The organism is Pelotomaculum terephthalicicum JT (genome assembly GCF_022410535.1).
Lineage (GTDB): Bacteria > Bacillota > Desulfotomaculia > Desulfotomaculales > Pelotomaculaceae > Pelotomaculum_D > Pelotomaculum_D terephthalicicum.
The window spans coordinates 1-57,671 of sequence record NZ_JAKNBL010000011.1 but is presented as its reverse complement, the minus strand read 5'-3'; the positions used below and the strand labels follow the sequence as shown (position 1 = coordinate 57,671).

General features: G+C 49.9%; 52 protein-coding genes, 1 riboswitch and 1 other annotated feature (1 of these 54 running past the window's edge). Of the genes, 46 read left to right on the top strand and 6 right to left on the bottom strand.

Annotated features, from left to right (window positions below; all coding sequences use genetic code 11):
- The 25 genes from L9W92_RS08905 to L9W92_RS08785 all read left to right on the top strand — a co-directional run.
- Positions 1 to 59, top strand: the 3' portion of a protein-coding gene (locus tag L9W92_RS08905; protein WP_353681849.1) for a hypothetical protein. The gene continues 472 nt to the left of window position 1, outside the view; 59 of the gene's 531 nt are visible here — the last part of the coding sequence; its start codon lies beyond the left edge, outside the window; the stop codon is at positions 57 to 59.
- Positions 60 to 75: 16 nt separating this feature from the next.
- Positions 76 to 855, top strand: coding sequence for a TIGR00282 family metallophosphoesterase (locus L9W92_RS08900; RefSeq protein WP_240083398.1), 780 nt, complete (start codon positions 76 to 78; stop codon positions 853 to 855).
- Positions 856 to 998: 143 nt separating this feature from the next.
- Complete coding sequence (locus L9W92_RS08895) at positions 999 to 1,259, top strand: stage V sporulation protein S (RefSeq protein ID WP_134217659.1); 261 nt, start codon at positions 999 to 1,001, stop codon at positions 1,257 to 1,259.
- An 80-nt stretch (positions 1,260 to 1,339) separates the two neighbouring features.
- Positions 1,340 to 2,323 carry a dipeptidase gene (locus L9W92_RS08890; protein WP_240083397.1) on the top strand — a complete coding sequence of 328 codons (984 nt, stop codon included), beginning with the start codon at positions 1,340 to 1,342 and terminating at the stop codon, positions 2,321 to 2,323.
- Positions 2,324 to 2,443: 120 nt separating this feature from the next.
- Positions 2,444 to 3,277 (top strand): PHP domain-containing protein, encoded by an 834-nt coding sequence (locus L9W92_RS08885; protein ID WP_240083396.1) that lies wholly within the window; start codon positions 2,444 to 2,446, stop codon positions 3,275 to 3,277.
- An 83-nt stretch (positions 3,278 to 3,360) separates the two neighbouring features.
- A complete protein-coding gene (locus L9W92_RS08880) occupies positions 3,361 to 3,645 on the top strand; it encodes a translation initiation factor 2 (RefSeq protein WP_240083395.1) in 285 nt (94 codons plus the stop codon).
- A 150-nt stretch (positions 3,646 to 3,795) separates the two neighbouring features.
- On the top strand, positions 3,796 to 4,212 hold the full coding sequence (locus L9W92_RS08875; RefSeq protein WP_240083394.1) for a DUF3842 family protein: 417 nt from the start codon (positions 3,796 to 3,798) through the stop codon (positions 4,210 to 4,212).
- Positions 4,213 to 4,280: 68 nt separating this feature from the next.
- The gene (gene cobU / locus L9W92_RS08870; RefSeq protein ID WP_312038079.1) at positions 4,281 to 4,871 is read left to right on the top strand and encodes a bifunctional adenosylcobinamide kinase/adenosylcobinamide-phosphate guanylyltransferase; all 591 of its coding nucleotides are present in this window, start codon (positions 4,281 to 4,283) and stop codon (positions 4,869 to 4,871) included.
- 50 nt (positions 4,872 to 4,921) lie between these two features.
- A complete protein-coding gene (gene cobS, locus L9W92_RS08865) occupies positions 4,922 to 5,668 on the top strand; it encodes an adenosylcobinamide-GDP ribazoletransferase (RefSeq protein WP_240083393.1) in 747 nt (248 codons plus the stop codon).
- Positions 5,669 to 5,698: 30 nt separating this feature from the next.
- Positions 5,699 to 6,313, top strand: coding sequence for an alpha-ribazole phosphatase (cobC, locus tag L9W92_RS08860; RefSeq protein WP_240083392.1), 615 nt, complete (start codon positions 5,699 to 5,701; stop codon positions 6,311 to 6,313).
- Positions 6,314 to 6,387: 74 nt separating this feature from the next.
- Positions 6,388 to 6,612: a helix-turn-helix domain-containing protein gene (locus L9W92_RS08855; RefSeq protein WP_240083429.1), complete on the top strand. Its 225-nt coding sequence runs from the start codon at positions 6,388 to 6,390 to the stop codon at positions 6,610 to 6,612.
- 138 nt (positions 6,613 to 6,750) lie between these two features.
- Positions 6,751 to 6,873 (top strand) — a sequence feature (ribosomal protein L20 leader region).
- 15 nt (positions 6,874 to 6,888) lie between these two features.
- Positions 6,889 to 7,404 (top strand): translation initiation factor IF-3, encoded by a 516-nt coding sequence (infC, locus tag L9W92_RS08850; RefSeq protein WP_240083428.1) that lies wholly within the window; start codon positions 6,889 to 6,891, stop codon positions 7,402 to 7,404.
- A gap of 16 nt (positions 7,405 to 7,420) precedes the next feature.
- Complete coding sequence (rpmI, locus tag L9W92_RS08845) at positions 7,421 to 7,612, top strand: 50S ribosomal protein L35 (protein WP_240083391.1); 192 nt, start codon at positions 7,421 to 7,423, stop codon at positions 7,610 to 7,612.
- A 41-nt stretch (positions 7,613 to 7,653) separates the two neighbouring features.
- The gene (gene rplT, locus L9W92_RS08840; RefSeq protein WP_240083390.1) at positions 7,654 to 8,007 is read left to right on the top strand and encodes a 50S ribosomal protein L20; all 354 of its coding nucleotides are present in this window, start codon (positions 7,654 to 7,656) and stop codon (positions 8,005 to 8,007) included.
- A 141-nt stretch (positions 8,008 to 8,148) separates the two neighbouring features.
- Positions 8,149 to 8,796 (top strand): potassium channel family protein, encoded by a 648-nt coding sequence (locus L9W92_RS08835; RefSeq protein ID WP_240083389.1) that lies wholly within the window; start codon positions 8,149 to 8,151, stop codon positions 8,794 to 8,796.
- 11 nt (positions 8,797 to 8,807) lie between these two features.
- The gene (locus L9W92_RS08830) at positions 8,808 to 9,611 is read left to right on the top strand and encodes a TrmH family RNA methyltransferase (RefSeq protein WP_240083388.1); all 804 of its coding nucleotides are present in this window, start codon (positions 8,808 to 8,810) and stop codon (positions 9,609 to 9,611) included.
- 129 nt (positions 9,612 to 9,740) lie between these two features.
- On the top strand, positions 9,741 to 9,833 hold the full coding sequence (locus L9W92_RS08825; RefSeq protein ID WP_282442325.1) for a YqzL family protein: 93 nt from the start codon (positions 9,741 to 9,743) through the stop codon (positions 9,831 to 9,833).
- A gap of 342 nt (positions 9,834 to 10,175) precedes the next feature.
- The gene (gene pheS, locus L9W92_RS08820) at positions 10,176 to 11,198 is read left to right on the top strand and encodes a phenylalanine--tRNA ligase subunit alpha (protein ID WP_240083387.1); all 1,023 of its coding nucleotides are present in this window, start codon (positions 10,176 to 10,178) and stop codon (positions 11,196 to 11,198) included.
- A 57-nt stretch (positions 11,199 to 11,255) separates the two neighbouring features.
- Complete coding sequence (gene pheT / locus L9W92_RS08815) at positions 11,256 to 13,676, top strand: phenylalanine--tRNA ligase subunit beta (protein WP_240083386.1); 2,421 nt, start codon at positions 11,256 to 11,258, stop codon at positions 13,674 to 13,676.
- A gap of 110 nt (positions 13,677 to 13,786) precedes the next feature.
- A complete protein-coding gene (locus L9W92_RS08810; protein WP_240083385.1) occupies positions 13,787 to 14,047 on the top strand; it encodes a cell division protein ZapA in 261 nt (86 codons plus the stop codon).
- A 64-nt stretch (positions 14,048 to 14,111) separates the two neighbouring features.
- Positions 14,112 to 15,830, top strand: coding sequence for a DNA polymerase/3'-5' exonuclease PolX (gene polX, locus L9W92_RS08805; RefSeq protein WP_240083384.1), 1,719 nt, complete (start codon positions 14,112 to 14,114; stop codon positions 15,828 to 15,830).
- A 62-nt stretch (positions 15,831 to 15,892) separates the two neighbouring features.
- Positions 15,893 to 16,495 (top strand): DNA-3-methyladenine glycosylase, encoded by a 603-nt coding sequence (locus tag L9W92_RS08800; protein ID WP_240083426.1) that lies wholly within the window; start codon positions 15,893 to 15,895, stop codon positions 16,493 to 16,495.
- Positions 16,496 to 16,664: 169 nt separating this feature from the next.
- Positions 16,665 to 17,627: a Nif3-like dinuclear metal center hexameric protein gene (locus L9W92_RS08795; protein ID WP_240083425.1), complete on the top strand. Its 963-nt coding sequence runs from the start codon at positions 16,665 to 16,667 to the stop codon at positions 17,625 to 17,627.
- Positions 17,627 to 20,158: a U32 family peptidase gene (locus tag L9W92_RS08790; protein WP_240083383.1), complete on the top strand. Its 2,532-nt coding sequence runs from the start codon at positions 17,627 to 17,629 to the stop codon at positions 20,156 to 20,158. Before L9W92_RS08795 ends, L9W92_RS08790 begins: the two co-directional genes overlap by 1 nt.
- Before the next feature lie 303 nt (positions 20,159 to 20,461).
- Positions 20,462 to 22,816, top strand: coding sequence for an endonuclease MutS2 (locus L9W92_RS08785; protein WP_240083382.1), 2,355 nt, complete (start codon positions 20,462 to 20,464; stop codon positions 22,814 to 22,816).
- Between the two features lie 47 nt (positions 22,817 to 22,863).
- Here L9W92_RS08785 and L9W92_RS08780 read toward each other — a convergent pair whose 3' ends face one another.
- The 5 genes from L9W92_RS08780 to L9W92_RS08760 all read right to left on the bottom strand — a co-directional run bounded on the left by L9W92_RS08780 (position 22,864) and on the right by L9W92_RS08760 (position 28,551).
- Positions 22,864 to 23,175 (bottom strand): carbohydrate-binding protein, encoded by a 312-nt coding sequence (locus tag L9W92_RS08780; RefSeq protein WP_240083381.1) that lies wholly within the window; start codon positions 23,173 to 23,175, stop codon positions 22,864 to 22,866.
- A gap of 212 nt (positions 23,176 to 23,387) precedes the next feature.
- The gene (locus L9W92_RS08775) at positions 23,388 to 25,055 is read right to left on the bottom strand and encodes an ABC1 kinase family protein (RefSeq protein ID WP_240083380.1); all 1,668 of its coding nucleotides are present in this window, start codon (positions 25,053 to 25,055) and stop codon (positions 23,388 to 23,390) included.
- Positions 25,056 to 25,181: 126 nt separating this feature from the next.
- Positions 25,182 to 25,469, bottom strand: coding sequence for a phasin family protein (locus tag L9W92_RS08770; protein ID WP_240083379.1), 288 nt, complete (start codon positions 25,467 to 25,469; stop codon positions 25,182 to 25,184).
- Between the two features lie 363 nt (positions 25,470 to 25,832).
- Positions 25,833 to 26,273: a type II toxin-antitoxin system HicB family antitoxin gene (locus tag L9W92_RS08765; protein ID WP_240083424.1), complete on the bottom strand. Its 441-nt coding sequence runs from the start codon at positions 26,271 to 26,273 to the stop codon at positions 25,833 to 25,835.
- Between the two features lie 10 nt (positions 26,274 to 26,283).
- Positions 26,284 to 28,551, bottom strand: coding sequence for a transglycosylase domain-containing protein (locus L9W92_RS08760; RefSeq protein ID WP_312038078.1), 2,268 nt, complete (start codon positions 28,549 to 28,551; stop codon positions 26,284 to 26,286).
- A 656-nt stretch (positions 28,552 to 29,207) separates the two neighbouring features.
- On the opposite strand from L9W92_RS08760, the gene L9W92_RS08755 reads away from it, so the two are divergent.
- Positions 29,208 to 30,794: a class I adenylate-forming enzyme family protein gene (locus L9W92_RS08755; protein ID WP_240083377.1), complete on the top strand. Its 1,587-nt coding sequence runs from the start codon at positions 29,208 to 29,210 to the stop codon at positions 30,792 to 30,794.
- Between the two features lie 112 nt (positions 30,795 to 30,906).
- Here the strand turns inward: L9W92_RS08755 and L9W92_RS08750 are convergent, their stop codons facing one another.
- The gene (locus tag L9W92_RS08750) at positions 30,907 to 31,380 is read right to left on the bottom strand and encodes a hypothetical protein (protein WP_240083376.1); all 474 of its coding nucleotides are present in this window, start codon (positions 31,378 to 31,380) and stop codon (positions 30,907 to 30,909) included.
- 363 nt (positions 31,381 to 31,743) lie between these two features.
- Here L9W92_RS08750 and L9W92_RS08745 point away from each other — a divergent pair, with 363 nt between their 5' ends.
- The 20 genes from L9W92_RS08745 to trpA all read left to right on the top strand — a co-directional run bounded on the left by L9W92_RS08745 (position 31,744) and on the right by trpA (position 57,094).
- Positions 31,744 to 40,098 carry a glycoside hydrolase family 94 protein gene (locus tag L9W92_RS08745; RefSeq protein ID WP_240083375.1) on the top strand — a complete coding sequence of 2,785 codons (8,355 nt, stop codon included), beginning with the start codon at positions 31,744 to 31,746 and terminating at the stop codon, positions 40,096 to 40,098.
- A gap of 176 nt (positions 40,099 to 40,274) precedes the next feature.
- Positions 40,275 to 40,688 carry a hypothetical protein gene (locus tag L9W92_RS08740; RefSeq protein WP_240083374.1) on the top strand — a complete coding sequence of 138 codons (414 nt, stop codon included), beginning with the start codon at positions 40,275 to 40,277 and terminating at the stop codon, positions 40,686 to 40,688.
- 10 nt (positions 40,689 to 40,698) lie between these two features.
- On the top strand, positions 40,699 to 41,700 hold the full coding sequence (gene thiL / locus L9W92_RS08735) for a thiamine-phosphate kinase (RefSeq protein WP_240083373.1): 1,002 nt from the start codon (positions 40,699 to 40,701) through the stop codon (positions 41,698 to 41,700).
- 67 nt (positions 41,701 to 41,767) lie between these two features.
- Positions 41,768 to 41,866, top strand: a riboswitch (TPP riboswitch).
- A gap of 79 nt (positions 41,867 to 41,945) precedes the next feature.
- Positions 41,946 to 42,146, top strand: coding sequence for a sulfur carrier protein ThiS (gene thiS / locus L9W92_RS08730; RefSeq protein ID WP_240083372.1), 201 nt, complete (start codon positions 41,946 to 41,948; stop codon positions 42,144 to 42,146).
- A gap of 6 nt (positions 42,147 to 42,152) precedes the next feature.
- Entirely contained in the window at positions 42,153 to 42,923 is a 771-nt protein-coding gene (locus L9W92_RS08725) for a thiazole synthase (protein WP_240083371.1), read from the top strand.
- A 16-nt stretch (positions 42,924 to 42,939) separates the two neighbouring features.
- Complete coding sequence (gene thiH / locus L9W92_RS08720) at positions 42,940 to 44,040, top strand: 2-iminoacetate synthase ThiH (protein ID WP_240083370.1); 1,101 nt, start codon at positions 42,940 to 42,942, stop codon at positions 44,038 to 44,040.
- A 7-nt stretch (positions 44,041 to 44,047) separates the two neighbouring features.
- Positions 44,048 to 44,734 carry a thiamine phosphate synthase gene (gene thiE / locus L9W92_RS08715; protein ID WP_502687947.1) on the top strand — a complete coding sequence of 229 codons (687 nt, stop codon included), beginning with the start codon at positions 44,048 to 44,050 and terminating at the stop codon, positions 44,732 to 44,734.
- A gap of 4 nt (positions 44,735 to 44,738) precedes the next feature.
- Positions 44,739 to 46,031: a phosphomethylpyrimidine synthase ThiC gene (thiC, locus tag L9W92_RS08710; protein ID WP_240083368.1), complete on the top strand. Its 1,293-nt coding sequence runs from the start codon at positions 44,739 to 44,741 to the stop codon at positions 46,029 to 46,031.
- Positions 46,032 to 46,135: 104 nt separating this feature from the next.
- Complete coding sequence (locus L9W92_RS08705) at positions 46,136 to 46,729, top strand: nucleoside recognition domain-containing protein (protein WP_240083367.1); 594 nt, start codon at positions 46,136 to 46,138, stop codon at positions 46,727 to 46,729.
- Between the two features lie 4 nt (positions 46,730 to 46,733).
- A complete protein-coding gene (locus L9W92_RS08700) occupies positions 46,734 to 47,264 on the top strand; it encodes a spore maturation protein (protein ID WP_240083366.1) in 531 nt (176 codons plus the stop codon).
- A gap of 307 nt (positions 47,265 to 47,571) precedes the next feature.
- Positions 47,572 to 48,906, top strand: coding sequence for a VanW family protein (locus tag L9W92_RS08695; RefSeq protein ID WP_240083365.1), 1,335 nt, complete (start codon positions 47,572 to 47,574; stop codon positions 48,904 to 48,906).
- 129 nt (positions 48,907 to 49,035) lie between these two features.
- Positions 49,036 to 49,776 (top strand): pseudouridine synthase, encoded by a 741-nt coding sequence (locus tag L9W92_RS08690; protein ID WP_282442327.1) that lies wholly within the window; start codon positions 49,036 to 49,038, stop codon positions 49,774 to 49,776.
- A 125-nt stretch (positions 49,777 to 49,901) separates the two neighbouring features.
- Positions 49,902 to 50,366, top strand: a complete 465-nt coding sequence (locus L9W92_RS08685; RefSeq protein ID WP_240083363.1) for a hypothetical protein — start codon at positions 49,902 to 49,904, stop codon at positions 50,364 to 50,366.
- Positions 50,367 to 50,414: 48 nt separating this feature from the next.
- Positions 50,415 to 50,840 (top strand): HutP family protein, encoded by a 426-nt coding sequence (locus L9W92_RS08680; protein WP_240083362.1) that lies wholly within the window; start codon positions 50,415 to 50,417, stop codon positions 50,838 to 50,840.
- A gap of 3 nt (positions 50,841 to 50,843) precedes the next feature.
- Positions 50,844 to 51,908, top strand: coding sequence for a DMT family transporter (locus L9W92_RS08675; protein ID WP_240083361.1), 1,065 nt, complete (start codon positions 50,844 to 50,846; stop codon positions 51,906 to 51,908).
- 212 nt (positions 51,909 to 52,120) lie between these two features.
- Positions 52,121 to 53,578 carry an anthranilate synthase component I gene (gene trpE, locus L9W92_RS08670; RefSeq protein WP_240083360.1) on the top strand — a complete coding sequence of 486 codons (1,458 nt, stop codon included), beginning with the start codon at positions 52,121 to 52,123 and terminating at the stop codon, positions 53,576 to 53,578.
- Positions 53,579 to 54,148 (top strand): aminodeoxychorismate/anthranilate synthase component II, encoded by a 570-nt coding sequence (gene pabA, locus L9W92_RS08665; RefSeq protein WP_240083359.1) that lies wholly within the window; start codon positions 53,579 to 53,581, stop codon positions 54,146 to 54,148.
- Between the two features lie 95 nt (positions 54,149 to 54,243).
- On the top strand, positions 54,244 to 55,041 hold the full coding sequence (trpC, locus tag L9W92_RS08660; RefSeq protein WP_240083358.1) for an indole-3-glycerol phosphate synthase TrpC: 798 nt from the start codon (positions 54,244 to 54,246) through the stop codon (positions 55,039 to 55,041).
- A 17-nt stretch (positions 55,042 to 55,058) separates the two neighbouring features.
- Positions 55,059 to 56,282 (top strand): tryptophan synthase subunit beta, encoded by a 1,224-nt coding sequence (trpB, locus tag L9W92_RS08655; RefSeq protein ID WP_240083357.1) that lies wholly within the window; start codon positions 55,059 to 55,061, stop codon positions 56,280 to 56,282.
- Positions 56,279 to 57,094, top strand: coding sequence for a tryptophan synthase subunit alpha (gene trpA, locus L9W92_RS08650; RefSeq protein ID WP_240083356.1), 816 nt, complete (start codon positions 56,279 to 56,281; stop codon positions 57,092 to 57,094). Before trpB ends, trpA begins: the two co-directional genes overlap by 4 nt.
- Positions 57,095 to 57,671 lie beyond the last annotated feature (577 nt).

The window sequence follows — 57,671 nt, the reverse complement described above, 5'->3', positions numbered from 1 at the left end:
AAGACAAGTACCTGTTTGCTTTTCGCGAGGAGGGCAGGGTATTGGTGTTCGACAAATAAAAAGGAGGTCAAAAACATGCGTTTGTTGATGATCGGTGATGTTGTCGGACGCCCGGGCAGGAATGCCGTGCAGGTTACCTTAAAAGAATTGAAACATGAACATGAGTTGGATATGGTTATCGCGAACGGTGAGAACGCTGCCGGCGGCAACGGCATAACCAGGGAAACTGCCCAGGAATTATTTGCCGCGGGAGTGGATATCCTCACGATGGGCAATCATGTTTGGAATAAGAAAGAGGCTTTAAACTATATTGCCCATGAGAAACGAATAGTCAGGCCGGCTAATTATCCGCCCGGCTCTCCAGGCACCGGCGCTGATATCTATGAAACCAAGGGAAAGGTTAAAGTTGCGGTAATAAATCTCTCCGGAAGGGCCTTCATGCAACCGCTAGACTGTCCTTTCCGCAAGGCGGATGAAATGTTAAAGTTTTTATCAGAGAAGGCAAGAGTGGTAGTTGTAGATTTTCATGCCGAGGCTACCTCGGAAAAAATAGCCATGGGATGGTATCTTGCCGGCCGGGTTTCGGCAGTGTGCGGTACGCATACACATGTACAGACTGCTGATGAACGTATCCTGCCCGGCGGTACTGCCTATATTACTGATTTAGGTATGACCGGTCCGTGTGATTCAGTTATCGGCGCTAAGAAAGAAATTGTCATTAAACGTTTCATAACGCAACTTCCCCTGAAATTTGAAGTCGCAACCGGTCTTTTTCAGTTCAATGGAGTAATTATTGACATTGATGAGATAACCGGGGAAGCCGTGTCGATTAGCAGGATTCAAAATTACGAGTAGCGCAGCTTTTTTTGGGTTGAACATTTTTCATTTAGTAAAGAGGTATTTTCCGACCGCTCGCGAATATATTTTTTATACGGGAAGTACAGGGTAACAAACCTTGCAGCATATTCACATTTTTTGTAATGAGGGAGGTAGCTTAAATGGATGTCTTAAAAGTTTCAGCAAAGTCCAATCCAAATTCTGTTGCCGGTGCCCTGGCTGGTGTACTGCGGGAGCGAGGTTGTGCCGAAATGCAGGCAATCGGAGCAGGCGCGCTTAATCAGGCAGTAAAAGCGGTGGCGATCGCCAGAGGATTTGTGGCGCCGAGTGGGGTAGACTTGATTTGCATACCTGCCTTTACGGATATAATTATTGACGGGGAAGAGAGAACTGCCATTAAATTAATTGTTGAACCGAGATAAAAATATTACACTTTTAGTATTTAATTAGCAGGTCCTGTTTATTTATCTTGATAAACAGGGTTTTTTATTGGAGGAACATTTTGGAGCATATTATTAAAAGGAAAGCTGAAGCATTACATTGTGAAAGTATCGTATTGGATACCCATTGCGACACGCTTACCGCCATGCTTGATGAGGGCAGGCCGCTTGCCGGATGCCCGGGCTTAGGTCATCTGGATCTGCCCCGTTTGAGAACCGGGAAGATAAATGTTCAGTTCTTTGCTGCGTTTATCGCTCCTGAATTTAAAAGTACGGCGGTGAGAAGGGTATTGGAGCTTGTCGATTTATTTTATCGGGAGATAGAAAGCAATAATGATGTGATTTTACACGCAAAAAGTATGAATGATATTAATAAGGCAATAACGTCCGGCAAGATTGCCGCTTTTCTTTCCGTTGAGGGCGGCGAGGCGCTGGCGGGAAGCCTTGGTATTTTGCGTGTATTATATAGATTGGGGGTTCGCAGTATCACCTTGACCTGGAATGGGCGGAATGAGCTGGGCGCCGGTGCTGGAGAAGACTGTCCCGGAGAAGGCTTGACGGAGTTTGGGATTGCGGTTGTAAGAGAAATGAACGACCTCGGATTGCTGGTGGATGTATCTCACCTGTCCGAACAAGGTTTCTGGGATGTCTTGAGAACATCACGCCAGCCGATAATCGCTTCTCACTCTAATTGCCGGGCGCTTTGCGATCACCCCAGGAATTTAACTGACGAACAGATTAAGGCGCTAGCAGAGCGCGGGGGTGTAATAGGGGTCACTTTCGTGCCTGACTTTCTCGGCGGTGAGAATACTTCAGTAGATCATGTTCTTGCTCATATTGAACATGTTATAGCAGTCGGCGGGCCGGATTGTGTGGGGCTTGGTTCAGATTTTGACGGCACGGAAAGGCTGCCGCTGGGGTTGGTTGACTGCTCGCGCCTGCCGGTTATAACCATGGGTTTATTAGAACGGGGATACAGTGAAAATGTCATAAAGAAAGTACTCGGCGGCAACTTTATCAGGGTAATGCGGCAGGTGATAAAATAGTTTGGGTATCCAGAAGTCAGGAGTCAGAATTCAGAATATTTCAAGACAATAAGTCATTCTCTCATTCTTTCTACTGACTGTTATAGTTACATTTGGACTGCCGAAAGAAGGTGGACAACTGTGCAGGTGGATATGCACGTGCATACAACTGCTTCGGATGGTATGGACAGCCCCGTAGAAGTGGTAGCCAGTGCGAAAAAGCTCGGTCTTAAAGCGCTGGCGATTACAGATCATGATACATTAGAAGGTGTTGAACCCGCGCTGAAAGCTGGTCATGACTATGAAATAGAAGTTATTCCCGGTATTGAGTTAAGCACTGAGGCCAATGGAGAGGAAACACATATTCTCGGTTATTTGTTAGAGCTTGCCAGCAAAGAATTTCTAGAGACAATTTCGTTGTTTCGCAACTATAGAATTAAACGTATTGAGCAAATGGTTGTAAAGCTGCAAATGATGGGTTTCCCGGTTGTGATGGATAGAGTAATGGCCATTTCAGGGACTGGTTCGGTTGGGCGTCCGCACCTGGCTGCGGCAATGGTTGAAGCAGGTGTTGCTGCTAATTTGACAGAGGCTTTCGACAAATACATTGGCAGGGGATGTTCCGCTTATGTCCCGCGTTATAAGATAGAGCCGGCTGAAGCGGTTCAACTAATCCGGAAAGCCAACGGGGTACCCGTTTTAGCCCATCCCGGACTTGGTAATTCCAGTAAACTTATACCGGAACTGGTACCAAAAGGTCTGGCGGGAATTGAAGCATTCCACCCTGCGCACTCGCGGGAATTATCTGAGTACTATTACAGGCTGGCTGAAAAATACAATTTGATCGCAACAGGCGGATCGGATTACCATGGTTTAGGTCACAAAGAGGGTCGAAGCCTTGGTATGGTAACGGTATCTTATGCCGTGCTTCAGGAAATGAAAGATTGGAGAATAGCCCTCAATCCCTCTAAGTAGCGTGACATGGCCGCAACGTCTATTTACTGCTTTCGGCGCATATACTAGCACTAGCGTTAAGACTCTGGTAAGGTGGTGCTGCGTTGGAAGATACTATTGATGTTTGTTACTTGAGGCGAAGGATCGTGGAGTTAGAGGAAAAAGTTGAGCAACTGCGGCTTAGCCGAAGAGTATTGATGAATTTAATTGAAAGAACTGAAAAGGAAAGAGCCGGTTTTCTTGTCAGGTTGGAAAAAGAAAACCACAAACTTCACCGGGATAATCGCCGCTATGCCAAGCGGCTGCTTGACAAAAACTTACAGATAATAGAATTGGAATCGAAATTAGGAGATATGAACGCCAAACAGCTTACACCGGCGCATGTTTAAGTTAAAATATACAATAAATATCCACAGGATTATACACAGTTGTTAATATTTGTAAATATATAATGAAATTAATTAGGAAGACCCGAAGGGTCTTTATTTTCTGTTTAAATGTGGTATAATGCAGTATGATTTTTTTTGGCGGTGGGGTTTATGCGAATTGCGGTGATTGACGGACAGGGCGGTGGTATTGGTAAACATATTACCGAGAGGCTGCGCAGGGGTTTACCCGAAGAAATAGAAATTTTGGCGTTAGGGACCAATGCGCTGGCCACTTCAATGATGCTGCGCGCAGGCGCGAATGAAGGCGCGACAGGTGAAAATGCCGTATTATTTAACGCCGGGAGAGTTGATCTGATCGCCGGCTCAATTAGTATTTTATTTGCCAATTCGATGCAGGGTGAATTAACGCCCAAAATGGCTGAGGCAATTGCCTCCAGCCCGGCAAGAAAAATCTTATTGCCGCTAACCAGGGCGGGTGTCGATATAGTGGGGCTAAAAGCTGAACCACTGCCGCATTTAATAGAAGAACTAACTATAAAGGTGAAAGAGATCATTGAGCGCCGGTAAATTTGCAACGGCATGCGACTGATAGTCTCCCCCGGCCAAGGTGGCGCGGGGTTTATTATTACTAATTGGTGAGTAAATCGATGAAAGGTAAGCTGATCTTGATTCTGGGCGGCGCGCGCAGCGGCAAAAGTAAGTTTGCCGAGAAAGTGGCCGTTAGTTTAGGCGGCAAGATAACCTATATTGCAACCGCGGCGCCGCTTGATAAGGAAATGGCCGAACGGATCCGGCTGCATCAGGCTTCCCGGCCCGGAGACTGGCAGACAGTTGAGGAGCAGAAAAACGTTGCCGAAGTAATATTAAATGGCCGTAAAGGTGATGTGTTCCTGCTGGACTGCATAACTCTGTGGCTGACCAACATGCTGCTGGATGAGCAATTACCAGGGACGGGTGCAACAAGGTCTGAAAAAGAAATGTTTATCCTGGCGCAGGCAGCCAGACTCGCTGAAGGTGTCAAGTCAGGAGCGCATCTGGTTGTCGTGTCAAATGAAGTTGGCATGGGAATTGTCCCGGATGCATCCTTAGGCAGAACTTTTAGGGATCTGGCCGGCAAAGTCAATCAGGTTCTGGCCGGCAAAGCTGACCGTGTCTATCTGGTAATCGCGGGACTTCCCCTGGAACTAAAAGCAACGGCCGGTACCGGGTTTGAGCTTGATCTGTGAAAAGCCGAGCATTAAAAAATAGCATTTAAAAGCCTAAGGGAGCTTTATTTTTGAAAAGTATCTTGTTTGCTTTTTATCAACTTACCAGGTTGCCTTTGCCCGCCATAACATTTGATGAAGTCGCCTGCGGCAAGTCGACAGCGTTTTTCCCACTGGTGGGACTGAGCCTTGGCGCCGTTATGACTGCTTTGGCATGGGCGGTAAGGTTGATTTACCCTGCCCAAGTTGAGGCGGCGCTGCTTGTTGTAGGAATGGTTGTTCTGACAGGCGGTGTGCACCTGGACGGTTTTATGGACAGCATTGACGGATTATTCAGCGGTCGGTCCAGGGAAAGAAAATTAGAGATTATGCGTGACAGCCGGGCGGGTGCTTTCGGAGTGGTCGGGGTAGTGTGCCTGTTGTTGTTGAAGTACTGCCTGTGGCTTGATTTAATTGGCAATGAACTGACCAGGATTTTGCTGGTTGTACCGGCTTTAAGCCGTTGGGGAATGACGATTGCCATTTCAATGTTTCCCTATGCCAGAAATGATGGTTTGGGAAAGGTGTATGCGTTGAATACAGGTGCTAAAGAACTCTCGGAGTCCACTTTTTTAGCGGTGATAATAGCTGGTTTTCTAATGGGCTTGACAGGTGTCTGGCTTATTCTGATATGTGCGGCGATTACCTGTCTGGCCGGCCTGTTAATAACCAAGAAGTTAGGCGGACTTACGGGAGACGTATACGGTTTTATCAACGAAATATTGGAAGTGGCGCTGTTGCTGGCAGTATATCCGGTACTCCGCATAAATCTTGTTTAATAATAATTTATAAATACTGGAGGGAATTGAATGACTTGCCGGATTTATTTTGTGCGGCATGGAGAAACATCGTGGAATGCCTTGTTGAAAGTTCAAGGTCACTCAGATGTCTTTTTATCAGACCGGGGACGCGAGCAGGCGGAGATGTTGGCACAGCGCCTGGCCAATGAAAAAATCCATTGTTTTTACAGCAGCGATTTAGCAAGGGCCTATGAAACCGCAAGGATCGTTGCCCGGCCACATGAACTTGAGGTTATAGCAACACCGGCTTTAAGAGAACTAAATTTCGGGGTCTGGGAAGGTATGACCGCGAAGGAGATTGAGGAGGTTTATCCCGGACAAATAGAGAGTTGGTGGACCAACCCTCTAGACACACGTATTCTGCAGGGGGAAAAACTGTCGGAGATGACGGAGCGCTGCGTGCACGAGGTAAAAAATATTATTAATAAGCATGACAACGAAACCGTTTTAGTGGTAGCCCATGGAGGAGCCATTCGCAGTATTATCTGCAGTGTGCTGGGGATTAATTTGAATGAGCAATGGCGCCTCCACTTGGATAATGCCTGCTTGAATCTGGTTGATTTCCCGCGATGGGAAAGAGGCATATTAAAGCTGTTTAATGACTGCACTCATTTAAAAAAATAAATGCCGCAATATTATATTTAGACTGACCGATACTGGGTATAATACTGAAAAAACGGGGTGGATTAATGGATAACATGGATTTTGTCACACAAAGCCGTGTTCCCTGGAGCAGTGAGCCCAGTCTTAAGGAAATGACCCGTGAAGTCGGAGTAGACTTTGACCGGTTTATTGAAGATCTTAAAGAGGATAAAACAGACGTTGAGATGGCTGAGGAGTTTAACGTGTCCGAGAAGCTGATCTATCACTTGCGGGAGCATTTTTATTCGCACGGTTTGGGCTCGATCGAAGGTCAGGACTAGCGGCTTAATACTGTGTGCAGTAATTGGCGGTTAAATAATGAATGAATAAGCACAGAATGAATAGCTTTTTTATGAATAAGCTTTTTTATTGACTTGTAAAGCTTGATATGTTATAATACAACCATTAAATAACAAATGTTAAGTAAGTAGAAGCCATCCGCTTCTCACCTTACGACGCGCCCTTAAAAACGCAGTCCATAAGGTTTCTTGATAGGTAATTAGCTTTTGAGCGGGTGGGTATGCCCGCTTTTTTATTTTTTGGGAGGTGAACACGCTATCACAAAAGATTTCCGTATTAATGAGGAGATCAGGGCTAGAGAAGTTAGGGTTATTGACAGCGAAGGGACCCAACTCGGTATTATGCCTGCTAGAGAGGCTCAACGGCTGGCTGAGGAAAGGCAACTTGATCTGGTGGAAGTTGCTCCTGCCGCGAAACCGCCTGTTTGCCGGATCATGGACATCGGCAAGTATAAGTACGAGCAGAGCAAGCGAGAGAAAGAAGCCAGGAAAAAGCAGAAGATTGTCAGTATTAAAGAAGTAAAACTCCGGCCCAATATTGAGAATCATGATTTTGACGTAAAAGCAAAAAACGCTATCAGGTTTTTAAAAGATGGTGATAAAGTCAAAGCAACTATAATATTCCGCGGACGTGAAATTGTCCATACCCAGCTGGGTCAAAAATTACTGGCCCGGCTGGCGGAATGTTTGGGTGAATACTCGACGGTTGAAAGGCAGCCAAAATTAGAAGGTAAAAATATGATTATGATTTTAGCACCAAAACAGGATAACTAGGAAGGAGTGTATTAACTTGCCTAAAATAAAAACACACCGTGGAGCGGCAAAACGATTTAAAAAGACGGCTACCGGGGAGTTTAAAGGTTCACATGCTTTTCACAGCCATATTCTTGGCAAAAAGAGCGCCAAGAGAAAACGCAACCTGCGCAAGGCCACTGTTGTTAGCGCTGTCGACGCCGGTCGCCTGAAGAGGCTGTTACCCTAGCGTTACTTGTATAGATTCGTCATATAAAGGAGGAATATTACATGCCACGGGCGAAAAGCAGTGTGGTTTCACATAAAAGACATAAGAAGATCTTGAAATTAGCCAAAGGTTACCGGGGTGCAAAAAGCAAACTCTACAGGGTTGCCAACCAGCAGGTAATGAAGTCGTTGATTTACGCCTATCGCGACCGGAAGGCAAGAAAACGTGATTTCAGGAAGCTTTGGATAGCCAGAATCAACGCTGCCGCCAGGATGAACGGCATTTCATACAGCCGCTTGATGAACGGGCTCAAACTGGCGGGCATTGAGATAAATAGAAAATTACTGGCCGAAATGGCAATTAACGACGCCCAATCTTTTGGCCGTCTGGTTGAGATGGCCAAGGCAAAACTCTAAGGTATTAAAATTTGATACCGGGTGAGCTCGAGAAAATGTGTATGGGGTTTGACTGATGACAAAAAGCATGATAAATATTATCATGCTTTTTTTTAAGACTTGAGGATTATTTCTGATGATTATGGAAGGAGGAGGGAAGCTGTGAAACAGATAGCAGTGATTGGACTGGGGCGATTTGGCGGCAGTGTGGCGCTGACCCTTGCCAAAATGGGGTATGATGTCCTGGCTGTTGATACTAACGAAGAAAAAGTAAATGATATTAAAGACAGTGTAACTTATGCCGTCCAAGTAGACGCGATGGATGAGCAGGCTTTAAAAGCGTTGGGCATACGCAATTTTGATGTGGTGATCGTGGCGATCGGGCAGGATATTCAGTCAAACATACTGGTAACAGTAATGCTGAAAGACATGGGTGTGAAAAAAGTGGTGGCAAAAGCGGTCACGGAACTGCACGGAAAGGTTCTGGAAAGAGTCGGAGCTGATAATGTGGTCTTTCCTGAGCGCGATATGGGAGTGAGGGTGGCTCACGCCCTGGTTTCCAAGAACATTCTCGACCAGATAAATCTTTCCCCGGACTACAGCATCGTCGAGCTGATCACGCCGGAAGAATTTGCGGGACAAACCTTGGAAAGGGCGGATGTAAGGATGAAACACGGTGTCACTGTGCTGGCTATCAGACGCGGCAATGAAGTAATCATCTCCCCCGGAGCCAAACAAGTTGTTAATTCTGGAGATATCCTGGTAGTGGTGGGCAGGGAAGATAAACTCAAAGATCTGGAAGAGAGGTAGGTAACTTTAGTTTGCTGAGCAGACAAAACCCCCGGATAAAATACTTGCGCCGTCTTACAAACCGCCGCTTCAGGGAGATGGAAGGTAAATTTATGGCCGAGGGTGTTCGTTTTGTGGAAGAGGCGTTGGCATCATCTTTTACCGTGGAAATGCTGGTTTATTGCCGGAATACGGGGTTAAACTCCCGCGGGCGCGCCTTGCTGGAAGCGGCATCCTTTAACGATATTCCGGTCCTGGAGGTGGAAGAGGCATTTTTTAAAGAGTTGGCTGAAACTGTCACGCCACAGGGCATCTTGGCGGTGGTAAAGTGGCGGCGGCTAAAGCTGGAGGACTTGCGCGCGGGAGTGAACCCCTGGCTGCTGGTGCTGGTTGACGGAGTGCTTGATCCAGGGAATATGGGTACTATTGTGCGTTCGTCTGACGCTGCCGGCGCCGACGGCGTTATTCTTTTGAAAGGGACAGCCGATATATTCAACCCGAAAGCGCTGCGGGCCACTATGGGTTCTATTTTTCATATTCCAGTTATTCAAAACAGTTCGTTTGAGGAAGTAGAATTATTTATTAAACGTCACGGCGTCAAACTGGTTGCCGGCATGCCACGTGGTGAAAAAGCAATTTTTGAAAGCAATTTGACTGAATCTTGCGCTTTGGTAGTCGGCAGTGAACCACGGGGGCCCGGAGAAACTGTCATGTCCGGGGTGTTTGAACGCGTGCATATTCCGATGCCGGGACGCGCTGAATCTTTAAACGTGGCGATATCAACAGCCATAATGCTATACGAAGCTGTGCGCCAGCGCAGTTCAACAAGTAGTTGATAAATAATTAAGATATTTTTGGTCACATGATCATAACAATTTGGTCACAAACTTTCTTGTCATCAATTTTGGCGTATGGTATAATGACGTAGAAAGGTCCCCAAAAAATTGAGGAAAGGTTGTGGTTAAATGCTTTTAACCGCCGAATTTTTTTGGAGGATGTTCGAAGCGACAGGTTCGGTAAGGGCTTATATGCTTTACAGGAGGCTGGCAATTCATTAGTTTTTAATAAATTCAACAGATAAATGGTGATGAAGGGGATAAGTAGATGCCCGGTGTTCTGCAGGGAGGGTGGGTCAGTGGACTGAAAGCCCGCCTAGAATAAGGCTCATTGAAATTCACCCCGGAACTGCAACTGAACGTGTCAATAAGTAGGTGCCGCCGGAACTTCTACCGTTATATGGAAGATAGTATCGGGTTTTGTTTTGCCCCGTACCTGATAGGGTGGTTATCTCGGAAAACAATCCGTCCCTGGAGGACGGTTTTTTTATTGATGGGAGTCGCTAGAGGCGATTTTTTATTTTTAGGCGATTATTGTATAATGCGCTAAAGGAGGTTGATTTGATGGAAGAGAAGTTGCGGCGAATTGGCGCGGACGCTCTCCGGGAACTGTCGAATGCCGGCACTCTGGAAGATTTAAATGAGCTGAGGGTAAAATATCTGGGGAAAAAAGGTGAGCTAACCCAGGTGATGCGGGGCATGGGAGCGCTGAGCGCGGAGGAAAGGCCGCTTATCGGCCAGATTGCCAATGAAGTAAGGTCTTTAATAGAAAAAGAGTTGACAACAAGGACCGCGGCGCTGAAGGAAGTAGCCAGGGAGCAGCGTTTGCGGGAAGAGGGTATTGACGTAACCTTGCCCGGTTCACCACTATTGCGTGGCGGCAAACATCCGCTGACCATAGTAACTGAAGAAATCCAGAAGTTCTTTTTGGGATTGGGATATAGCATTGCCGAAGGACCGGAAATCGAGACCGATTACTACAACTTTGAGGCGCTTAACCTGCCCAAGGATCATCCGGCGCGGGACATGCAGGATACTTTCTTCATCAGTGACGACACTTTGCTGCGCACCCACACATCTCCGGTTCAGGTGCGCACCATGGAAAAAACAGTGCCGGGTTTGCCGGTGAAAGTAATTGTACCGGGCAAGGTTTACCGGCGCGACGATGACGCCACCCATTCGCCCATGTTCAATCAGGTGGAAGGTCTGGCCATTGACCGCCGGATTACCTTCAGTGATTTAAAAGGGACGCTCGACCTTTTCATGAGGGACATATTTGGGCCCAAGACAAAAACGCGTTTCCGCCCCAGTTATTTCCCTTTTACCGAACCCAGCGCGGAAGTGGATATTTCCTGCGTCATGTGCGGCGGTAAAGGCTGCCGGGTTTGCTCGCACACCGGCTGGTTGGAGATCCTGGGCAGCGGCATGGTTCATCCGCGGGTGCTGGAAGTATCCGGCTACAATTCGGAAGAGGTCACCGGTTTTGCCTTCGGACTGGGTGTGGAGCGGATTACCATGCTGAAATACGGTATTGATGACTTGCGGATTCTATTCGAAAATGACTTGCGGTTTTTGCAGCAGTTTTAATAATATTGCCGTAATGGCTGAAGCGTTTATAAGACCGATTTTAGGAGGTTTGCGACCGTGTACATATCTTATAATTGGCTAAAGGATTTCGTCGATTTTGCTCTAGCGCCGCAAGAACTTGCCGACCGGCTTACTCTCGCGGGTATTGCCGTGGAAAGTGTAACCGAATTGGGCAAGGATATTAGCGGGGTGGTAACCGGGCGGATCGAGAAAATTGACCCGCACCCCAACGCTGACAAGCTGGTAATTACCAGGGTGAATACCGGTGAAGAAAAACTGCAAATAATTACAGCGGCTACAAACGTCAAGGAAGGCGACGTCATACCGGTGGCCCTGGAAGGGGCCAAACTGGCCGGCGGATTTGTAATCAAGCGGGCTAAGCTCAGGGGGGTGGAGTCCCGCGGGATGATGTGCTCCGGGCAAGAGTTGGGCATTGACGCAAAAACTATGTCGGCTGAGCAAGCCCACGGGATTATGATCCTGCCGCCGGGAACCCCTCTCGGCCGTGACGCGAAAGAAATATTGGGTCTGAATGACTTCATTCTTGAACTTGATCTTACGCCAAACCGCGGTGACTGCCTGTCGGTAGTCGGCGTGGCGCGAGAGGTGGCCGCGCTGCTCGGGCGGCCGTTCCGGCTGGCGGAACCCTCTTTCCCGGAAACAGGGGAAAATATCAGCGGACAGGTCCGTGTGGATATTGACGCCCCCGATTTGTGCCGGCGTTACGTAGCGCGTTTAATTAAGAACGTCCGGATCGGCCGTTCGCCGTTGTGGATGCAGTCACGCCTGCGTGCCGCCGGAATGAGGCCGATTAGCAACCTTGTCGACGTGACCAACTATGTCATGCTGGAAATGGGCCAGCCCTTGCATGCTTTTGACTACGATAAGCTTGTCGACCATCATATTATCGTCCGCAGGGCTAAAGATGGTGAGAATATGGTTTCTCTCGACGAAGTCTTGCGGGAACTAAACCAGGATATGCTGGTAATCGCCGACCCGTCCGGACCGGTCGCGGTGGCGGGGGTTATGGGCGGATTGTCCACGGAAGTAACGGATAACACAACTTCGATTTTGCTGGAGTCGGCTTACTTCAACCCGGTCAGCATCAGGCGGACTTCTAAGTCGCTCGGCTTGCGCTCCGAAGCGTCCCTGCGTTTTGAAAAAGGCATTGATCTCGGCGGCTGTCTGCAGGCAATTAACCGGGCCGCGCAGCTTATTTATGACATGGACGCGGGTGATGTGGTGAATGGTGTTGTTGACAACTATATCTCACCGGTAAGCGAAAAAACAATCATGTTCAGGCCAAAACGCGCTACATACGTTCTTGGGCTGGATATCCCCAAGGAAAAGGCGTCTGATATTCTGTCCCGGCTTCAGTTTAAGGTGCAGGACGCGGGTGCGGACCTGCTGGTCACCGTACCGACTTACCGGGTTGATGTGAGCATTGAGGAAGACCTGATTGAGGAAGTAGCCAGGATTTATGGTTATCACGAGGTGCCTGCCACGTTGCCGTCCGGCTCCGCAAGTCACGGGGCTAAGACAAGGGAACAGTCGTTCCGGACAATGATTGCCGATGCCATGGCCGGTGCGGGATTTAATGAGGTGGTAACCTACAGTTTCACCAACCCCCGTGTTTTTGATCTGATGAACCTGCCTGCGGACAGCCCGTTCAGGAATACGGTGAAAATACAGAACCCGCTCAGTGAGGAGCATTCGGTAATGCGCACGATGATGCTTCCCGGGCTGCTGGAGGTACTAGCCAAAAACTTCAACCGCAGGATGCAAGAGGGAGCTGTTTTTGAACTTGGCACAATATTCACGCCTGGGCAAGAAGGCCATCCTCATGAAGAACGCCACGTACTCGCAGCCGCGGCCATGGGACGGGCGCCCGGAAACTGGAAAATGCAGCCGCGGGAATTTGACTTCTATTTCTTAAAGGGTGTGCTGGAAAGTATTTTTAGAGAATTAGGGACGGAGGATGTTAAATTTTATCCGGAAAAAGCCAATCCATCTTTCCACCCGGGCAGGACGGCCACATTGGACGCGGGGGAACGCAAAATCGGCATTATTGGCGAACTGCATCCCAGTGTTCTGGAGAGATATGATTTGCCTGAGCGGGTTGTGGCGTTTGAAATTGATTTTGAAGGGTTGTATGCTGTTTCAGGAAAGCCAAAGGTATACAATCCGCTGCCCAAGTTTCCTGGTATAGAACGGGATTTGGCGATCGTGCTGAAAAGGGAAAACCAGGCCGGGGATATTATGGAAACAATCCGAAAAACCGGCGGAAAACTGCTTAGATCTGTATCCTTATTTGATATTTACCATGGCGAGCAGGTTCCCGCAGGTTATCAGAGCATGGCTTTCGCGCTGAAGTTTCAGGCCGCGGACCGTACCCTCACTGACGCGGAAGTTAGTGAAGTGACTGCCGCCATTGCCGCCGAGTTGTCCAGCCGTTTTGGAGCCCAGCTGCGAGGTTGAAAAGCGCTATAATGTGCAAGAGCCTGTGAAAATATTTTTAAGGTGAAGGAAATTGTGGCAGCATGACGAAATAACTATTATTTATTTTGATTAACACCTGGAGGAGTTTTATGTCCGAAGAGCAGAAGTTCCGGGTTGAAGTTGAAATCTTTGGCGAGTTCTATACGCTAAAAGGCGATAGTTCCCCGGCACAGATGATGAAAGTAGCCCAGTATGTCAACCATAAAATGAAGCAACTGGCTGAACGCAACCCAAAACTGAGCAAGTCGCAAGCAGCTGTGCTTGCTGCCTTAAACATGGCGGATGAATTGCTTAAACTCCGGGAAGAATATGAAAATATGGTTAAAATGCTTGAACCTGAATCAAAATAAAACGCACTTGAACTCATGAAGTGACTTCATGAGTTTTATCTTATGCTGAAGTGGGGCGATTATCTTGCGAAATGCTGAAATAGCCCGAATATTTTATGAGTTGGCTGAATTGCATGAGTTTAAAGGGGATGATTTTTTCAAAATTCGCGCCTATCGCAACGCGGCAAAAGTGCTGGCCGGCCTAAGCGAACCTGTTGAAAAAATTAAAAAAAACCGCGGGCTGCAAAAGATCCCCGGGATTGGCAAAAATATTGCAAAAAAGATAGAGGAAATTCTATTAACCGGACGGCTGCAAAAGCACGAGGAGCTGCTGAGGGAAGTGCCTCCGGGCGTAATGGAAATAATGTCTTTGCCCGGAATCGGGCCAAAGCGAGCCTACCTGCTTCAGGAAAGACTGAACATCACCAGCCCCGAAGAGCTTGCTGAGGCGGCCCGGGCCAAGCGTGTGCGCGGCCTGCCGGGGATGGGGGTCAAGCTTGAGATGGATATTATCAGGAATGTGGAAATGATCAAAAGACGGTCGGGCAAAGTTTTACTGGCTACTGCGAGAGAGCTGGCCGCGGAGTTGACGGAATACTTAAAAATTATTCCCGGTGTGATAAAAGTGGAAGTTGGAGGCAGCATACGCCGGTGGCGGGAAACGGTAGGGGATATTGACCTGGTGGTCGCGGCTGAAGAAGCAAATGAGGTTTTTGAGGCCATGGCAAGCCATCCCCGCATCAAAGAAGTGTCGGAAAAGGCTGCAAACCGTGCCGGGTTTTATTCCTGGTGGGGTATTTATGTGGAATTGGAGGTGGTGCCGGAGGAGATGTTCTTTCCGGCGCTGCATAAGAGCACCGGAAGTAAAGCGCATTTGTCGCGCTTGCAAGAAAAATTTGGGGTGAAAGGCGTTGATTTTACCCGTTTGGTGATGGAACGGACAGGCATAATGCATGGTGAAGAAGATATATACGCTGCTCTGGGCATGCCGTACATACCTCCTGAAATCCGGGAAGACCGGGGTGAAATTGAATGCGCCCTCAAGGACAGCCTGCCACAACTGGTGAAACAGGGTGATATCGTGGGCGACTTGCATATTCACACCTCTTGGAGCGACGGTGTCGCTTCCATAGAACAAGTTGTGCAGCGGGCGAAAGAAAAAGGTTACAAGTATTTGGCTATTACCGACCACTCTCAGTCTCTCAAAATAGCAAAAGGGCTATCTCTGGAAAAGCTTAAAGAACAGCACCGTGAGATTGCCCTGCTAAATGAGAAATTTGATGAAAATAATGAAGAGTTTAGAATACTCACCGGAATAGAAGCGGATATCCTGCCCGGGGGGGAGCTGGATTGTCCTGATGAAATACTTGAAAAAACGGACCTGGTGGTGGCATCGGTCCACCGCGCTTTTAAACAGGACCGGGAAAAAATGACCGGCAGAATTATTTCAGCAATAAAAAATAAAAATGTCGACATCATCGGTCATGCGACCGGGCGCTTGCTGGGCAGGCGGGATGGATACGCTCTTGACATGGAGAGAGTATTGGATGCCGCCGCCGCTTGTGGCACGATATTGGAGATAAACTCGTCTCCGGACCGTCTGGATTTAAATGACGTAAATGCCCGTTCGGCCAAAGCTAAAGGTATTAAAATTGCCGTCAACACGGACGCCCATGACTTGAAAAGGATGGATGAAATGCCTTATGGAATCGCGGTGGCGCGCCGGGCTTGGCTGGGAGCGGGTGATATTGTCAACACGATGCCTTTGGATAAACTCCTCGCATACCTGGACAAGAAAAATTAGTAACTGCTCAGAATTCAGGAGTCAAGAGTCAGAATAAGATAAACCTACATTGGGTGCGTAGAATGTTAAATGCTTCCGGGATATTTATAAATAAGGAGATCCTGCCCCGCGCTTTTTACAACCGTGATACAACCGCAGTAGCCAGAGAACTGCTGGGCAACCTGCTCGTGCACATGTCTCCGGAAGGAATCACCGCCGGCAGGATTGTGGAAACAGAGGCTTATCTGCAAGATGACCCGGCCTGCCATGCTTCTCGCGGCATTACCCGCCGCAACCGGGTGATGTTCGGACCGCCGGGTCACGCTTATGTATATTTTATTTACGGTATGTATTACTGCTTTAATGTGGTTTCCGCCCCGGAAGGCGTAGGGGAAGCTGTTTTGATCCGGGCGCTGGAGCCGGTTGAAGGGATACAGCTGATGCGTTTGCGGAGGAAGCGGGAGAAGCTGGAGGAACTATGCGGAGGCCCGGCAAAACTGGTGCAGGCCATGGGTATAACACGCCGCCATAACGGCACAGACTTGACAGGAGGAAAGCTCGTTATTTATCAGGGGCAAAAGAAAAGTGAGCCAATCGTCGCGACAACCCGTATCGGCATTAGAGAAGGAACTGCTCTGCCGTTGAGATATTACCTGAAAGGCAGCCGGTTTATTTCTAAAAAATAAAGAGTCAGGAGTCAGAAGATAGGAAACAGAAGACGGAAGACAGGGGTAAGGAGAAGGGTAAGGAGAAGGGTAAGGAGCAGAATGAGAGAATGGTTTTTGTCTTAAAATGTTCCGACTCCTGACTACTGAATTCTGAGTATCTATTATTTGGGGACAGGGGGAAGGTAAGCTGAAAATCAGGGATATTTACGAATTGGCCGTGCAAAAGGGTATTGAAAACGACCCGCGGTCAAGGGAAGCAGTGCTTAAATTGCTGGAAAAGGAACAGAAAAATTTTAATGAGCTAAAAGAAGACGAAAAGAAAGAGTACGACCAGGACCGGTTGTTTAACCCGTACGGTGACACCAGGGTGCTCTTCGGCGAACCTGAGCATGAGGTTAATCGTGTGCTGACCGGTATCGACATGGAAGCGGCCGAAGTGCTCCTGGCCGACCGGCTTACCGCCCGGGGGCAACCGGTGGATCTGATCATCGCCCACCACCCGGAAGGAAAAGCAATGTCGGCTCTTTACCAGGTGATGAAAATACAGGAAGACGTGCTTGCCGGTTTTGGCGTGCCGATCAATGTGGCTGAAGGGATTATGGCCTCGCGTATCAGTGAGGTCAAGCGGGGGTTGTTGCCTCTGAACCATAACCGGGCGGTGGATGCCGCCAGGCTTTTGGGTATTCCTTTGATGTGCGTGCACACCGCCGCGGACAATCTGGTGCAATATTATCTGCAAAATATAATAAACGAAGAAAAGCCGGAAACCCTGGAAGAACTGATTAAGTTCATGAAAAGCATCCCTGAGTACGCCGAGGCGGTGAAGTATAACGCGGGTCCGGTTATTGTTGTCGGCGGCAAGGAAAAGCGTGCCGGCAGGATCATGGTGGATATGACCGGAGGCACGAGCGGTTCCGAAGACGCGTACGCCAAGCTGGCCGTGGCCGGCGTTGGTACGCTGGTAGTGATGCATATCGGTGAAAAACACCGCAAAGAAGCGGAGAAAAATCATATCAATGTAATCATAGCGGGACACATGGCCAGCGACTCGCTCGGGATGAACCTTTTCCTGGATGAGTTGGCGCAGCGGAGTATTGAAGTAATCCCTTGCTCCGGGCTATTAAGATATGTGCGAAGGAGTAACAGTTAATGCCGGTTAAACCGGAATTGCTCGCTCCCGCCGGCGCCTGGGAATCCCTGGTGGCGGCGGTGGAAAACGGGGCGGACGCCGTTTACCTGGGCGGCAAATCTTACAACGCCAGGGAATCTGCCGGCAACTTTGATGACGACGAGTTGATTAAAGCGGTGGAATTTGCCCATGTGCGCGGGGTTAAGGTTTATGTTGCGGTCAACACGCTTCTGGCGGATCATGAACTAACCGGCGCGGCGCAGTTTTTGCACTTCTTGCAGCGTGCCGGCGCCGACGCGGTAATCGTGCAGGACGCGGGCTTAATCAGGCTTGCCCGGCGGGTTATTCCTGAACTGCCCCTGCATGCCAGCACGCAAATGACTGTTCATAACCTGCCGGCGGCGCGGCTGTTGAAAGAAAAAGGCATCAGCAGAATCGTACTGGCCCGGGAGCTTTCCCTGGAAAACATCAAGGAAATTACCGGGTGGGGCGGGGTTGAGGTGGAATCATTCGTGCACGGCGCTTTGTGCATTTGCTACTCCGGCCAGTGCTTGTTGTCAAGCCTGATCGGCGGACGGAGCGGCAACCGGGGCCGCTGTGCCCAGCCCTGCCGTCTTAGTTATGTTCTGGTCGATGAAAAAAATCGACCGGTGGCTGAGCCGGATGCGGCGGGCGAGCACCTTTTGAGTCCCCGCGACCTCAACATGAGCCGTCACCTGCCCGATTTGCTCAATGCCGGGATCACCTCTTTAAAAATTGAAGGCCGGATGAAGAGGCCGGAATATGTCGCGACCGTAGTCAGAATTTACCGCAAGCTGCTGGACCGGGCCGCTGAAGGCGCAGGTTATGAGGTTACCCCTGAGGAGGCTGGGGAGCTGGCCCAGATATTCAACCGTGATTTTACCACCGGCTATTTTTACGGCCATCCCGGCCGGGATTTGATGAGCTACAAACGCCCGAACAACCGCGGGGTCCGGCTGGGAAGGATAAAAGGTTTCGACAGGAAACAAAAGATGGCCGAATTGTCATTGGAGAAGCCGCTGCGGCTGGGCGACGGCGTTGAAGTATGGGTTACCGAGGGAGGGCGGGCGGCCGGAGAAGTGCGCCGGATCGTCAAGGACGGAAAAAGTGTTGAACGGGCCGCCGCCGGGGATATAGTGTACCTGGATATACCCGGCCGGGTTTTTCCCGGCGACCGTGTCTTTAAAACCCATGACGCCGATCTGATTGAGCGGGCGAGAGCAACATTTGCCTCTCCCAAGGAACAGAAGAAAATACCGCTGATATTTGAGGTCTTTGCCCGTCTCAACGAGCCCTTGCTGATCAGAGTGACTGACCAGGGCGGGCTGACCGGGGAGGCGGAAACAAAGTCCCCGTGCCAGAGAGCCCTGAAGCGCCCTTTGACCCGTGCATATTTAGCGAACCAGCTTGGAAGGTTGGGGAATACCCCGTTTGCCATGACGGACTTGCGTTGCGAACTGGCGGAGCCGGTGATTGTGCCGGTAGCTGAAATCAATGAGGCGCGGCGCCGGGCGCTCGCCGTACTGGAAAAGCGCCGCATGGCCGCCGCCAGGCAAGAACCGGTTTCTGATCAAGATTTCCGCCGCCGTTTGTCCGCCGCTTTTTTTCATGAAAAAATGGCTAAGCCGGCAACTGTCGGGCTGCCTGAACTGGCTGTCGCCGTGACCGATTTGGCTTCCTTGGCGGCGGCGGTGGAAGCGGGAGCCGGAATAGTATATTTCGGCGGTGAGCAGTACCGCTCCAAAGAGCCTGTAACTCCGGAAGTTATTCAACCCGCCGGCGAGCTATGCGGGAAAGCCGGCGTTCGTTTTATATTATCGTCGCCGCGTATTTTGCAGGATAAGGAACTTGCCTGGTTTTGCCGTTTATTGGAAAAGGTGGACGCAACTCTTTTGGACGGGGTTCAGGCAGGCAACCTTGGCTTAATCACAAAGGTGGGAAAAATTACCGGCAAACCGGTATACGCAGATTTTTCACTGAACGTGTTCAACCGCGAGGCGGCTATCTTTCTAATGGAAACAGGGGTGGCCCGCGTCACCCTTTCGCCTGAGTTGACCATGGAGCAAATCCGCCGTCTGGCGCCTGCTCTGCCAGTTCCCGCTGAAGTGATTGTGCACGGGGCTTTGCCTTTGATGGTCTCCGAACATTGTGTTGCGGGCAGTCTGCTGGGCTGCGGCAACAATTGCGCCGGACCATGCGCCGGCAGGCACTGGGGGCTGAGGGACCGCAAGGGGATTGTATTTCCGTTTGAGATGGATCAGTTCTGCCGGATGCAATTATTTAATTCCCGGGATCTCTGCATTATCGAAGATATCGGGTTGCTGGCCGGAACAGGCGTGACGGTGCTTCGCATCGAAGCAAGGCGCGAAGGGGCTGAATATGTCCGCGACGTTGTGCGGGCTTACCGTTTGGCTATGAGCAAGCTGCCCGAAGCACTGGAGGATGGCGTGGAATCGCGTGCAAAAGAAGCTTTGGTCAAGTACAGCCCGGGTGGATTCACCAGGGGGCATTATTACCGTGGAGTGCTGTAGATAAACTGCCTGTTCTATTATTGATTGCACTAATACAACAGAGATATATGTGAAAGTAGTATTAATATAAGATAAAATATTAAAGTAGAATAAAATAAATAGCTTATTTGACTAATAGCAATATTGGAACACAGGAGATATTATCAATAGTTTATTAGCCAAAATTATGGCAGATAAAAGGTACCAGAATTATAGTGAAATTGACTAATTCGTTAATTGTCTACTATAAGATAAGCTGTCTAGAACATAAAAAAAATATATGCTATAATTTAGTTAACATAAATAAGCAGGAAGGCCAGGCTTATGGACCATAAAACGTTATTAAGACTTGAATATAATAAGATCAAAGAACAACTGGCCGGTTACGCTGGATCACCTCTTGGCAAAGAGCGGGTATGGGAACTGGAACCTGTTGACGACTTGGAAGCTATTCTCAGGTGGCAGGCAGAAACCAGCGAAGGACGTGAAATGCTCCGGCTGGACCCGACCGCTGAGATAAATGGTTGGCGCGATATAAGGCCACAGCTGCAAAGAGCCGGCCGCGGGGCCTTGCTCGAGCCGGAGGAGCTTACAGCAATAACCGACACCCTCGCAGCCTGCCGGATAGTAAAAAATTTTCTTGAGGAAAAACGGGAGCGTTATCCCATTCTCAGTGAACTGGGATTTGCTTTGGTCTCTTTGCCGGATCTTGAAAAAAAGATAAAACGAGCCATCCTGCCCGGCGGTGAGATCGCGGATCATGCTTCCTCCGCTTTGGCGCAAGTGCGTCGCAAGCTGTTAAACGCCCAGTTCCAAATCAAGGAGCATCTGGAGCATGTCATCCGTTCTCCGGAATACCAGAAGTATTTGCAGGACCCGATTGTCACAGTCAGGGAGGGCCGTTATGTGGTGCCCGTTAAAATCGAACACCGCAGCCAGGTGCCCGGAATCGTGCACGACCAGTCCGCCAGCGGCGCCACTCTGTTTATCGAACCGATGGCGGTAGTCGACAGGAACAATGAGATAAGGCGTTTGACGGTATTGGAAAAACAGGAAGTGTTAAAAATCCTAACCGAGTTATCGGCGGAAGTGGCCAGCAATGCCGAGGCCCTGCTCATCTCCCTGGATGCCTTGGGGGAGCTTGATTTTATTATGGCCAAGGCCAAGTACAGTGAGAAGTTGAATGCCTGGGCTCCGGCTTTTGCAGGCGAGGCGTGCATGAATATCCGGCAGGGCAGGCATCCACTGCTGCAAGGGGCGGCGGTGCCGGTAAACCTGCGGCTGGGTGAGGATTTTGACACGCTTGTCGTGACCGGTCCCAATACCGGCGGCAAGACGGTAGCTTTAAAAACCGCCGGCATTATGGTATTGATGGCTCAATCCGGATTGCACCTGCCGGCTGAGGACGGTTCAAAAATCGGGTTGTTCCGGCAAGTATTCACGGACATCGGTGACGAACAAAGCATCGAGCAGTCTCTAAGCACATTCTCCTCCCACATGGTTAACATTGTGGAAATCATCGGTAAAGCCGGCCGTGACAGTCTAGTCCTGCTTGATGAGCTGGGGGCCGGAACAGATCCGACGGAGGGGGCGGCTCTAGCCCAGTCGATTTTAGAAAAATTGCACACTGCGGGCGCTAAAACTATCGCAACTACCCACTACAACGAGTTGAAGAATTTTGCCTATACGCGGGAGCGGGTGGAAAATGCCAGCGTGGAGTTTGACGCTGTCACTTTAAGGCCCACGTACCGTCTTCTAACCGGGCGGCCCGGCCGCAGCAACGCTTTTGAAACGGCGTTGAAATTAGGGCTGCCGGAGCAACTGGTGGAGCGGGCAAGGGAATTTTTAACTGTTGAACAAATAAAGGTTGAAGAATTGATGCAGAATTTGGAGAAGGCACAACAGGAGGTAGAGGCCAGTCGCGTTGAGGCTGTTGAATCAGCTGAAAAAGCCCGGTTATTGAAAGAAAAATATGAAAAGATGGAATTTGACCTTGCCCAGAAGCGGGAGTCCATTCTGGCAAAAGCAGGGGATGAAGCAAGATCTCTGGTTAAAACCGCCAGGTTGGAAGCCGAATCAACAATTAAAGAACTGAGGGTGAAACTGGCCCGGGAAGCGGCTCATGTTAGGGAGAACGCTATTCAGGAAGCCAGGGAAAAGTTGTCGGCACTGCAAAAAAAAGTAAACAAGGCTGTGCCCGAAAAAGTTATCGCCGGCAAGGTCCCGGGGATTCTGCTCAGCGGGGAAGAAGTGTATTTGCCAAAGTTCAACCAGCACGGTGTTGTTCTGACGCCGCCCGGTCCTGAAGGCGAAGTGCAGGTGCAGGTAGGTATTATAAAAATAAATGTGCCTTTAAATGAACTGCGCCGGGTTGAAAAAAACAGACCAGGCGGGCAAAGCGAAACGGCCAGGGTGGCGCTGAACAAAGCGCAAGAGATTTCATTCGAACTTGATTTGCGGGGACTTTATGCTGAAGACGCCTTGTTTGAGGTGGAAAAGTATCTGGACGACGCTTTTTTAGCCGGGCTGGCCAAAGTACGGCTGATACACGGCAAAGGCACAGGCGCGCTGCGGATGGCTATCCACAAGCACCTCAACGGGCACCGCCGGGTGAAGTCCTTCCGCCTGGGCGAACAGGGCGAGGGCGGGTTTGGTGTCACAGTAGTCGACCTGGCATAGTAAAAGCGAACTACCAGTAAGAAACCGGGTTTAACCCCGGTTTCTCATTAACCGATATTATAGGACCAGTTGTAGCCATTATTGTTATCCCAGTTGTTTGCGCTATCGTGGAAGCAGAAAGTTAACTGCCTGTCCTCCATATTAAGCGTTTTTTTCCAGCCCTCCGCCGTGCGCTGCATCCGGTAATCATCGACAATTCTCCAGTGCATCGGATCACCAAAACCCGCGTGCAGATAAACCTCATTTGCTCCACTTTTATTTAGAAGCCCGTTATAGATAATTGTAACATCGCTGCCGTCCGGTGTAAGCGATTTAACATGAACACCGCGGGAAGAGTCTGACCAGTCGTGGTAATGCAATATCCACACCTCCTTTTTTATTGTTTGCGTTCATTCAATAAGTATTTTTTGCAAAATTTATATTACTATGAGTACCTAAAATTGTAATTAAAGTATAGGAATGCACTAATAACAAGGCCTGGCGTAACAATTTACATTTATAGTCATTGTGCCTTTGGCAACACCGGCCCGAAATGCAATCTCGTCGACGGCTATAAGGAGAATAATCAGGCTTAAAAACCACCCGAGCGCAGGATTGAAACCAGAAACCAGAAACCCAGCACCGCAACCACTAAAAATCCCGCTTCCGCTACCGGCACCTGCCCGAACAGAATACCTTCCTTCCGGGCCAGAAAAGCAGATCCGATAACCAGGCCGGTTATCACAATGCTAAAGGCCAGCCGGTTGATCATTTTGTTTACCCTGTTCAGAACTTCATCAATCTGGGGAAGCTGGTGTTTTAATTTCAACTCTCCTGCCGCAGCCAGGTCCAGCACCGTACTGACCTGTTTCGGCAAGAAGGAAAGAACATCCCCAAATTCCCGGAGGTTTTTAATCGCGGCTTTCGACAATGCTTGAGGTGAAAGCTTCTCCATAAGCAGACTTTTCCCAAACGGCTCGGCTACTTTAATTATGCTCAACTTCGGATCAAGCTCTTTCACTATCCCTTCCAGGATCAACAGTGCCTTTGCCAGCAAGGTGAATTCCGTTGACAGCCGGATGTGATATTTCAAGGCGACACTCACGATGTCGTTTAAAGATTCTGCCAGGCTAATCTGACTTAAGGGGACCTCATAATACTTTCTCTGCAATAAGTTGATATCCAGGCGCAGAAGCCTTTTGTCAACATTTTTGGGGACAACCCCCAGGTCTAAAACTGCCTTCGTTATTGCTTCGGAGCTTTTACTTACCAGTGCCGTCAGCAGTTTTACCACTTTACTTTTGGTTTCTTCCGTAAGGAGCCCAACCATGCCGAAGTCCATGAAGGCAATTTCCCCTCCGGAGAGCGCCGCCAGGTTTCCGGGGTGCGGGTCGCCATGAAAGAAACCGTCTATTAAAATCTGCTTAAATATAGCTTGGGCTAATTTCCTGGCCAATGCCGGCCGGTCCAAACCCAGGCGGTTAATTTCCTGTAGGTTATTAAGCTTTATCCCATGTACATATTCCATGGTTAAAACTTTTTTGGTAGTAAAGTCCCAGTAGACCATAGGAATGAACACACCGGGCTCGCCGGCAAAATTCTTTCTGAAAGCATCAGCGTTGCGGCCCTCGGCGTTATAATCCAGCTCTTCGTGGAGGGTCCGGTCAAACTCGCCCACCGTCTCGACAAAGCTGTACATCTCCGCCCAATTCGAACGGCTCTCGAGAAAACGCGCCACATCATATAGTATTTCGAGATCGATGTTGATGATTTTCTCAATATCCGGGCGCTGGACTTTAACCACTACCTTCTGGCCGTCGGGCAGCGCGGCCCGGTACACCTGGCCTATGGAAGCGGCGGCCAGCGGTGCGGGGTCAAACTCGGCATATATTTCCTCTAATGGCTGGTCTAATTCCCTTTCAATCTGCTGTTTGGCCGTATCAAATGCAAAAGCCGGCACCCTGTCCTGAAGTTTTCCCAATTCAATTAAATAATCCGGGGGCAGCAGGTCGGCCCTGCTGCTTAGAATTTGGCCCACTTTTATAAATGTCGGCCCCAGTTCCTCAAGTGCCAATCGTACCCTTTGGGGCATGGAAAATTGTTCTATCCGGGGCTCTTTTTTAAAAAACACTTTTCCGGGAATCGATACAAAATCCGCCAAGCCCAGGTGGTGTAGAATGTGGCCGAAACCGTGTTTTAGCAAAATATTTACAATCTCCCGGTAGCGCTGCAAATGTTTGTACCGCCTGCGCAGTTGCATAACAGCATCATCCTTCGCCTTATTTAATTCTGCCTGGCCGACCCTTTCTTTATGGGGTGAGTAAAAAATTATGAAGGGTACGGAAAACTACTACGTTCTCAGTACCCTTCCATAATCGGTAATCGGTTAACTTAATTTCTTTATTAATTCATCCAGTTTTTGTTCCAATCTTTCGATGTCCTGCCTGGTGGCCGGCCTTAGCTGCCCCGGGGAACAGCATTTCTGCTCGATTGCCGCCCGCAAGGATTCTTTCTCCGCCTTCCCCTTGTCTTCTAACTTCTGGAGCAGTTCCCTGGCTTCATCCCTGGTGGTTTCGCCTTTCTTAGCCAGCTCGTCAATAACTTTTTTAACCTTTTCCCTGCCAAGTGAGAGTGCCCCGAGTCCGGTTAGAAAGGTTTTTTCCGCTATTTGCACCTGTCTCACCCCCTTTCAATAAACCTCGCACCTACAGTTTTTCCTGCTTAATGCATTTTAACGCCTACTGCAATCCAATTCATACAAATTTTATTTCTTATACTTAAACCACTGCCTGGCCTTTAAAAAATATAGACTACTCAGTACATGTATTGTACTAAACGGTTTAAATTATAAATTTCCTTCAAACAAAAATCAAGGGTTTGCCGGATTCGCCTGCCGCTGGAACCTGCGTCTGCACCGCCCGGATAGGGGCACAAGACTAATTAAAAAAGCCGGGGTCAATACCGGCGGGAGCCTGCCCGGGCAGCATTTCCATATCATTGATTTTCGCAAGTCTTTGAGATAGTGAAAGCAGTCCGTTTAGGACTGCTTTTTATAATCACTGATACCGAAATAATTTTTTAACGCGGATTGAAGAACCTGGGACAAATTTATTTTTTCATTCTCAGCCATATCATCGAGCCACTTAGGTAATATTATAGTTTTCTTCACTATTTTATTATCAATATCTTCCCGGAAAACAGGCATCCAAACCTCAATAGGCACTGCCAGCTGGTTCGGCTTTAAGTTTAAGCTGTTTATGACCGTTGGCTCGGGAATGCGCTCACCGTCATTTTCCATGTCCAATAAGTGAAGGCCAAGAGCTTCTTTGGCGTTTTTAAATGCTTCTTCGTTAGTTTCAGCGCAAAGTAAGCAGCCGGGCAAATCAGGAAATTCGATTGAAATGCCATCATCGTAGTAATTAAAGATGGCAGGGTAGATGTAACGGTCTGGAAACACGTCAGTTCTTTCTCCTTTCATCACCTTGTGTTCAATTGTTTCCGCGATCGGTCCGGACAGTCCGGCCGTTTTGTTTTCCCGTTTGTGTTTTTATTTCGCCGGGTATTGCCGGGTTTGACGGCTTATTGCCGCCGCCGGCGCTGGCGGATGAGCCCGGCTCATGGACAGCGCATGGCTGGGTGGGCACACGCAGGTTATAATCTTCCACAAAAGAAGGAACAGAATACGGGAGCTTGATTAAAGGTTTAATAACTTTGTCCGGGCATCGTTCAGTGGGAAGTTGCCCGCTGGCTGCGCAAACTTCGACAAATACATGGATGTTGTCGCTTTCAGTCGGGACTGTTCCTTCATTGAAAAGATCGGTAACAAGACTGTCGCTGGGAGTGTTCGGTCCGGGCAAGAGTCCTGATTTGCCGTCCACAGTATATGAAACCAAGCCATCTGGGCGTTGGAAATCCTTAACCGTGACGTTGCTTAGCGCTTTGCTCATTATTTCCCGCCAGATTCCCGCCGGATAGGTGCCGCCATATGCCTGCATGGAAGTCGGTTTGTCGTACCCGATCCACACAGCCGCTACGAGCTCCCGGGTGTATCCGACAAACCAGATATCTTTACCGTCGTCGGTTGTGCCGGTTTTACCCGCCGCCGGCCGCCCTATTTGGGCGTTGGTTCCAGTGCCGCTTTGCACAACAGATTTAAGCATATCGGTAATAAGGTATGCCGTGGTGGCTTTCATAGCCTGGTGCTGCTTGGGAACGTTTTGTTCCAGGATGACTCCGTCTGCTTTTTCAACCCTGGTTATGGCGGTAGGCTCAACGTAAATTCCCTGATTGGCAAAAGCTCCGTAAGCGCTGGCCATTTGCAAAGGGGTCACCCCGTTGTATAAACCGCCCAGCGCCATGCCGGCGCCGTGTTTTTGCGGATCCAGCTGGATTCCCAACCCGGAAGCGAATTTGATGGCATCGCTGATGCCGACTTTACCCATCAATATTTTCACCGCGGCGATATTAACCGAGTTAGTCATGGCTGTGCGCAAGGTGATCAGACCCCGGTATCTCCCGTCAACATTATGCGGCTCATAAGAGCCGTAATTGACAGGAATATCGTCAACCACCGATGCGGGCCCCATCCCTTTATATTCTATTGCCGGCCCGTATACGGCAATAGGCTTGAAAGCGGAACCCGGCTGCCGTGTGGTTTGGCTGGCCCGGTTCCACTGCCTCTTCTGGGTGTGCTCGCGTCCGCCCACCAGCGCTTTTATCTCACCGGTATGCGGATCCAGGACCACTACCGCGCCCTGGGGTTGCAGCAAATTATTAGCGTCAGTCTTGGAGGACGGGAAATTGCTGTTTCTGGCCATGGCCGCTTCGGCAATTTGTTGGATATTCTGATCCAGGGAGGTGTAGACTTTCAGACCTCCCTTGAATACTTCAGTCTCTCCGTATTTTTCAATCAGCTTGTCCGTCAGATAGTCAAGGAAGTATGGATACGGGTATTGCCTTTCAGCCGGCTCCTTGGTTTCAATTTTCAACTCTGCAGCTTTGGCTTTGGCAGCTTCACTCTCACTAATAAAGTTATTCTTGGCCATACTGTCCAGCACAGTATTCCGCCTGGACAACGCCGCCTGGGGATCCAAATATGGAGAGTAGGCGCTGGGAGCCTGGGGCAGGCCGCCAAGCATGGCTGCCTCCTCCAGCTTTAAACCTCTCTTGATTTCTTTCCCAAAGTAAGTTTGAGCCGCCGCCTGGATTCCGTAAGCACCCTCACCCAGGTAAATATTGTTAAGATACATCTCTAAAATTTCGTCTTTTGTATATTGTCGCTCAACCTGCAGGGCCAGAATTAGTTCCTGTAATTTCCTTTTTAAAGTTCTTTCGTCACTGAGAAAAGAAATTTTTACCAGTTGCTGGGTTATCGTGCTGCCGCCTTCCTTAATTGAGCCTGAACTCAGGTCATTCCAGGCCGCCCGTGCGATTCCACGGAAGCTGAAGCCATGGTGCTTATAAAAACCTGGGTCTTCGATAGCCAGAAAAGCGTTCTTCACGTTGTCCGGGACATCCTTCAAATCTATAGGAACACTGTTCTTTATTCCTATCTGGGTAATTAGTTTATCGTCTTTATCATAAACCAAAGTGGATGCCGCTGACTCCAAAGAATCTGGAGTTAGTTTGGGCACGTCCCTGATGCTGGAATATACCAATCCGCATCCAACGCATCCCACAGATAATACAGCAAGACAAAATAAAAGAGAAAAAAGGCGGCGGCTATTTAGCTTTCTGCGAGTCCTTCTTTTTGCCAAAAGATCCAGACCTCCTTGCCACGGGTACTGAATAAAGGTCATGATAACCTCTTAAATATGGAATTATTACACGCTTTCTTTTTTTTGTCAACTTGTTTTCCCAAAATATATTTCACCGTCGGCGTTAACATGACACAATTTTCCTGAAATTATTTAAACCGAATGATATGATTATTAAAATAGGTCTTGCGTTTGGAAATGGCAGGTGCTAAAATGATATTAATTATGTACTGAAAAGTCTATGAAGGAGAAAAGTAAGCTGGTTGTATTCCTGCAGGGAGAGAGTGTCGTTGACTGAAAGCACTCTTAGGAAAAGGCCTGCCGAAGTTCCCTCTGGAGATGCCGGCTGAAACCGTTCGCAAACGGCCAGTAGGTTTGGACGTAATCCCAACGTTACAGGGGAGGGGGTATCGGATTAATTCCCGTACCTTACTAAAGGGCACTATGTTTTATAGGCCAACCAGGGTGGTAGACGGAAAGTTTTAGCTTCTCGTCCCTATAGGGACGAGGGGCTTTTTTATTTCAAATTAACTAATAAATAGCTTATGTTTAACGCTGTCAGAGTTAATTTAAACGAATGAGGTGAAAATAGCAAATTAAGCATTGCAAGCAAAAATGATATAGATAAACATTTTTAATAAAAACGGGGTGGAAAAATGAATTTTGCATATTTCGGCTTGATTAACGCAAAAAAATATCCCGAGCAGGAATTTTTGATTGAGCGTAATCCGGCGAAAGGCGAAAGAAGGTCTCTTACCTGGAGGGAATTTAATGAACAAACAAATAAAGTAGCTAATTATTTGAAAAATAATTTGGGCGTGAAAAAAGGTGATTTTGTCCTGCACCTGCAAATGAACAGCCTGGAGTGGTATGTCACATTTCACGCCATTTTGCGAGTAGGCGCCACAGCCGTTCCCCTAAGTTTTCGTTTTGCCAGCCAGGATATCATGCACGCGGCCAAGGCTTGCGGGCCGGTGGCTTTCATTCTGGCCGACGGTTTTCTCTCAAAGGTTCAACCGATACAGGAAGAAATGAAAACCATAAAGAATTATATCTGTATCGGCAAACAATCTCCCGCCGATATGATCGCTTATGACAGTATTATTCAAAGCGCCGGCGCTGAGGATATTCTTGTCGAGGTGGACGATGCGGCCCCGGCGGAGTTGATGTTTACCTCGGGTACAACCGGACCGCCAAAACCTGTGTGCCAGGCGCACAAGACTTTATATGAAATAGGTGTCGGCAACGCCCTTACTTATGATGAAGGTAAAGAAACAGTATATTTGGCGCCGCAACCTTTTTATCACAGCGGCAGTTTCTTCCTTTCCTTCCCTTGCTACCTTGCCGGTGGAAAAATTGTTATTTTGAACGGCCTGCAGCCCAAATGGCTCCTTGATTGCATAGTGGAAGAAAAGGTTAATAACAGTTGGATTACGGTACCGACCATGTCAGACGCGGTAAATGCGATAAAAAAAGGTGAGATCAATATTGCGGAATATGATTTCTCACACTTTACAGGCTCTTTGGTAATTGGCGCGCAGCCTGTTCCTCCTTCCTTGCTGCATGATCTTAAAAAGATATTCCCGTTTAAAACAGGAAACATCTATGGCATTACTGAAGGCGGCGGAGGAGGGAGCATTAATTTATACGACGAAGATGTTTTGAGGAAACCGGGGTCGATTGGAAAACCCACTTTTTACATGGAAGCCCGCGCGGTTGACGATAACGGAAATGATGTTCCGCTCGGCGAGGTGGGGGAACTGATTCTGAAAGGCTCCAGGATAATGAAGGAATATTACTCCAACCCTAAGATGACCGCGAAAACCATTAAAGACGGCTGGCTTTATACCGGCGACCTGGTAAGAATTGATGAGGAAGGTTATTTTTATATTGTCGACAGGAAGAAAGATCTGATTATCAGGGGCGGCGAAAATATTTTTCCGGTAGAAATCGAAGCGGTGTTGTTCAGCCACCCGAAAATTCAGGATGTGGCGATTATTGGTTATCCGCACGAGCGTCTGGTAGAAATCGCCATGGCTATCGTAACCATAAAAGATGGGGAGACCATGACCGAGTCGGAAGTTATAGAACACTGCAAGAACGCGGGCCTGGCAAAATTTAAATGGCCTGAAAAAGTCGTCTTTGATATGGTGCTGCGTAACCCGACAGGGAAAATCGACAAGCCGAAACTGCGCGAAAAATATATTGGGAAGAGGGAAATAACTATTAACGGTAAAATATAATTCAGGCATTCCCGCAACAAAATACTCCAGAGGCCATCCCAGCTTCTGGAGTATTTTTATATTCAGACGCCCGCTGAAACCCCGAAGTTAAGTGGAAACTAAACTAGTTCACTTAAAATTGACTGTGATAGCTGTACATTTGATTGCTTTGGCCACCCATTGACGGCTGTCCTAACTGGCTCTGGCCTTGCTGTCCGACCATTTGATTCAGTTGATACTGTACACTGTCTATTGCTTGATTCATTTTAGAAAGGGCGCCTGTTGACTGAAGGTATTGCATTCCTTGATTTAAAATTGTAATTGCCTGCTCAATATTTTGCTTCAGCTGTTGCTGAGTATATTGCTGTTCTTGCAGTGCTTGGTCCCTAAATTGTTGTATTTGCTGAAAAAGCTGAGTAATCTGCGGCTGCACTGGTTGCATAGCCATCGTCTGAATCCCCACGGATTGTATTCCTGCCGGCTGAGTTCCCATAGGCTGATACTGAAATCTGTTCGGCTGTCCATACTGGTATGAATGATTACTATTCGGCTCTTGCCCGATTTCCATGTCCGTTGATTTCCTTGTTACGCTATCTTTTTTATGCATTAAAAATCTCTCCTTTTAACCGATAATTATTTTCTGCATTAGTTTGTCCCTGTTTAGTATTTTTATGCCGCCGAACATGATTGTAATTTTGGTTAAAACAATATTTTTTGAAAAATTTTCTTATTTTTCAGCCGAGGAGCTATCATAGGTTCCTTGGCTTTTTAGTACTGACAAATCGCCGTAATAGATGAAAAAGAAATAGCTAAAACTATTGTCATGTGACGTTCGGTACCTGCCGGTGGCATTGAGGATTAATAATTTACAGGCAAAAGGGGAATATTTTAACTGTTCCTGATTCCGTGACACGGAATCGCCAATAAACCTAAATCACTTTGCAGCTTCTGATGTTTTTCAGGAGGACTAATGATTCTAGACACTGAACAGTTTTGTCAGAAAGCTCATGAACTGGCGCTGACACACGAACCTTATATTAGACGCAAACCATCTAAGCGACTGTGGCGGGAGTTTTACACAGACGTTAATAATTTGCGCGCGTTCATAGATTCTCTAAAAGATGGTTATGTGAGTTGTTCTCAGCCTGCGGAAGAATGGCTGCTCGATCACGCTGAATTTATTGAAGAGCAGGTGTCGGTTATCCGGCACCAGCTGTCCGGCGCTTTTTTACGGAATCTGCCGCATTTGCGCCAGACTCACAAGACGAGGGTGTTCTCAATCTGTGCTGATTATCTCGAACACGTTGACGGAAATCTGGACGAAAAATCACTTGTTTCATATATAAATTATTACCAGGAAGTATCAGTTTTGACCATCGCTGAGGCGTGGGCTTTCCCGCTTTTCCTGCGCATCGCTTTGCTCAGGTGTCTTGCCGGGGTCATGGAAATGGTCCGTGAACGGCGGGAGGTGTGCACATTAGTGGAAAAGCTGCTGGAGCAAATAGAATCATCAAGGTTAAATCCGGATGTTCTGCAGACTGTCCTTGAAAAGGCGGGTCAAGACATACCGTTATCCGGGCCGCTGATTGTCCACCTGGTCAGACACTTGCGCGAGAAGGCGGACGATCTGGCAACAGTGCGTGAATGGCTGATGTGCAAGCTGGAAAACGGCCCGGATAGCCTCGACCGTATTGTTTCCTACGAGTACCAATTACAGGCCGCCTATCAAGTGAAAGCAGGCAGCATCATCAGCAGTTTGCGAAAATTATCACGCTGGGACTGGCGCGATCAGTTCGAGCAGATTTCCATGGTGGAAAATAATTTTCGCGCAGAAAGCACGGGTGTTTACCCGCTGCTTGATTACTCCAGCCGTGACGAGCTGCGGGAAAGAGTTGAGAAATTAGCCCGCCGCCTGCGTTTGCCGGAGAATCTGGTTGCAAAGCAGGCCGTTGACCTGGCGGCAAAGGAATACGAGCAGGCGCAAAAAGAACGGGTGGATCAGAATACCGCTGTCAGTCCGGCAGATTTAGAAAAAATGCCGCGCGAAGCATTTATCGCGTACTACCTGCTCGAACCGGACGGTGTCAAGGAGCTGCGGCGCGCGTTGAAAATGTGCGGCACACCCCGTTACCTGCCTGAAACAGGTGTTTTGCGTCGTGCAAACGGTGTTTATTTCGGCGTTCTCGCGGGTCTGTTCGCAGTTGCCCTGTTTGGTTTCGCCATGTGGATAGGGGGAGGTGCGCATTTAACAATTGTCCAGCGGGCGGTGATTTTGCTTGCGTTGATATTACCCGCCAGCGATTGGGCGGTCATGGCGGCCCACTGGCTTATTGAGTGCGCCAGGCGGCCGCGGCCGCTTTTGCGGTATGATTATTCGCGCGGCGTACCGCCCGAAGCTTCCACCATGGTTGTCATCCCGGTAATCTGGTCCACCGTCAGAGAAGTGCAAGAGTTGTCGGAGCGCTTGGAACTGCATTACTTGGCTAACCGTGACCCGAATATTCACTTTGCCCTCCTGGGCGATCTTGTTGACGCGAAAGAGGCTGAACTGCCTGCGGATGCCGGTATCCTTGCAGCTGCCCGCAAATGCATCGAGGAGTTGAATCAAACTTATTCCCGCCCGGGCGGGAGTACATTTCACCTTTTTCAACGACGCCGGTTGTGGAACCCGTCCGAAGGGGTATGGATGGGTTGGGAGCGCAAACGGGGCAAATTAGTTGAGTTTGTGGAACTGCTTAAAGGACGGAGTGATACGACTTACGACTGCGTTGCCGGGGACACGTCTATCCTGCCCCGGATTCGTTACATCATCACCCTTGACGCGGATACGCAACTGCCGGTGGGAAGCGCGCAACGGATGATCGGCACCATGCATCTTCCTTACAACAGACCGCGTTTAAATCATGAACAGACTCGGGTAATCGAGGGATACGGCGTACTGCAGCCGCGTATCGGCATTAGCCACAGGGCGGCTTTACGTTCGCGATTCGCTTATTTATGGTCATCAAATCCAGGTATCGATCCTTACGCTTTTGCCGCATCCGATCCATATCAGGACGGGTTGGGACAAGGTATTTTTACGGGGAAGGGCATATTCGACGTTGACACATTCGCGAAAGTGTTGGGTGAACGCATTCCAGAAAACCGGGTGCTCAGTCATGACTTGTTGGAAGGCGGTTTTTTGCGCGCCGGTTTGTTATCGGACATCGAATTGATAGATGAGCACCCCTCCACATTCAGCGCTTACCAGAAGAGAATGCACCGCTGGGTGCGCGGCGACTGGCAGTTGCTGATCTGGCTGTTTCACCGGGTGCGCGACCGGCGGGGAATATCTTTGCCGGTTGACTTATCTCTCATCACTCGCTGGCAGATCATCGACAATATGCGCCGCAGTTTGCTGCCGCCGGCGATGTTTGCGGTTTTGCTGCTTGGTCCGACCGTCTTGCCAGGTTCTCCCGGGCGCTGGCTTGTTTTGGTATTGGCTACATTGTCCCTGCCGCTGCTTCGTCAATTCACGGCGATCCGGTGGACTTTCTGGCGTCCGCAAAGCTTCCTGGCAACAGCCGGTCAAGTAATGGTAAATTTTATCACACTGCCGTTTCAAAGTGTGCTGTTGCTTGACGCGATCGCCAGAACCCTGTACCGCTTATTCGTGTCAAAACGCCATTTGCTCGAATGGGTTAGCGCCGCTGAAGTTGAGCGCCGCGACAAGGGCGGACGCCGCCATGCGCTGCCTGGTATGTATGGAGGTTACGCGCTGTTGCTTCTATCCGCGCTGGCATCGTGGAGCAGCGTTATTCCGGCGCTGCGGTGGACGGGTTTGGCTTTTTGCGCCATGTGGGCGCTCGCCCCACTGGCGGTCAGATGGCTGGACCGCCCCGTGCAGCTGCCGGAGCGGCCGCTTGCAGCGTCTGAGAAGGCGGAATTGCGCAAGCTGGCGGAACAGATTTGGATGTTTTTTGAAGACTACGTCACAGAAGAAGACCACTGGCTGCCGCCTGACAACGTGCAAATCGACCCGCCCACCGGGGTAGTCCACCACACCTCGCCCACCAACACCGGCCTCTATCTTGCCAGTGTGCTGGCGGCGAGAGATTTCGAGTTTATTGATACGCCCGGGTTGGTTGAGCGATTGGAGCGTACGATTAATACCATTGAGCAAATGAAAAAATGGAAAGGCCATCTTTACAACTGGTACGACACAGTCACGCTCGCACCGCTGCCGCCGTTATACGTGTCGACAGTGGATTCCGGCAACTTCGTCGGCTGTTTGATGACGGTTAAAGAGGGGCTGGCGGAGTGGCTGCGGGCGGCTGGCGCAGGGGACGAAGAGCCTGGTTCTAAACAGGCGCGCGGCAAAGCGGCGGAGGCGATGAGCGTAGCCTTTGCCGTGGAGTTGACGCCTGCCAGGCAAGATGAGAATGTGGTTCATCGCCTGACATTGCCCGCAAACGACGGAGAAAACTGGCTGGCCCGCGGGTGGAATTTGGTCACGCGCCTGGAGGAACTAATCATTAAGACAGATTTCCGCGCACTCTACGACCATAAGGATAAATTATTCAACATCGGATACCGCGCCGGGCTGGATGAACCGGATCAGATCTTGTATGACCTGATGGCGTCGGAATCGAGACTGTCAAGCTTTATTGCCATTGCTCTCGGTCATGTGTCAGTGCTGCACTGGCACGCGCTCGGGCGGACAATGACCAGGATCGGGCGGCGGATCGCGCTGCTGTCGTGGGCGGGGACCATGTTTGAATATTTAATGCCCTGGATTTTTATGCGCACCTATTGGAACACCGTCTGGGACAGCACCTACCGCGCTGTCGTCGAACGGCAGATCGATTACGCGCACCGGCGGGGAGTGCCGTTCGGCATCTCCGAGTGCTGCTACTACGCTTTTGATTATCAAATGAACTATCAGTACAGGGCGTTTGGTGTTCCCGGCCTCGGCTTTAAGCGCGGCCTCGAACAAGATCTGGTTGTGGCGCCGTACGCCACCATTCTGGCCTTGCCTTTTGCCAGGCGTCAGGGGTTGGCTGACTTGCGAAAATTAAAGGAAATGGGCGCCTATGGCAAATATGGTTATTATGAGGCCATAGATTTTACGTCCGAGCGTCTGCCGAAGGACAAGAACAGCATGGTCATCCGGAGTTTTATGGCCCATCATCAGGGAATGAGCCTGCTTACCATCGCCAACTTGCTGGCGCCCCAAAAAATATACGAGCGATTTCACCGTGACAAACGCGTGCGTTCGACAGAACTGCTGTTGCAGGAACGTATTCCCGCGCGGCCCCAGATCATTGAACATCCCGCGTTCGCACACGCGCGCGTGCCAGGTGCGAAGCCGGCGTTTACGGGCGCCCTGCGCGAATACTTAAGCGCGGACACGCCCGCCCCGGAGGTGTGCCTGCTTGCCAACGGGAGTTTTATGACCATGGTAACCAACAGCGGCAGCGGGTTCTGCAGGTATGAAGGCCTGGCTGTAACCCGCTGGCGGGAAGATCCGGTGCTGGATGATTGGGGGAGCTACATATATATCCGTGACGTTAATAACGACGCATTATGGTCACCGGCGTTTCAGCCTTGTCGTGTCCAGTCTGCTGAACAACGGGTGCAATTCTCCCTTGACCGGGCTGCCTTTATGCGTGTTGACGGAGACATGCGCACAGGCCTGGAAATTTGCGTGTCTCCGGAATGGAACGCGGAAGTCCGCAGGTTGACGCTTACTAATACCGGAACTGAAGCGCGGATTCTGGAAGTAACGACGTATCTAGAACTGGCTTTGGCTCCTCCCATGGCTGACGATGCGCACCCGGTCTTCAGCAAATTGTTTATCAAAACGGAATATGTGGAAAATGCCCAGTGTCTGCTGGCCTGGCGCAGGCCTCGCCAGGCGGATGAAAAACCGTTGTGGGCGGCGCATGCTTTAATGACCGCGGGGCAGGCCATCGGACCGGTGGAATACGAAACCGATCGGGCTTGCTTTATCGGCCACGGACATACGCTCTCCCAACCGCGGGGAATCCGTTCCCGCCTGCGTGGTACAGTTGGTTCTGTGACAGACCCCGCATTGATCATGCGGCGGCGTTTAAGCATTAATCCCGGTGAAAAGGCGCAATTGTTCGCTGTCACTGCGGTGGCCGGCACGAAGGAAGAGGCGGTCGATATTATCGGCCGTTTCACAGGGGAGCTGGTGGTGGAGCGGACATTCCAAATGGCCTGGAATCGCAGTCAGATCGAACTCAGGCATCTGCATATGACTATACCTAAGGCGATGATTATGCAAACTTTAGCGGGCCGGGTGCTCTATAATCCCCCGCTGCGTCAGGAACGGCGGCAAAGCATCACTGCCAACGCGAAAGGACAGTCCGGCCTCTGGGCGTACGGATTATCCGGAGATGTGCCTGTGCTCCTCGTACAAATCGCGGACCGGGCTGATATTCCGTTTGTCGTCAAGCTCTTGAACGGACACGAGTATTTGCGCCGTCTGGGGCTGCTCTTTGACCTGGTTGTGCTAAACGAGTCGGCGGGAGGATACCAGCAGGATTTGCAGGATGCGCTGCGGCGGGCGGTGGAACAGGTCATGCACAGGCCGGGCGGCGGCGCCGGCAGTGTTTTCATTATTAATGCCAATCATCTGCCGGATGGGGACAGGACAATGTTGTACGCTGTCGCCCGGGTGGTGCTGCGGGCGAACGGTCCCGGCATCAGAGCGCAGACTAAACCGCCCCGCCGGGATACTGCCTTCCTGGCGCCTTTAACGCCGACAGCGCCGTTAAACAGATTTGCCGCTCCTCCGCCGGATGACGGGCGCCAATTAAGATTCTTCAACGGCTGGGGGGGGTTCGCGCCGGATGGCCGGGAGTACCGGATTATCCTGAAAAATGGCGAGCATCTGCCGGCGCCGTGGATCAATGTGATCGCTAATCCACGCTTCGGCTGCCTTGTCTCCGAACTCGGCACAGGTTACACCTGGTCGCGCAACAGCCGTGAATGTAAATTGACCCCGTGGTCAAACGACCCCGTACTGGACCCGCCGGGTGAAGTATGTTACCTGCGGGACGAAGAGAGCGGCGAACTTTGGTTTCCCGCGTGCTCCGCCGCGCAGGCGGAGCAGCACTGCACCATTGCCCACGGCCATGGCTTCACGCGTTTTCACCAGGAGAAAAACGGTATCATGCAGGAAATGACTGTTTTTGTACCGCGCGATGATCCGGTCAAAGTGGTTAAATTGCATTTGCGGAACAACAGCGCCGCGCGGCGGCGTCTCTCCGTCACTTATTATGCGGAATGGGTGCTGGGTGTGCAGCGCCAGGCGAACGCTCCCTTCATCATCACGGAATGGGATGAATCAGCCCGGATCATGCTTGCCCGTAACGCATATCAGGAGGATTTTCGCGATGCCACGGCTTTTTTAGGCGTGTATCAGCAACCCGTTCCGTCAGGAGAGACAGCAGCGGTTGCACCGGGTGCGGCCGAACCGGCGGCGTGGCGGGAAGGCGGCGTAATGGATGATTTGTCCTGGACGGCGGACCGCGACGAATTTCTCGGCCGCAACGGCACCCTGGAAAGCCCCGCCGCTCTTTTTTCAGAGCGCCTGTCAGGCAAGACGGGCCCTCTTTATAACCCATGCGGCGCGGTGCAGTCCAAGCTCGTTTTAGAACCCGGAGCTGAACGGACAGTCTATATCCTATTCGGATGCGCATATTCCCGTGACGACGCCGTGCGACTGGCGCAGAAATACAGAAAAAATGATGTTTGTGAACAGGCCTTGGTACAGGTACGGGAATTTTGGGAAGGGGTTCTGACCCAGGTCTCGGTGTCCACACCCTGCCCGGAGATGGATGTGCTTCTGAACGGTTGGTTGGTATACCAAACCCTCAGCTGCAGAATGTGGGCCAGAGCTGCCTTTTACCAGGCGGGAGGCGCGTACGGTTTTCGCGATCAACTGCAGGATTCGCTCGCGCTTCTGCACACTCGGCCGGATCTTGCACGGGCTCAAATATTGACGCACACCGCGCGTCAATATGAGGAAGGCGATGTGCAGCACTGGTGGCATGAAGAGACGCAGCGCGGCATTCGTACACATTTCTCAGACGATTTGCTGTGGCTGCCCTATGCAGCCGGGCGTTACACGGAGCATACGGGGGACAGCAGTTTATTGGACGAGACAGTACCCTTTCTGCACAGCGAGCCTTTAGCGGAGGATGAACATGAGAGATACGAGCCGGCTCAAATCTCTCCCCGGAGCGGCACCGTTTTCGAACACTGCCTGCGTGCCATAGACAGGGCTTTGGGGCGCTTGGGGGAGCACGGACTGCCGCTGATCGGGACCGGCGACTGGAATGACAGTATGAACCGCGTAGGCGCCGGGGGTCGCGGAGAGAGTGTCTGGCTCGGCTGGTTTCTCTGTGCTGTGCTGGATATGTTTGCGGATTTATGCCGGCAGCGCGGTGATGCTCAGCGGGCGGAACACTATGGCAACGTGCGGGAAAAATTAGCTTTTTCTCTTAACGAGCAAGCCTGGGACGGGCAGTGGTACCGGCGGGCTTTCACTGACGCCGGACAATGGCTGGGTTCTATTTACAATGAAGAATGCCGGATCGATGCCATTGCCCAGTCGTGGGCGGTGATCTCCGGAGCGGCCCCGCCTGATCGGGCACTGCAGGCGATGGATTCATTTGACCGCGAACTTGTGGACCGGGAGCGTTCCGCCGCACGTCTTTTGACGCCGCCTTTTGAACATACGAAGCCCAGTCCCGGCTACATACAGGGTTATCCGCCCGGAATCCGGGAGAATGGAGCTCAATACACCCATGGCATCATCTGGAGCATTATCGCCTGGTGCAAACTTGGCAGAGGAGATAAGGCTTCTGAATTGTTCCAGATATTGAATCCGATCAATCATACGAAGACGCCTAATGAAGCGCGCCAGTATGCCGGTGAGCCATACGTCATGGCGGGAGACGTTTACCTGGTGGACCCGCGTCAGAGACGCGCCGGCTGGACTTGGTACACCGGCGCCGCGGGGTGGATGTATCAGGCCGGAATTGAGTGGATCCTTGGCCTGCGCCGCCGCGGCAAACGGCTGTACATTTGCCCGTGCATTCCGGGCGAATGGCCGGGTTTTTCCATCAACTACCGCTTCGGCTGTACAAATTACCTTATTACTGTCGAAAATCCCTCGCGCAAGTCCGGCGGAGCGACTGCTTTAAATATTGACGGGCGTGAAGTTCCCATCGCTGAGCAGGATGTCAAGGAGGGCGCTTCCTTTGAATTGAGCGACGACGGGCGGATTCATCATGTCGATCTGGTGTTGTAGCTAAAAAACTAAAGCAATGACGGTTACTGTTTAAAGGCAAGAAGATGGAACGTCCCCTTGCATCCCCGTTACCTTAGTTTAAAAATAAACGATATCGATACTGTTTAAAGACACTAAGATATATTAAAATAATATAGAATAAAGGTTATGTTATCTTGCTTACCGGGGGTGTGTAAATGCGGGATGTCTACCGGGTGATAGACGCTAATTTAAACCGGCTCAGGGAAGGCCTGCGAGTTTTGGAAGAGATAGCCCGCTTCATCCTCAAAGATTCCGAAATGACGGCCCAATTAAAAGATACGCGGCACCGGGTCGCTGCGGTAACTGGCGAGCTGCCCGGGGGAATACTTGAATTGATCCGGGCTAGAGACGCGGCGGGAGATGTCGGAGCAAGCTCCTGGACGCCGGGTGAAAAAGCCAGGAGTGATTTAATGTCGCTTACCGCGGCAAATTTTAAGCGTGTACAAGAAGCCGCGCGCGTGCTTGAGGAATTCTGTAAAATATTCGCGGCGCAAGAGGCAAGAGAATTCAAGAAAATACGCTTTGAAATTTACGACCTTGAACAGGACATGCTTAAAAAAATGCCTTGAGGGGATCTGTATGAATTTAGCTCAGTTGGGTGAATTCGGCTTAATTGATTTATTAACCCGCGATTTCAGTTATGGAACGGGAGTTGTCAAGGGAGTGGGCGACGACACCGCCGTGCTTGAGGCGGACGGGGATAAATGGCTCCTGTTTACCACGGATATGATGGTGGAAGAAATACATTTTTCTTTGAATTACTGTACGCTTAGTCAAGTCGGCTGGAAGCTGCTCGCCGTGAACGTGAGCGATATTGCCGCCATGGGGGGGCGCCCGACTCACGCAGTGATCTCAGCAGCCATACCTGCCCGTTTGAAGCCTGAGGAAATTATTGATCTTTACCAGGGTCTTAAGGGGGCGGCAGGGGAATACGGTGTCAATCTAGTGGGGGGCGATACGGTGAGCAGTCAGGAGCGCCTGGTGCTGAACGTAGCTTTGCTCGGTGAGGTCGAGGCGGGTAGGGCGGTGTATCGCGACGGCGCCCGTCCGGGTGACTCTGTCTATGTTACCGGCACACTGGGCGCTTCCGCGGCCGGCCTTTATCTCTTTCAGAACCCCGAACTGCCTTGTTCTCCGCAGTCGGCTGATTATTGCCGGCAGGCGCATGCCGTTCCCAGGCCCAGATTAGAGGCGGGCAGTTTTCTGGCCGGCTGCGGTGTTACTGCAATGAATGACATCAGTGACGGACTTGCCAGTGAAATGCATGAAATTTGCAAATCCAGCGGTGTCGGTTGTTTGATTAGGGAAACAAGCATACCGGTTGACTCGCGCGTCAGGGAAGCAGCGGCTTGCGCGGGACTTGACCCGGTTAACTGGGCTCTTTTCGGCGGGGAAGATTTTGAGCTGGTTTTTACAGTTAGCGCGGACGTTAAGGAAAAGATGAAACGTGCCGCCGGCGCGGCCGGAATTAAAGTATATCAGGTGGGTGTAATAACCGGTCCGCCTGATGTCATTCTGGAAAAAGCCGGTGGTGCGGTTGTTCCGCTCCAGCGCGGCGGCTATGACCATTTTTCTAAATAACCCTTGTCTCTCATTAGTTGACAAAAGCAATTGTTTAATCTATAATTTTCTAGATTTATAAATTGAATATGGTAGCTGGGGGTGCCGCAAGGCTGAGAGAGAGCAGTCTCAACCCTTTGAACCTGATGCGGATAATGCCGTCGTAGGGAAGCTGATATTGTGCTTGTGATTAGTTTAAGCACAGTAAAAGACTACTTGCCTGGCGTGGTGAGCAGTCTTATTGTTTTTTATGGGGGTGAAGAGTTATGCGGATAATATTAAACGGGAAGGATGAAATTTTACCTGAGGGCACTACAGTGGCAGCATTAATCTCTCTAAAAAAAATCAACCCGGAAACCATTATCGTGGAATATAACTGCGAACTGGTGAAAAGCGAAGCCTGGCCAAATGTCTTATTAAAAGAAAATGACAGGCTGGAAATCTTGAGAATGGTGGGGGGAGGTTGACACGTAATGGCAGACGTTTTCAAAATCGGCGGGCGGGAATTAACCAGCCGGTTGTTTCTCGGAACCGGCAAGTTTTCGCCCAATAAATTAATCCCTGAGGTCGTGCGTTCTTCAGGCGCGCAGGTGGTTACCGTGGCGCTCAGGCGGGTCGATCCGGGATATGAAGAAGAAAACATCGCCTCGTTTGTGCCCGGCGATTGTATCATGATGCCCAATACCTCCGGCGCGAGGAACGCCGGGGAGGCAGTGCGCATCGCCAGGCTGGCCCGGGCGGCGGGGTACGGCGACTGGGTAAAGATCGAAGTGGTCACTGACAACAGGTATTTGCTGCCGGACAACTTGGAAACTATTAAGGCAACAGAAATCCTGGCTGCCGAAGGGTTTGTGGTTCTTCCTTACATGAGCCCGGACTTGGCTGCGGCGAAGAGACTGGTGGAAGCGGGCGCGGCGGCGGTCATGCCTCTGGGCGCTCCGATCGGCAGCAACCGCGGGCTGAGAACAAGAGAACTGGTGCGGATCATGATCGAAGAGATACCATTACCTGTTATTGTTGACGCCGGAATCGGCCGCCCGTCGGAAGCGTCGGAAGCCATGGAAATGGGGGCGGCAGCGGTGCTGGTGAACACAGCCGTGGCTACCGCGGGCGACCCGGTGGCCATGGCCCGCGCTTTCGGCCTGGCTGTTAGAGCAGGGCGTATGGCCTACCTTGCCGGACCTGGAGCAACACGGCAATACGCCAGTGCTTCGTCACCCCTGACCGGTTTTTTGATTGATTGAGAAAAGAGATGAGCTTATGAGTTTTTATTTGGTGCGCAAAAAATATGATGCGTTTGATTTTGACGGTTATTTCGCGAGTGTTACTGACAGGGACGTGGAAAGAGTACTTGCCAAGAATCGTTTGACTGAAACAGACTACCTTGCGTTATTATCACCCAAGGCTGAAGGACATTTGGAAAAAATGGCGCAAAAGGCTCACAGCCTTACTGTCCAACACTTCGGGAAAGTGGTTTTGCTCTATACTCCGCTTTACCTGGCCAACTATTGTGTCAACCATTGTGTTTACTGTGGATTCCGGGTGCACAGCGGGCTGGATAGAAAAAAGCTTTCCCTTGGTGAGGTTGACGCGGAGGCTAAAATGATTGCCGCGACCGGGCTGAAGCACATTCTTGTCCTCACCGGTGAATCGAGGGAAAAGTCTCCGGTGAAGTATATCAGGGAATGTGTTGAAGTTCTGAAAAAATATTTTACCTCTATCAGCATAGAAATTTATCCGCTGGAGGAACAAGAATATCATGAGCTGATTTCCGCCGGTGTGGATGGGTTGACTATATACCAGGAAGTATATGATGAAAATGTTTACGCGGAAATCCATCCGGCCGGACCTAAGCGAAACTACCGCTACAGGCTGGAAGCCCCGGAGCGCGCTTGCCGGGCCGGGAGCAGGACGGTTAATGTCGGGGCGCTCTTAGGCTTGCATGAATGGCGCGCAGAGGCTTTTTTTACCGGCCTGCACGCCGACTATCTGCAAAGTGTGTATCCTGCCGTGGAAGTGAGTATTTCGCCGCCGCGCATCAGGCCATACCCCGGGGAGTACCAGCCCTTCGTCACGGTAACTGATAAAAACTTGGTCCAGTATGTGCTGGCTTTCAGGTTATTTATGCCTAGAAGCGGAATTACAATATCCACAAGGGAAAGCGCGGAATTGCGAGAACGTCTGGTTAAGCTGGGCGCCACGAAAATGTCCGCCGGTTCCTGTACGGCTGTGGGCGGCCGTTCCAACAGCCAATCCACCGGCCAGTTTGAAATATGGGACAGTCGCGGTGTTGCCGAAATGGCGGATATGTTGTATTCCCAAGGTTATCAGCCCGTGTACAAGGATTGGCAGGTGGTTTAACGTGCCGGTGAGCAATAGCTTTGAGAGGGGCGAAAGAGATGGCGTTAAGCGCGGCCTGGCCAACTTGCTGAAAGCGGATATTTACGGGATCACCGCTGAAGAGTATTCCCTGGGCAGGAGCAATATCCAGGTGGCCGCACTGATGATCGAGTCCGGGATTAAAGTAATCCAGTACCGGGAGAAAGAAAAGACAATGCGCCGGAAATACGCGGATTGTCTGGCAATCAGAAGGATGACCGCGGATGCCGGAGTTACCTTTATTGTCAACGATCATGTCGACCTGGCCATGATGGTGGGCGCGGACGGCGTGCATTTAGGGCAAGATGATTTACCCCCTGATAAAGTTCGTGAATTGACCGGCGGAAGAATAATCATCGGGCTTTCTACCCATTCGCCGGCCCAGGCTGAAGCCGCCGTCAATGCCGGGGTCGATTATATCGGTGTGGGCCCGCTCTACGCCACAAAAACCAAAAAGGATGTCTGCGCGCCGGTGGGTTTGTCATACCTGGATTACGTGGTAAAGAACATCAAGCTGCCTTTTGTAGCCATCGGCGGGATAAAGGAGCATAACGCGGCTGAAGTGAGCAATAGGGGCGCTAAATGCATCGCGCTGGTAACAGAAATAGTGGGAGCTGAAAATATTTACGAAAAAGTAAGCGCTCTCAGGGCAGTCTTCAAACAGAAGGAGGTTTAAATCAGTGAATTATACTACCCAAATGGACGCCGCCCGGCAAGGAATCATTACCAATGAAATGACGGCGGTGGCCCAAAAGGAGCATGTGGAGGTTGCCGCTTTACGCGAATTGGTCGCCGCGGGCAAGGTGGTCATACCGGCCAATAGGAACCATGCTGGCCTCGAACCGTGCGGTATCGGCCAGGGCCTTAAGACCAAGATTAACGTTAATCTCGGCGTGTCAAACGACTGTTGCGATATGGAAGCTGAAATGGAAAAAGTAAAGTGGGCTGTGGAACTGCGCGCCGATGCCATTATGGACCTCAGTTGTTATGGAAAGACGGCGGAATTCAGGCGCAGGCTGATTGGGATATCACCGGCTGCCGTCGGTACGGTGCCGGTATATGATGCGGTTAATTTTTATGACAAAGAACTGGAAGAAATCACTGCTGATGAATTCCTGGCGGTGGTTGAACAGCACGCCAAGGACGGCGTTGATTTTATGACCATTCATGCCGGGATTAATAGAGAAACAGCCGTCAGGTTCGAGAAAAACAAGAGACTCACCAATATTGTCTCCAGAGGAGGCGCGCTTCTCTATACCTGGATGAAATTGAACAGCCGTGAAAACCCCTTTTATGAGCGTTACGACGACTTGCTGGACATATGCCGGAAATATGATGTGACGGTCAGCCTTGGTGACGCCTGCCGGCCGGGCAGTCTGACGGACGCGACCGACGCCGCCCAGATTCAGGAGTTGATTGTCCTCGGTGAATTGACTAAAGCGGCCTGGGAAAAAGACGTTCAGGTAATGATCGAAGGACCCGGCCATATGGCGTTAAACGAAATTCTGCCGAACATGCTCCTTGAAAAGAAGTTGTGCCACGGCGCGCCTTTTTATGTGCTGGGGCCGCTGGTGACAGATATAGCCCCCGGCTACGACCACATCACCAGCGCCATTGGCGGAGCCATCGCCGCCGCCGGCGGCGCCGATTTTCTTTGCTATGTGACCCCGGCGGAGCACCTGCGGCTGCCTACACTTGGTGATATGAAAGAGGGTATTATCGCCTCCCGGATTGCCGCTCACGCCGCCGATATAGCCAAAGGAATCCCGGACGCGCGGCGGTGGGACGACGACATGAGCGAAGCCAGGCGCAACCTTGATTGGGAGCGGATGTTTAAACTCGCCATTGATCCGGAAAAAGCCAGGCTGTACCGCGTTGAATCGCAGCCGGAAGACAAGGACACTTGCACCATGTGCGGCAAGATGTGCGCGGTTAGGAATGTGAACAAAGTGATTAACGGGATAATTGGCTAAAGTCGGTTGCAGTATGCGATAACCCGGCTTTCATCATTTGTACTATTTGTCCACTCCGTGTCATAAAGTAACTGTAGATATTATTTTCGCGCGGAGGTGGCGGCGTGGTAAATCTTGTCTGGCTTGGAATGATCGTCTTGGGAATTTTAGCGGCCGGAGCAAGGGGCAATATTGAAATAGTAACCAAGGCCGCCTTGGACAGCGCCAACGACGCTGTAAAAATATCGATTGGTCTAATTGCCATCATGACTTTTTGGCTGGGTATTATGAAGCTGGCCGAAGAGGCCGGGTTGATTCGCCTGTTGGCCCGGTTGGTACGGCCGGTGATGCGTTTTCTTTTTCCAAGCGTGCCGAAAGACCACCCGGCTATGGGCGCTATCGTCATGAATCTCAGCGCCAACATCCTGGGTTTGGGCAACGCGGCAACACCCATGGGTTTAATTGCCATGCGTGAGCTTCAGAAATTAAACCGCGGCCGGGAGGACACCGCTTCCGAAGCGATGTGCACTTTTCTGGCCCTGAATACTTCCTGCGTTACACTGATTCCCACTACAATCATCGGCATTCGTCTTTTATACGGTTCGGCCGACCCGACAGATATCGTCGGGCCGACAATTATGGCAACGGCCTTCAGCATGGTGGCGGCAGTATTCGTCGACCGCCTGCTGCGGTTTTATTACACGGGCAGAAGGGGATAGCGGAATGCTGGATATTATCTCCGAGTTGTCCCGTTGGGCCATACCGGTGATCCTGCTGGTAGTGCCCCTGATTGCCGCCCTCCGCCGGGTTAAAGTCTACGAAGCTTTCGTGGACGGAGCGGAAGCAGGTTTTACCACAGCGATCAAGACGATTCCCTATCTTGTGGCAATGCTTGTGGCAATAGGTATTTTCCGCGCCTCGGGAGCGATGGAGGTGCTGGTTGCCACGCTTTCCCCGGTGCTTAATATTGTCGGCCTGCCGACTGAGGTGCTGCCGCATGCCATCATGCGCCCTCTTTCAGGCGGAGCTGCGCTCGGCATCGCGTCAGATATTATTAAAACATACGGCCCGGACAGCTTTCTGGGACGTCTGGTATCTACCATGCAGGGCAGTTGCGATACAACTTTTTATGTACTGACTCTATATTTCGGGTCGGTAGGAGTAAGAAAGTATCGATATTCGGTAGTTTTAGGTTTAATTTCCGATTTGACTACCCTGGTTGCATCAGTATTTATAGTGCGCACCTTTTTTTAAGACACATTGTTAACTTCTTAAAGTAGCTACTTTACAGCAACAATTAGGGTTATGCTGCTAATATTAAGAGATATTCAAAAAAAAAATTATTCACATTATTTACCAGTAGCATTATAATTCTATTCAGTTGTTATGTTTGCTTTAAAGCTATGTTATTGCTGTAATGGTGGGACTTATGTTGTTTAATGATGTGAAAAAGGGGAGTGTGTCGTTGAAAAGATGTGGTTTAATTTTATTAACTTGTCTTTGTCTAATTGTTATTGGCATAGGTACGGCATTTGCCGCACCATCAAACAAGGCCGTTTTTGTGGTTAACAGTCAAAGTTACATGTTAAACGGTGCGGTTTTTCAGATGGATGCGGCGCCTTGTACCGTGCAGGGGAGAGTTTTGATACCTTTGCGCTACCTTGCATATGTTCTGGGGCTGGACGAAAAAAATGTTGTTTGGGACGCTGCCGGGAAAATTGTGGAATTGCGAACAGAGAATAAAAAAATAAAACTTGTTGTAAACAGCAGTACTATGTTTGTAAATGAAAAAAGCTTTAGGATGGATGTTGCCCCAATTCTTAAAGATAATCGTGTCTATCTTCCCGCCAAGTGGGTGGCTGAAGAATTGGGATACTCGGTGGGCTGGGACGATAGACTTAACGCGTTGCTGATTGGCGCGCCGGGGAATTTGCCTGACCCGGAATCAATTCCGTTAAAGATAATTCCTGTCAATGTCAGGCAGTGTGAATTTTCAGAGTCAGATTTATTTTTAAACCAAAAGATATCATCCAGCTCAATTCTGTTTTACGGTGAATACGCAAACGTTTATAATGCCGGCGTGGCGGCGGATTATGTGAACGGTTTTGTTCTAGAGCCTGATCAGGAGTTTTCGTTCAACAAAGTGGTTGGGGAAAGAACGAGGCAAAGAGGTTTTATCGTCGGCCACGACATTTTAGAAAATTTAACGGTTGGCGGTGGTGTTTGCCGCACGTCCACTGTTCTCTTCCAGGTGGCCAGGGATGCCGGCTTTACAATATTGGAAAGGCACCCGCACTATCTGCCCGTAGCATATACTCCCGCCGGCACTGACGCCAGTGTGAGCTGGGGTTGGATGGATTTAAGATTTATCAACAATCTCCCGCATTCAGTAATAATTTATTCCGGTTTGCATGAAGAAGAAGACAACGGCCGCCGTCTTTGGGCTGAACTGTGGGAAAGAAAACCTTTGAAAAAGATCGACGTGGCTGTTTTAGTTAAAGAGCCGGGCTCAAGTTGGCCGGAAAACATTGAACAAACACGCCTGGTCGCGTTGGAAAAAGATGATGTTTCCTTCATCTCGCTAGAACAAATGAGCGATTTGCTGCGCCTCTCCCCGGAGATAAACGTGGCGCAGGGAGGAAGAAGCGCTGCCGCCGTGCGGATAAATAATCAGTTGATTAGTTTTGCCGAAGGAAATAAAATGGCAACAATAGATAATGCCGAATACCAACTTAACGAGGCTCCCTTTTGCCTGACAAACAGCAACTGTAATTTTTGGCTGCCGCTTGAGGATTGGGGGAATCTAACCGGAGCGGAGGTCGTATGGATAAACGGCGGGCCGCCTTCGATTCTGTTCAATTTAAGCGGTACCGGCTTAGATGGGAGAAAGCTGTGAGAAACGGGTAATGTTATGGAATGTTCAATTATTTGACAAAATTTAGTTTGTTATATAAACTTTTAAAAGGACATCAAATCTAAGATGTTCTTATTTTTTGCCGGTGCTTATACTGGATGGTGAATTAAGCTGGAACGCCTTCAAAAAGTTATGTCACGGGCCGGGGTCGCATCCAGGCGGCGGTGCGAAGAGATGATCGTTGCCGGCATGGTTAAGGTGAACGGAGAAGTTGTCACTAAACTTGGCGCCAAGATAGAGCCGGGCAAAGATAAGGTCGTTGTAGCCGGCGAGACGTTGTCGCTCACAGATGATAAATATTATTTGGCACTGTATAAACCCCGTGGATATGTGAGCACGCTGCACGATGAGAAGGGCAGAAAAAAAGTAACAGATTTGCTTGATGGTTTTGACGGGCGTGTTTACCCGGTTGGCAGACTTGATTATAACAGTGAAGGTTTGCTTTTGCTTACTAATGACGGTGACTTGACATATGCCTTGACTCATCCCAAGCATCATATACCAAAAACTTACCTGGTCCGGGTGGCCGGAATACCCGCATATAATCACTTGGAACAAATGGCCAGCGGTCTTATCCTGGCAGACGGACCGACAGCGCCTGCAAAGATTAACCTGGCTGAGGTTTCGGAAGGAAATGCCCTCCTGGAAATCACCATTTTCGAGGGCCGCAACCGCCAAATCAGGCGAATGTGCGAGAACATCGGCCATCCGGTGTTAAGGCTTCTGCGCACACGCGTGGGCAACATCAGCCTGGCAGGCTTGCGCCCGGGACAATACCGCAGCTTGAGCGCCAAGGAATTGGCCTTACTAAAAAAATCGGCCGGTCTGGGCAAAGAACCCCGGATATTATAAAAAGGCATGGTTGTTGCAGCAAGGGTTATTGTTACAAAGATCACCTTGCGTTAAGCAGGATTTTAGTTGTTCGAGTAGAATTACCTAATCCATGCGCGCACCTAAAGACTTAGGAGGAGATTTTTTTGTCAAATATCCAGAGTGGGGACGGCGTTGATAGAAATGGGATTCTGGTCAAGGTTCGTCTTGATTTTAAAGGCACAGGCAGGACTGGACGCTTTTTATTTGGCGGAAAAACTACAGATAAAGCGGCGGAGGAGGCCAGGGAGCAACAGCTTACTCTTTTCCGCAACGTGCCGATGCAAGGAATTCATATTATTGATATTGACGTCAGTACAGAGGTTTACACAGTTTACGATGACATAGCCAACTCTGAAGTTGCTTATGCCCCTCTGGTGCTTACGATAAAAGCTGATAGTCTGGAGAATATTATTCGTTTTATCGCCAGGGAAGATTTCCGGAAAATAGAAGTTCTCGATCCGGCCTCAATATCACTGAGCCACAATGATATCGAAAGAATTCTCTTTAAAATTTATGAGGAAATGAAGGATTTTCGTTTGTGGTTGGAAAGGAAATATAATTTAAGATAATGGTATTTGAATTCACTTGTTATTTTCATGGGACAGGAGGTGTATGCCATGATCCTTCACGGAAGCCGGAAAATAGCGCGGATAGCTATTGAGATGGCAATGACCGAGAGCAGGGAACAGGAGAAGGAATATAAGGCGCGTTTTTCTAATGAAGGGATTAAAACAGCGGCTGTTGATTGCGGGGGAGATTTTGTCTCGTCTGTAAATAAGATGATTGAACGGGCGGTGGTGGCCTCCAAACGCGAGGGTTTGATCAAAGAGATGCATGCTGACGAAGGAGCGGTTGCGGGAGCGGCCAGGGAAGCGTTGTCCCAGCTGATACCCAAGGCAATGGGGCTTAATGTCGGCGGAAAAATCGGAATTGCGCGAAAAGACGACCATATCAGCGTAGCGGTGTTCTTCGGTGTAGGCTTGCTGCATCTGGACGAGGTGGCCATCGGACTTGGACACAGGGCCGTTCCAAACGCTAAATGAGCTATGAAAAATATTTTTCCCAAATTGCAAGCTATAATCGCTGCTGTCTTATTCGGAATAAGTGCTCCTTTGGCTAAATTTCTTTTAGGCAATATTGAACCAGTCTTGTTAGCGGCACTTTTATACCTTGGGTGCGGCTTTGGCTTATTATTTCTCAGATTGATACAAAAGTTTGCAATAAAGCAAACTGCCAAGGAAGCAAATCTCGCATTAAAGGATTTGCCATGGCTCACAGGCGCAATACTGGCCGGTGGGGTGGCGGCGCCAATTATATTGATGATAAGCCTTAATAACACTCCAGCAGCAACAGCATCATTATTATTGAATTTTGAGGGGGCTGCCACCACTGTTATTGCAGCAGTAGCTTTCAAGGAAGCACTCGGAAAAAGGGTATGGGCTGCGGTTGCGCTAATAACTTGCGCCAGTATTATCTTAACGTGGGACACAAATGGAGCCTGGGGTTTTTCTATTGGTGCAGTGGGAGTTATTGCAGCATGCGCTTTCTGGGGAATGGATAATAACTTTACGAGGAATATTTCAGCTAAAGACCCTGTGGCAATTGTTATAGTAAAAGGCATAGCTGCAGGTACTGTCTCACTTATTATTGCTTTATTTTTAGGTAACAGCATTCCCGGCCTGAAAATTGTTTTAGCATCACTTATTCTTGGCTTTTTCAGTTACGGCATAAGCATTATCATGTTTATATTTGCCATGCGCAGTCTGGGAGCTGCCAGAACAAGTGCTTTTTTCGGCTCTGCCCCTTTTATTGGTACAATAATTTCCTTGCTTTTATTCAGAGAGCGGCCGGAAGTGAATTTAATTCTTTCATTACCGGTCATGATAGTCGGTACCGTTTTTATTCTCTGGGAGGATCATGTACATGTCCATAAGCATGAAAGGCTTGAGCATGCTCATAGACATACACATGATGATAACCATCATATTCATGAGCATGCTCATGAGTATGACGGGGAAAAAAATAAGGAACATACTCATTGGCATATACATGAGGAACTGGAGCACGAGCATCCACATACACCGGATATTCATCATAGACATTTACATTGAAAATGCGGATATTCTTTGTAGATTATGCTTGGCCCTGTTGTAAAAAATGCTTGACACTTAGTTTTCACTGTGCTAATTTGGTTATAGTCAAGGATAGGTGAGTTGAGAAAAGGATAAGTTGAGCTGAGATGAGTCGCGGGTACAATTATTTCTAAAATTAACCGGTACTCATTGGAGTGCCGGTTTTTGCTTTTTTAAAGGGGGGAGATTTTTTGAACGTCCCGGGCAGACAAGATTACTTGCTATTGAGCAAAAAATATGACCTGATTCCGGTTTGTTTGGAGATTAACGCCGATATGGACACACCAATCAGCATTTTTAAAAAAATATCAGCAAAAGGTCCGTCTTATCTGCTGGAAAGTGTTGAGGGCGGCGAGAATCTGGCCCGGTACTCATTTATCGGTATTGATCCTTTCCTCATCTTTACATCCGACGGAGACGAGTCGCGGATAACCAGCGGCTGCGATGTTAAAGAAGTAACCGGCTCGCCTCTGGCAAGCCTGGAACAGCTTGTTTCAAGTTATCGTGTCTACGGGGGAGAAGCTTTGCCCCGCTTTTTCGGCGGCGCGGTGGGCTACCTGGGTTATGGAATAGTCCGGTATTTTGAAAGGATAAATATAACCCGAAAGAATATGCCTGACCTTCCGGAGAGCGGCTTTATCTTTGCCGGTACGGTGTTAATTTTCGACCATGTCAAGCACACATTAAAAATAATCGTCAACAGTATGCCGGGTGCAGAAGCGGAAAAAACATATGACCAGGTTGAATTCAAGCTCCAGAGTGTGATCAACGCGGTAAAAAGTAATATTTCGTTTGAGGACAGCAGGTTTAAAAACATTACTGCCGCCCCGTTTGAAGCTAACATGACCAGGGAAGATTTTATCAAGCAGGTGGCGCGGGCGAAGGAATACATCAAGGCGGGGGATATCCTGCAGGTGGTTTTGTCCCAGCGCTTCCGGATTCCTTTCCGGGGGGAGCCGTTTGATGTTTACCGGAAACTGAGGGCTGTCAACCCCTCGCCGTACCTTTACTATCTTGACTTCGGCGCGTTCCAGGTAATCGGCTCTTCGCCTGAGATGCTGGTAAGAGTGGAAGACGGTATTGTGGAAACATGCCCCATAGCCGGCACCCGGCCTCGCGGCAGGGACAAGGATGCGGACGGGGCGCTGGCGGCGGAATTGCTGGGCGACGAGAAGGAGAGAGCCGAGCACTTGATGCTGGTGGACCTTGGACGCAACGACATCGGCAAGGTATGCAGGCCGGGAAGCATCGAATTGCCGCGTTTTATGGAAATCGAAAAATTTTCTCATGTTATGCACATAGTGTCAAATGTGAGAGGAAAGATGTCATCCGGCAATAACTGCTATGACGCCTTGCGTGCTTGTTTCCCGGCGGGTACGGTCACGGGGGCGCCCAAGGTGCGGGCCATGGAGATAATTGATGAATTAGAGCCCGACGGGAGAGGGATCTACGCCGGCGCGGTCGGATATCTGGGTTTCACCGGGAACCTGGACGCGGCAATCGCCATCAGGACTATGGTTATCCATGACGGCTGCGCTTATGTTCAAGCCGGCGCGGGAATAGTGGCGGACTCAGACCCGGAAAAAGAATATGAAGAAACAATGAATAAAGCCCGCCCGCTGTTGAATACCATCGGGGAGGTTGGATAAATGGTTTTAATGATTGATAATTATGATTCATTCACTTATAATTTAGTGCAGTATCTGGGTGAACTTGGTGAAGATGTCCGGGTTTACCGCAACGATCAGATAACCTGTGGTCAGATTGAAAGAATTGGCCCGGATCATATAATTATCTCTCCCGGGCCCTGTTCTCCCGGCGAAGCCGGCATATCACTGGCGGTAATCGAGCATTTCGCGGGTGTTGTGCCAATCTTGGGGGTTTGCCTCGGCCACCAGGCTATCGGGCAGGCCTTCGGCGGCAAAGTGGTGCGGGCGAACCGGCTGATGCACGGAAAAACCTCGCCTATTCATCATCATGACGGCGGATCGCTTTTTCACGAAATACCTTCTCCTTTTACCGCGACCAGATACCATTCTCTAATCGTTGAAAGGGAAAGCCTGCCGGATTGTTTTGAACTGACCGCGTGGACCGAGGAAGGCGAAGTGATGGGTATTCGCCACCGGCGGTACGCTGTGGAAGGTGTTCAGTTTCACCCGGAATCAATTCTGACGGAGCATGGGCATAAAATCTTACAAAACTTTTTAACTCGCAACTAAAGAGATATTGCCAGGAGTCAGAATAAATAAAAGAATGGTATATCGTTCGGGAATATTCGAATTCTGAATGCCTGAATTATAAAGGTGGCCTTTCATTGATCTTATCAAAAATTATTGCAAACAAGAAACTGGAACTGACTGCGATTAAGGAAGAAACATCAATAGAGACTTTACAAGCGATAATACCGACGCTGCCTCCACCACGCCCGTTTGGCCCGGCGCTGCGTTTGCCCGGGCAAGTGGCGATAATTGCCGAAGCTAAAAAAGCTTCGCCTTCAAAGGGCATTATCCGCCGCCAGTACGCACCCGAGCAACTGGCGCGGGCCTATGAACGCGAAGGAGCGTCCGCGATATCGGTATTAACCGAAGAAAAGTTTTTCCTCGGTCACCCGACCCATTTAACGCTGGTGAAAAAGGCTACGAGCATACCAGTTTTACGAAAAGACTTTATTATTGACTCTTACCAAATTTATGAGTCACGTGTTCTTGGGGCTGATGCCATCCTGTTGATTGCTGCGGCGCTCAACCGGGAACAACTGGTTGAGTTTCAGGAAACAGCTGCCGGGTTAGGCCTGTCTTGCCTGGTGGAGGTACATACGGAATCCGAATTGACTGATGTCTTGTCGACCGGTGCAACCGTTATCGGCATCAACAACCGCAACCTGAATACTTTTGAAACTGATCTCAGGGTGACTTTCAACCTGAGAAATCTAATAAATAATGATCAAATTACAGTTGTTTCTGAAAGTGGCATCAAAAATCATCAGGACATCCTGGAACTGCAGAAAAATGGGGTGCACGCCGTGCTGGTGGGTGAAGCGCTGGTGCGTTGCCAGGATCCCGGCGCCGGCCTGAATCAGCTGAAGGGCGGACGAGGTCCGGATGATCTGTGATAAGGAGGCGTCATATAATGAAGAGTGCATCGGATATAAAGGATAATGGCTTTATTTTGCCGGATAATCGTGGATACTATGGCTTTTATGGCGGCCGTTTTATTCCTGAAGTGTTAATGCCGGCGCTGGAAGAGCTGGAAAAAGCCTATGCGGATGCCGGGGAGGACCCTGAATTCCATGAGGAACTGGAGGGCTACCTGAAACATTATGTCGGCAGGCCTTCACCCTTGTATTTTGCGGCAGGTCTGACCAGGCATTGCGGAGGAGCGAAAATATTTCTCAAAAGAGAAGACCTGAACCATACCGGAGCGCACAAAATCAATAACGCAATCGGCCAGATTCTCCTGGCCCGCCGGATGGACAAGGGCAGGATAATCGCGGAAACGGGCGCCGGCCAGCACGGGGTGGCGACGGCCACCGCCGCCGCGCTGTTTGGCTTGCAGTGCGCTATTTATATGGGAGAAGAAGATATCAGGCGGCAAAGCCCCAATGTTTTTCGCATGCGGCTGCTGGGCGCGGAGGTTGTCCCGGTGACAAGCGGCAGCAGGACTTTGAAGGACGCGATGAACGAAACCATCAGAGACTGGGTTACCAATGTGCGGGACACTTACTACCTGATTGGCTCAGTCGCCGGCCCGCACCCATACCCGCGGATGGTCAGGGACTTCCAGTCGGTAATTGGCGAGGAGGCTAGGCGGCAGGTGCTGGATACAGCCGGGCGGCTGCCGGATTATATCCTGGCCTGTGTCGGCGGCGGCAGCAACGCAATGGGCATGTTTTACTCATTCCTTGCCGATCAAGAGGTGCAATTAATCGGCATTGAGGCCGCGGGGCGCGGGCTGGACACTGCAGAGCACTCCGCCACGCTCAGCCGGGGTTGCCCCGGAGTGCTGCACGGTTCGTACAGCTACATTTTACAAAATGATGACGGCCAGATTACAATACCCCATTCCATCGCCGCGGGACTTGATTACCCGGGTGTCGGGCCGGAGCATGCTTATCTTAAAGACTCCGGACGGGTGCAGTATACGACGGCCACCGACTCGGAAGCACTGGCGGCTTTCCAATTGCTTTGCCGCACTGACGGAATCATTCCGGCGCTTGAAAGCTCACACGCGATAGCCGAAGCGGTCAAGCTGGCGCCGTCTCTTTCATCTGAAAAGATCATCGTGGTAAACCTCTCCGGGCGTGGAGACAAAGATATACCCGCGGTGGCGGGTGAACCGGGGGTGAATATATGAACAGCAACAGCGTCATTGAAGGGCGTCTCAATAAGCTGCGGTCGGCAGGGAAAAAAGGCTTGATTACTTTTATCACTGCCGGCGACCCCGACCTGTTCAGCACCGTGGATTTGGCGCTGCGCATGGATGCGGCGGGAGCGGATATAATTGAACTGGGAGTGCCGTTTTCCGACCCCCTGGCGGATGGTCCGGTGATTCAGCAGGCTTCCAACCGGGCTCTGGCCGCAGGGACCACATTGGCAAAAATCCTGGAGACAGTTAAAACGATAAAACGCAATTGCGGGGCGCCTGTAGTTTTAATGGGTTATTGCAACCCCTTCTATAGATTCGGACTCGACAGGTTTATAGCTGAAGCGGCTTCGGCAGGTGTAAGCGGATTAATTGTGCCTGATTTGCCGCTGGAGGAATCAGGTCCGCTGTTGCGTCTGGCTGAAAAGGAAGGGCTGGACCTTATTCCTCTTGTTTCGCCGGTCACTACCGAGCAGAGATTAAGCAGAATAGCTCCAAAGGCGATGGGATTTGTATATTGCGTCTCCGTTACAGGAGTAACCGGTGCCAGGAAGGAGATCGGGACTGACATATCCGGCTTTACCGGTAGGGTGCGCAGCCATACTTCCTTGCCCCTGGCCATAGGATTTGGCATCGCGGACCCGGAACAAGGAGCGCGGATGTCCAGGTATTGCGACGCAATCGTGGTGGGAAGCGCCATTGTTAAATTAATCGCCGACAGTGCAAGTTCTCAAGCTGCCGGAATAGCGGTGGAGAACCTGACCAGGGAATTTAAAACCGCGTTGCTGAACAGTGTTAAATAAACAGCGGCAAAAATCCAGTTGCGATAACTGGATTTTTTGTGTTAGTATAAAATAAATGTAGTAGTATGGGTTATTACGGCAGGTTATTAGGGTTATACAGTAAGTTTCTTGCCCGGCGGAATTCCCGCAGGCGCTCTAAAAACAAAGAAGCATGGTAGGACGGTAGGGAGGCGATAAGAGATGTTCTTATGGTCTGGTTAAGCATTCCTCCGTGGGATGCTTTTTTTAACATCAGTAGTCGGAATAAGAATGGTCTATAACTAGTAATATACCACTCTACAAAAGCTATATATCATTTTCATATATTCTTAATGGTGAAGCAAAGCTTCATCGGCGTCCGAGTATATAAATACCGGAATAGTAGATATTTATTTTAAATAGGCTCTCGGCATTAGATGGGAGGAATCATTAAATCTGGAATAAAGCAACTGGAAATTCTGGCATGCCAGGTAAAAAGACTGTCCTTTTCACGACATTCCTAAAAATGGGCATGGCAAAGAAGCCTAACGGCCTCTATTAAAAATAGCCTTAAGCAGCCGTTTGGAAAATAAGTTGTTTTAAGTTTTTCAGATCTTCT

Bases quoted from the DNA above. Each gene is read 5' to 3' on its own strand.
- L9W92_RS08855 (WP_240083429.1), top strand. From the start codon at position 6,388: ATGGATTTTGTCACACAAAGCCGTGTTCCCTGGAGCAGTGAGCCCAGT.
- thiS (WP_240083372.1), top strand. From the start codon at position 41,946: ATGCGGATAATATTAAACGGGAAGGATGAAATTTTACCTGAGGGCACT.
- L9W92_RS08790 (WP_240083383.1), top strand. From the start codon at position 17,627: ATGCCGGTTAAACCGGAATTGCTCGCTCCCGCCGGCGCCTGGGAATCC.
- trpB (WP_240083357.1), top strand. From the start codon at position 55,059: ATGAAGAGTGCATCGGATATAAAGGATAATGGCTTTATTTTGCCGGAT.
- L9W92_RS08675 (WP_240083361.1), top strand. From the start codon at position 50,844: ATGAAAAATATTTTTCCCAAATTGCAAGCTATAATCGCTGCTGTCTTA.
- L9W92_RS08765 (WP_240083424.1), bottom strand. From the start codon at position 26,273: ATGAAAGGAGAAAGAACTGACGTGTTTCCAGACCGTTACATCTACCCT.
- thiL (WP_240083373.1), top strand. From the start codon at position 40,699: ATGAATTTAGCTCAGTTGGGTGAATTCGGCTTAATTGATTTATTAACC.
- L9W92_RS08775 (WP_240083380.1), bottom strand. From the start codon at position 25,055: ATGCAACTGCGCAGGCGGTACAAACATTTGCAGCGCTACCGGGAGATT.
- thiH (WP_240083370.1), top strand. From the start codon at position 42,940: ATGAGTTTTTATTTGGTGCGCAAAAAATATGATGCGTTTGATTTTGAC.
- pheS (WP_240083387.1), top strand. From the start codon at position 10,176: ATGGAAGAGAAGTTGCGGCGAATTGGCGCGGACGCTCTCCGGGAACTG.
- L9W92_RS08895 (WP_134217659.1), top strand. From the start codon at position 999: ATGGATGTCTTAAAAGTTTCAGCAAAGTCCAATCCAAATTCTGTTGCC.
- L9W92_RS08800 (WP_240083426.1), top strand. From the start codon at position 15,893: ATGTTAAATGCTTCCGGGATATTTATAAATAAGGAGATCCTGCCCCGC.
- L9W92_RS08740 (WP_240083374.1), top strand. From the start codon at position 40,275: ATGCGGGATGTCTACCGGGTGATAGACGCTAATTTAAACCGGCTCAGG.
- L9W92_RS08755 (WP_240083377.1), top strand. From the start codon at position 29,208: ATGAATTTTGCATATTTCGGCTTGATTAACGCAAAAAAATATCCCGAG.
- L9W92_RS08745 (WP_240083375.1), top strand. From the start codon at position 31,744: ATGATTCTAGACACTGAACAGTTTTGTCAGAAAGCTCATGAACTGGCG.
- L9W92_RS08725 (WP_240083371.1), top strand. From the start codon at position 42,153: ATGGCAGACGTTTTCAAAATCGGCGGGCGGGAATTAACCAGCCGGTTG.
- L9W92_RS08750 (WP_240083376.1), bottom strand. From the start codon at position 31,380: ATGCATAAAAAAGATAGCGTAACAAGGAAATCAACGGACATGGAAATC.
- rplT (WP_240083390.1), top strand. From the start codon at position 7,654: ATGCCACGGGCGAAAAGCAGTGTGGTTTCACATAAAAGACATAAGAAG.
- trpA (WP_240083356.1), top strand. From the start codon at position 56,279: ATGAACAGCAACAGCGTCATTGAAGGGCGTCTCAATAAGCTGCGGTCG.
- L9W92_RS08875 (WP_240083394.1), top strand. From the start codon at position 3,796: ATGCGAATTGCGGTGATTGACGGACAGGGCGGTGGTATTGGTAAACAT.
- L9W92_RS08700 (WP_240083366.1), top strand. From the start codon at position 46,734: ATGCTGGATATTATCTCCGAGTTGTCCCGTTGGGCCATACCGGTGATC.
- L9W92_RS08810 (WP_240083385.1), top strand. From the start codon at position 13,787: ATGTCCGAAGAGCAGAAGTTCCGGGTTGAAGTTGAAATCTTTGGCGAG.
- L9W92_RS08680 (WP_240083362.1), top strand. From the start codon at position 50,415: ATGATCCTTCACGGAAGCCGGAAAATAGCGCGGATAGCTATTGAGATG.
- cobC (WP_240083392.1), top strand. From the start codon at position 5,699: ATGACTTGCCGGATTTATTTTGTGCGGCATGGAGAAACATCGTGGAAT.
- L9W92_RS08900 (WP_240083398.1), top strand. From the start codon at position 76: ATGCGTTTGTTGATGATCGGTGATGTTGTCGGACGCCCGGGCAGGAAT.
- L9W92_RS08785 (WP_240083382.1), top strand. From the start codon at position 20,462: ATGGACCATAAAACGTTATTAAGACTTGAATATAATAAGATCAAAGAA.
- pabA (WP_240083359.1), top strand. From the start codon at position 53,579: ATGGTTTTAATGATTGATAATTATGATTCATTCACTTATAATTTAGTG.
- L9W92_RS08825 (WP_282442325.1), top strand. From the start codon at position 9,741: ATGCTTTTAACCGCCGAATTTTTTTGGAGGATGTTCGAAGCGACAGGT.